Source organism: Haemophilus haemolyticus (assembly GCF_003490935.1).
In the GTDB taxonomy this organism is placed as follows: Bacteria; Pseudomonadota; Gammaproteobacteria; order Enterobacterales; family Pasteurellaceae; genus Haemophilus; species Haemophilus haemolyticus_M.
In genome coordinates this window covers 1-57,671 of record NZ_QQGD01000006.1, presented here as the reverse complement: position 1 = coordinate 57,671, position 57,671 = coordinate 1, and the positions used below count along the sequence as shown (strand labels likewise).

Below are 57,671 nucleotides of genomic sequence, written 5' to 3'. Positions count from 1 at the left end.
GGATAAAGTTGAAATTATCCGAACTGAAGTGCCTGAAGGTACAGATTTAAACCATTATTTTGAAATTATGAATACCCGTGGAGAACAGCTTGAAAAGCATGAAATTCTAAAAGCTCGTTTGATGAAAGTGTTGCCAACACCTATTGAGCAATCATTATTTGCAAAAATCTGGGATGCATGCTCAGATATGAGTCGTTATGTTGTGATGGGGCTTGATTCTGAATTAAGAGAAGTCATTTTAGGTGGTGATTGGAGAAAAGTACGTGGATTTTTTAAGACTATTTTGAGTGAAAATCCTGTAGAACTTGAAAATCCTGTAGAACTTGAAAATCCTGTAGAACCTGAAAATCCTGTAGATAGTATCGTAAAACTTATTAAGGGCGAGGTAAAAATAGAAAAAAATGAAGAACAATCACAGGATAAATATGATGGTGAATTTACTTCAGTAATTGATTTTCCTAATTTCTTAATGCACGTTTTACGAATTTATTTAGAAATGTTTGATAAATGTAAATATTCTATCCAAAATGATCCATGCAATGTTCCATTAGATGAAAAGTTACTATTAAAATCATTTGAAGGTAAGTTTGAAGGAAACCCTAAAAAAGTTAGAGTGTTTATTTATACATTATTGGTTTGTCGTTATTTATTTGATTTATACGTGATTAAATCTAATATGATTCGAACTGATTATGAAAACTGGTCGTTATGGAAAATAGTTAAAGGAAAATCAGGTTATTACTACTATAAAAATGCATTTGGTAATTATAAAAATATGTCTGTTGACGATAGTTTAGATAAAAATGATGATGAATCACTTAATGATTCAGATCCTACAAAAAAAACTGTGATGTTACTTTCAATGTTCCATGTCTCTAATCCATCTCGTATTTATAAAAACTGGTTATACGCTGTGTTACGTTGGTTATTTGATAATAGAGACAATATTGAACAAAGTGATTATATTAAATTTTTAGAAGAACTTTGTGATAAATTCTATTTTGGTAATAACTGTCAAGGAAAAGATATTACAGAAATTATATTAGAAAAAGTGGAATTTGAATTAAACTCAGGAGATAAAAAAGATTGGGATGATGGAGTAAATGTTCCTAACTTTGTATTTAATCGATTAGATTATCAGTTATGGAAATTTTTCCACGAACAAAAACAAAAACAAAAACAAAAAGTAGAAATTTTGTCAGAAAATGACAAATGGTTAACTATTAAAAATAAAGATGCTATTTGGAAAAAGTTCAGATTTACCTTTAGAAGTTCGGTAGAGCATCATTATCCACAGCACCCTTCAGAAGAACATGGGTTAGAGAGATTAGAGAAAAAAACTTTAGATAATTTTGGTAACTTATATTTGCTATCTCAAAGTAAAAATTCTCGTTTAAGCAATTTAACACCCAAAGCCAAATGCAGTTATTATGAGAAAAATGAAAATTACGATAGCTTAAAACAAGCCATAATGATGAGTTATGATAAATGGACAGAAGTTGAGATAAAAGAGCATGGAGCAAAAATGCTCGAAATTCTAAATAAACCTTTATCCAAAGCTGATTTCTAACGACACAATCTGTCGCTCCACTTCTTAAACTATGCTCAAACCCATTAGGTTTGAGCATTTTTTATTGGAGTGATGATTATGTCTAAATTCAAACTTAACCCACCATTAGTTTCCCCTTATACCGAAAAATTAATGTTGCAACTTTTATTAGAATATCAAGGATTCTCAGAGGTTTTTAATGAAAATGTTTGGCACTATGACAATATTGCAGCGGCTTTAGGTTTACCGAGTGAAATGGAGCATTGCGATGATTTTCGTTCGAAAGTAAAAAAATTATTACAAGCACGAAATAAAACGTTGCCAAAATTGACCGCTCTTTATGCAAACGAGAATCCAATTATTCAACAAAATATTGATACGCTGACCCAATTATTATCATTGAATACTACTGAGCAGACGCTTTTCCGTTTATCAGTTCAGCTACGCTTAGATGAGCCGTTGAAAAAATTGAGCGAGGCATTACCAAAATCTAATTTGATAGGGGTAAGTGAGTTATTATCAAATTTATTTGGTTTGCCAAAATCGGACATTATTTCTGCCTTAAAAGATAAGGGAAAACTATTAGGTTATGGCTTGCTTGAACGAAACTATAATCCGGATAGGTTCCATGACTATTTGGATTGGGGAAAAATGTTAGATTTTGATGAATTCATCTCAGAACCATTAAATGAACAGGTGTTATTAAAAGTTTGTACAAAACCAGCTATTGAGCCTAGTTTGAGTTTAGAAGATTTTGCTTATTTAAACGAGATGAAAACAATGATGCTGGATTATCTTCAGTCCTCATTTGCTACTCATAGAAAGGGGGCGAATATTTTAATTTATGGTGCGCCAGGTACAGGCAAAACGGAGTTGGCCACTTTGTTGGGGAAAGTGTTGAGCGTTTCGGTAAATAATATTACCTACATGGATGAAGATGGGGATGTGATTAGCGCTGAAGATCGTTTGAATAAATGTCGTTTTGCGCAAAAGGTATTAGAAGGGCAATCTTCGTTATTGATTTTTGATGAAATAGAAGATGTTTTTCGTGCTGGTTTCTTTGAGTGTTCAGTAGCGCAGAAAAATAAAGCTTGGATGAATCAGTTATTGGAAAATAATAACGTGCCGATGATTTGGTTATCGAATTCGGTTTCTGGCATAGATCCTGCTTTTTTACGTCGCTTTGATCTTATTTTAGAAATGCCAGATTTGCCATTGAAAAATAAGTCAGCACTGATTACGCAACTGACTGAGGGAAAATTAAGCCCGGCCTATGTGCAGCATTTTGCTAAAGTGCGGTCATTAACGCCTGCGATTTTAAGTCGCACAATTCGGGTGGCAAAGGAACTCAATACATCAAATTTTGCTGAGACTTTGCTCATGATGTTTAATCAAACGTTAAAATCGCAAAATAAACCGAAAATTGAACCGCTTGTTTTAGGCAAAGCCGACTATAACTTGGATTATGTAGCTTGTAATGACAATATTCATCGTATTAGTGAAGGGTTAAAGCAGTCGAAAAAAGGGCGAATTTGTTGCTATGGCCCGCCGGGAACAGGAAAAACTGCTTGGGCAGCATGGCTTGCAGAACAGTTGGATATGCCTCTGTTGTTAAAACAAGGCTCAGATTTACTTAATCCTTATGTGGGCGGGACAGAACAAAATATTGCTCAAGCCTTTGAACAAGCGAAAGCGGATAACGCATTATTAGTGTTAGATGAAGTGGATACGTTCTTATTTTCTCGAGAGGGTGCAAATCGAAGCTGGGAACGTTCACAAGTGAATGAAATGTTGACACAAATTGAACGCTTTGAGGGCTTGATGGTAGTATCGACAAATTTAATTGAGGTACTCGATCCAGCTGCCTTACGTCGTTTTGATTTAAAATTGAAGTTTGATTATTTAACGTTGCCACAACGCTTAGATTTTGCTAAACAACAAGCTGAAATCTTAGGGTTGCCGTTGTTATCGGAAGAGGATTTAAGTCAGATTGAATCGCTTAATTTATTGACGCCTGGAGATTTTGCTGCAGTGGCTCGTCGTCACCAATTTTCCCCTTTTCAAAAGGTGCAAGATTGGCTGATGGCACTACAAGGGGAATGTGAAGTGAAGCCAGCGTTTTCTGCAACAACAAGACGAATAGGATTCTAATCAAAGTGCGGTCAAAATTTTTATGGTTTTTTGACCGCATTTTTATTGGTTTTTCAACTGACATAAAATAAAAACCATTGAATTTATCCTCAATTATTATTTCTGTGATCCACCTCACAATCTTAATATGACAATTATCATAACCCTTTAGAGAGCGTTATATTATCTTTACGCTATGTTGATCGATATAGGGAGGACAACATATGCTCATGACGATACTCAGCTTCCTCATTGTAACTGGTGTGGTTGCTTATATTTCTTGGTTAAAAACAAAAGGGGATGATTTAAGTACATCCAAAGGGTATTTCTTAGCTGGCCGTGGTTTAGGTGGGTTAGTGATAGGGTGCTCAATGGTATTAACTTCACTCTCAACAGAACAACTTATTGGCGTAAATGCGGTCTCTTATAAAGGAAACTTTTCAATTATAGCATGGACCGTTCCAACGGTTATTCCGCTTTGTTTCTTGGCGCTTTATATGTTGCCGAAATATTTGCGTAACGGTTACACAACAGTGCCAGAATTTTTTGAAAGCCGTTTTGACCGTCAAACACGCTTGATTATGTCAACATTATTCTTAGTGTTTTATCTTTTCATCGTAATTCCAACCGCACTTTACACTGGTGCAATCGCCTTCAATAAAATCTTCAACTTAGAAACCGCATTTGGCTTAAGCTATGGGGCAGCCATAACTTACACGGTCATTGCCATTGGTGTTGTAGGGGCTATTTATGCGATTTTTGGTGGTTTGAAAGCAGTGGCGGTATCAGACACGATCAATGCGGTGATTTTAGTCATTGGCGCATTGCTTGTACCATTCTTTGCTTTGATGTATTTAGGCGATGGCAGTTTCTCCGAAGGTTTACACACAATCACAACAACGCACATTGAAAAATGGAATGCGATTGGTAGCGAAACCGATGCCACACCTTGGCCAACGATTTTCACCGGTATTATGGTTGTTCACTTTTTCTATTGGACAACTAACCAAGCTATCGTACAACGTTGCTTAGGTGCGAAAGATTTGCAATCAGGTCAAAAAGGTATTTTGATCGCAGCATTATTCTTATTAACTTTACCGATCATTTTAAACCTTCCTGGTTTATTGAGTTTCCATATTTTAGGTGAAGGCGTAAATCCAATTGATGCGTCTTATCCATTATTAGTAAACAAAGTATTACCAACTTGGTTACAAGGTTTCTTTATTGCCGCATTATTTGGCGCAATTTTAAGTACCTTTAACTCATTCTTAAATTCAGCAGCAACCATTTACTGTAAAGACTTATTACCTTCTATCAGCAAAAAAGTGCGGTCAGAAGAAGAATTAATTTCTTATGCGAAAAAAGTTTCTACCATTATGGCCATTGTCACTATGATTTTCGCTCCGTTACTCATGTTTGGTACAGATGGTATTTTCTTAATTACTAAACGTTTCGCAGGATTTGTGAATATTCCAATCGTTGCTTTATTTGCCGTAGGTATGTTTAACAAAACTGTATCTGGCAAAGCAGCACGTATCGCTTTACTTGCTCACGTTATCTTGTACTTCTGTATCGTTTGGGTGTTTAATGTCAAAATCAACTTTGTGTATGTTATGGGCGGATTATTTGTATTTGATGTCGTATTAATGCTCATCTTAGGACAATTCTTACGCCGTGAACCTTACATTGAAAACAAAGAAAACTTAGGTAACGTAGATTTAACTAACTGGAAATACTTAAAAGTAACCAGCGTGTCTTTAATCTTAGGTTTACTTGCGCTTTACACTTTCCTTTCGCCACTTGGTATGGCATCAGAATCTGGCAATCCATCAATGGTGCTTGGCGTATGGGCGGTGTTACAAATTATCGTGTTATTTGTTGTACGAGATAAAGAGGCTAAATAATGAACATTATTTATATTCTACTGGATCAAATTCGTAAAGATATGTTGGGGCCTTATGGTCACCAAATTGTGAAAACCCCGAATTTAGATCGTTTGGCAAAAGATGGCGTTCGCTTTAATAACGCCTTCACTCCAGCGTCTGTTTGCGGTCCTGCACGCACTTCACTTTTTACCGGATTAATGCCGTCGTCTCACGGCATTATTAAAAATGGGGAAAAAGGTGGTACAGGTGAAATTAGCCAAGAAAAACCGAATATTGGTAAATTGGCTGGCTATAATACTTATGTTGTAGGGAAGTGGCACGTAGGTACTAAATCTGTACCCGAAGATTACGGGATTAAAGGCCATAACTTTGATGGTTATGGCTATCCCGGCAGTGGAGTATATAAAAATTTAGTCTTCAACCAACCGCCAACACATTCCAATCGTTATAAAGAATGGTTAGAAGAAAAGGGGTATGAAATCCCAGAAGTAAGCCGCGCCTACTTTGGTGATAACCCACATTTAAGAGTACAAGAACTTTGCGGTTTACTCTCAGGCACAAAAGATCAAACTATCCCTTATTTCATCATTGATGAAGCGAAAAAATATATTCAAGAATCACTAGATGAAGGCAAGCCATTCTTTGCATGGATAAACTTCTGGGGGCCTCATACGCCTTGTATCGTGCCAGAACCTTATTATTCTATGTACCGAAAAGAAGATGTGGTGCTTGATAAAAGTTTTTTTAAACCGTTAGAGGGCAAACCAGGTCATTTCCGCACAATTTCAAAAATGTGGGGAATGTGGGAAGCGAGCGAAGATCATTGGAAAGAAGTCATCACAAAATTCTGGGGGTATATCACCTTAATTGATGATGCAATCGGTGAATTATTCGAATACTTAGAAAAAAACGGTCTTTATGACCGCACTTTCTTGGTTGCCACCGCAGATCATGGTGATGCAATGGGCGCTCATCGAATGATTGAAAAAGGTGAATTTATGTTTGATGCCACCTATAACATTCCGATGATTATCAAAGACCCAAATTCAGACCGAGTAAATCAAGAAGATGATAACTTTGTCTATCTTCACGACTTAACCTCGACAGTTTTTGATTTAGCTAATCAAAAAGTACCTGAAAGTTTTGAAGGGCAGAGTATTCTACCAATTATGCGCCAACACCAAGATAACCAAAGAAAAGGTGTGCTTGGTCAGCTAGCAGGGCATTTTGTGTATTTTGAACAACGCATGTGGCGTCGTAAAGATTACAAACTCGTATTTAATGCGACTGATGTTTGTGAACTTTACAACATCCGTAACGATCCAGAAGAAATGCATAATTTATTCTATGATTCACAATATAACAGCATCAAAAAAGAGATGTTGGAAGAAATGCGCGCTGAGATGAAACGTCTGAATGATCCACTGGAAAATTGGGTTTATCGAATTATTGACGAAATTTAACCAAAGTCGTAGATTAAGGGCGTATCTGATACGCCCTTTGTTATCTCTGAACCTTATTTATCTTTTAAAACTACAGGAATAAACATGAAAACAACATTACTAAAAACACTGACACCAGAGCTTAACCTTGTTCAACATAACGACATTCCAGTTCTTCACTTAAAACATGTGGTTGGAGAGGCAAAAATTTCCCTACAAGGGGCACAGCTTATCAGTTGGAAACCGCAAAATGCGAAGCAAGATGTATTATGGTTAAGTGAAGTAGAACCATTCGAAAATGGTAATGCTATTCGTGGTGGCGTACCGATTTGTTATCCTTGGTTTGGTGGTGTAAAACAACCTGCACACGGCACAGCTCGTATTCGCATATGGCAGTTGAGTCATTACGATATTTCAGCGCATAAAGTGCGGTTAGAATTCGAGTTATTTTCTGATTTAAATATTATCGAAGCTAAAATTGTAATGGTGTTCACAGACAAATGTCATTTAACCTTCACACATTATGGCGAAGAACCTGCGCAAGCAGCATTACATACCTATTTCAATATTGGGGATATCAATCAAGTGGAAGTACAAGGTTTACCTGAAACTTGTTTTAATAGCTTAAACCAACAACAAGAAAACGCTCCGTCACCGCGTCACATTTCTGAAAATGTTGATTGCATTTATTCCGCAGAAAACATGCATAATCAAATCGTAGATAAAAGTTTCAATCGTACGATTGCACTGCATCATCATAATGCAAGCCAATTTGTTCTTTGGAATCCTTGGCACAAAAAGATGAGTGGAATGAGTGAAACAGGCTATCAAACGATGTTGTGCTTAGAAACTGCTCGTATCCATCACTTACTTGAATTTGGCGAAAGTTTAAGCGTAGAAATTTCACTTAAAGGCTAAATTTTGTTGCATAAGTGGTGTGAATACTATAGAATTCGCGGGATTTTGCTCGTTCCTTGCGGACAACAAATTTGAAATCTTTTATTTTTAGCGAAAAGATTTTTACTATTAACCAATAGAAGGAATACGATTATTAAAACCGTAAAAAAAGCGCCGGCAGTAAATCGCCCAAACCGTATCAATGAAGAGATTCGTGTAAAAGAAGTTCGTTTAATTGACCAAGATGGTGAACAAGCAGGGATTGTTTCTATTCAACAAGCCCTAGAAATGGCAGAGCAAGCAGAGCTTGATCTTGTTGAAATTAGCCCAAATGCAGAGCCGCCGGTTTGTCGCATTATGAACTACGGTAAATTCCTTTACGAAAAAAGTAAAACCGCTAAAGAACAAAAGAAAAAACAAAAAGTTGTGCAAGTTAAGGAAATTAAATTCCGCCCAGGCACAGACGAAGGTGACTATCAAGTTAAATTACGTAGCTTAATCCGTTTCTTAGAAGAAGGGGACAAAGCGAAAATTACCGTGCGTTTCCGTGGTCGTGAAATGGCTCACCAAGACATTGGTTTTGATGTGTTAGAGCGAGTAAAAAATGATTTAGCTGAAATTTCTGTCGTTGAATCTGCACCAGGTAAATTAGAAGGCCGTCAGGCTGTAATGGTGTTAGCACCTAAGAAAAAATAAGAATTTTGCTGAGATTTCTCAGCAAATCTTTTTGTTTAAGTTTGACTTAAATGAAAAGACAACTGCATGTTGGGCACACTACGCAGCCTAACTGCTTTTGAAAAGGCAATTTAATTTGCCTTATGATGGAAATGATCAGTGCTTCCAAGTAACTTTTTAAGTTCGCCTGATTATGTTGTTTTAAACGAAAAATGCGGAGTTATTTTAACAATGCCTAAAATCAAAACAGTACGCGGCGCAGCGAAGCGCTTCAAAAAAACTGCTTCTGGTGGTTTCAAGCGTAAACAATCTCACTTACGTCATATTTTGACTAAAAAAACAACTAAACGTAAACGTCATTTACGTCATAAATCAATGGTTGCGAAAGCAGACCAAGTTTTAGTAGTAGCTTGCTTACCATACGCATAAGCCGTTATTTAAGCAAAACGTACGATTAGTTCATTTTAGAAAAATATTACATAGGAGATTAAATAATGGCTCGTGTAAAACGTGGTGTTATTGCAAGAGCACGCCATAAGAAAGTTCTTAAGGCTGCTAAAGGTTATTATGGTGCACGTTCACGCGTGTATCGCGTTGCTTTCCAAGCGGTGATCAAAGCTGGTCAATACGCATACCGTGACCGTCGTCAACGTAAACGTCAATTCCGTCAATTATGGATTGCACGTATCAACGCTGCAGCGCGTCAAAACGGTTTATCTTACAGCAAATTCATCAACGGCTTGAAAAAAGCATCTGTTGAAATCGACCGTAAGATTCTTGCTGATATCGCTGTATTCGACAAAGTAGCGTTCGCTGCATTAGTTGAAAAAGCAAAATCTGCACTTTAATTTTTTAAAGTTTAGATAAAAAAGAATTAGGACGCTGAAAAGCGTCCTCTGACTACCGACAAACCCACCTTGCAGCCTAGCTGTCAAAGGTGGGTTTATTTTTGTCGTTTTACTTTTTTTCTTACATGTCACTTTAAATAGCCATGATCTGTCCCCAAAAGTTGGACTAAACAACCAACTGATTAAGGTGTAGATTTTTGATGAATAAATTCAACCAATCATTCAAACAACAAGTGAGCGATTTTTATCTTCAACATGGTAAAAATCGTTCTCTCACCAGACTGCATTTTCAACTTGCAGAACAAACATTAAATCGTTGAATTGAACAATTTAATCAAAACGGAATCAATGGGTTAGAAGTAAGAGGCAAGAAGAAACAAACGTATTAATAGGGAAAATCCTATTTTACACTCTGATCAAGGGTGGCAATATCAAATTAGAGGGGATCAAGCAATCCTCTTGAAATACGGTATTCGACAAAGTATGTCTAGAAGGAAATTGTTTAGATAATGCGGCGATGGAGAGTTTCTTTGGATGGTTAAAAACAGAGCGCTATGAGGGGAAACAATTTGATACTTTCGAACAACTCAAAAAACGATTCATGAGTACATTCATTATTACAATCATGAGCGTATTCAGTGTAAACTAAAAGGACTAAGCCCTGTAGAATACAGAACTCAGTTCTTGATTTAACAGTCTAACTTTTTGAGATCTGATCAGAAAAGATTATCTTTTTATTCTATAAAATGTTTTGTTGGAACTTAACTAATTGTTCTACTTGATGTAAATTTGGATTATAGACCCATTCATTATCAAAATGAGTTTTTAATCTATTTTCCATAAATAAATTACCAATCACTAAAGAGTGAAATTGGTTTCCTTTTTCTCTTTGTTTTTTTATGTCGCTAAGTAAAGTTTCAGACAATGACCCCATTACAAAATCAGAAATCATTAAAATATCTGCTTTTTCATAATTCTCCGATTGGCATAGCGATAAAGCGTATCGTAATGCAGGAGCAGCATCAGTCCCACCGTGGAACGATTTACTCAAGAAAGAAACTAAATCAGCAATGCCTTTTGTTGCACTAATTTCAAACGTCTCAATACCTGTTGAGAAATTAATAACAAAACATTTTCTTTGTTCTGCTTTAGCTTTATTTCCCAAATACAAAGACATCGCTTTAGCAATATTTTCAGGTATACCGCTCATTGAACCACTTGTATCCACACACAAAATCATTGGACCAAGTTTATTATCTTCTTTTATTTCTATTTCGGTAGTAATCTCTTGTTGTTCATCTTGAAATGCTGTTCCTTGTAATTCAAAACAAACTAATTTTGATTCTAAATATTTTAAGTCAAATAAAATAGCGGTTTCAGGATCTGCCATTAGTGCCAATTCGGAAGGAATAACATACTCTAGATCTTTGCCTAATTTAAGACCAATAATTTCTTCTTTAGAATTAACATCAGTAACAGGCACGGGCACACTAATTGTTTGAGTAATAGTTTCTACCTTTGATGACTGCTCAATTTGTCGCATTTTACCTAATAAATCTGCGATTTTTTGTGCTTCTTTATCTTGTGAAAAATAATTTGCCCAACGAGTAAGTTCTTTAATTGATTGTGGGGTTAAAGAACCTAAACTATCATCAAACCAGATTCCAAAATCTAAGCCCAAAGGAGAAAGTTGTCGATCTAATTGTTGAATAAGTTCCAACCATTTTTCCAACTCTGTAAGGAATTTTCTTCTTGCAAGTTCAATCTGCTTTAATTCCCATTGAGCCTGTGATTTATCTAGATTTTTTTGCCATTCTTTCAATAATAAACTAGAAGCAATTCCTTTTTCTTTATTATTACTTTCTAATTTTTTATACCAAAAAGAATAATCAAAAGGAATACCTACGAATTTACAAAAAGCTTGGCATTCTTGGATAGCTTTATCATTTAAAACAGATTTATTTTTATGAAATTCGCTATTCCATATTTTCCATTTTTTTCGGAATTTTGGAAATGGGTTTTCTTGTTGAATAAATTTATCTGTTTTCTTAAACCAATTACGGATATGATCATTTAAATATTCAGCAAGTTGTGGTCTTTGAATAAGCTCTTCATATTTTTCAGAAAGGGATTTTTTGATAATCCCTTTTTCTGATAACAAGTTTATTGGCATAATGACTCCAAACGCTCACAGTCTGTAATTCGTAATTTAAGCTGTTCTATTTGTTTTAAAATACCACTTACTGCTACATTAATTTCATTTTCAGTAACAAATGGGCTTTGCAGTTGTTTTTTATAAGATTTATTTTTATCTTCAATTATAACTAAAGTATTACTTAAAATAGATCTAACTTCTTTTATTGCCTCTGAAAGTGATTTAATCAGCCTTTTATTCACTTTTTGTTTTCTTTGACCTTTCTTGAATAAAGGTTTAGGAGAGAATCTTAAGTTTTCATAATTATCATTTAACATCAATATGCAACTTCCTTGTTGGTCAAATTTATATGAAACATCTTTGATAAGATTACCTTGAGAATCTACAGGATGGTACTCCTGCGATGTTTTCATATGTTTAAATGGTATATTTAATATGAATTTTCTATTCATATTGCTATAACTATTATATTTATAGTTAAAATTAGCTTCAATTTCAAAATACTCATCTCCATTTAGGTTATAAGTATCATAAATATCTTCAGAATAATATAGCTCGTTATGAATTTCTTTATCTAATTTATCTTTTTCTCTATCTAAATCAGCCAAATCAACCCCACTGTCAAAACCGCATTCTTTGATTGCATTCATTACTATATTTTCTACTGCTTCACGATTTTCAGGAGTAGTCCATAAACAATATTTTAATAAAACAACATCACTATGGTTAGTTTCTTTACGTCCATTACAGAATGCAGATGCCTTTAATAACAATGCAGCTCGTTGCCAACGTCTGTCTGAAACATATACTTTCAACTCCTCAAATTTATCTGCTAATTCTTGGCGAATATATTTGATAATTAACAGAGTATCATCACTAAGTGATACATTATGTAATTGCTCTCGCCATTGCATAAGTTCTTTAGAACGAATAACTAATTCGGGGCTTATGCTTGGTTTTTCTGAACTCGCTTTACTATTTAATAGTTGGTTGAAATTTTTATTTTCTTGAATTGGAGGAACAAGAAGACGAAGGATAAAACGGTCATATAAAGCATCTAACCCCTGATTTTCTGCAGGAACTTCATTGGAAGCTGAAATAAGAGATTTTAATGGAACATCAATTCTCTCAATACCATTTTTAAAAATATGTTCATTAATAATAGTTAAAAGGTTATTTAAAATAGCAGGACTTGATTTCCAAATTTCATCTAAAAAAGCAAAATCAGAGGTTGGTAAATATCCTTCAACTTGGCGAACATAGCGATCAGCCTTTAATTCTTTAATAGAAATAGGACCAAAGATTTCTTCTGGTGTGGTAAAGCGATTCATCAAGCATTCAAAATAATTTGATGTTTCAAATGCACAAGCTAATCTCCTTGAAATTAAACTTTTTGCAGTACCAGGTGGACCATACAGAAAAGTATTTTGACCAGAGATAGCTCCTAATAAAGTAATGGCTAATATCTGCTCTCTTTCGTGCATATTAGCATTTAGTTGCTTTAATAAATTAGATATGCGCTTTTGCATAGCTATTTCTTGAGCATTGATAACTTTATCTAGTTCTTGAGAAGCTCGGTTTTGTTCTAATTTTTTATTCATTTGAAAAATTTCCTTAATCTTAAAATATTTAAAAATAATGCTAATGACGAAACCATTATACGTTATATATTTACAATATATAGCAAAATGTCTAACAAGGGATTAATTATTTCCAATCATTATAATCAAGGCTTTTAGGCTTATTTTTAGGGACTGACGTAGATTAGCAAGTATGCTAGTCTATAAAAATTAAGATAACTCATTATAAATTAAAGAAATCTATACAAAATAAAAGCGCCTTGAGCTTTTTGTATTAGAAGTTACAGCCCGAGCAGCAGCTGATTTATTCGATATACAAGCCTCAGCGATTTTGTTTTACCGAAAAATTCATGAAGTCATTAACTATCATTTAGCCCTTAAAGACGATTAGGTTTTTGATGGTCAAATTGAGATTGATGAAAGCTATTTTGATGGCATCGTAAAGGAAAACAAGGTAGAGATACAGTAGGAAAAGTTTCCGTATCTGGTTTGTTAAAGTGACAAAGAAAAGTATTTGCGGTGGTGGTAGAAAATAGCGAAACAGGACATTATTAATTGTAGAAGATCAAACCCAATATGATGGTCTCCCGTTTAAAAACTCGTGCCTGTCATCTTAATTTAAGCTTAGATTCTTTTCTACTAAAATACGTTTCCCATCAAATAATGTTTCCATCGGTGTTCTTTCACAACACATTTTACCTTGATGGGTACAATAAGGGTTATAATACAACATTTATTCATCTAATAAGTCTGTTTGTAATGTATCTAAATCCGTATAAATTCTCTTTCTAAAGGCAACCTGATAAAACTCCTGCAAAATCGTTTTGTGGAAACGCTCGCAGATGCCATTGATTTGCGGATGTTTGATTATCGTTAATGGCCAAATAAAGCTCATCATCGTGATTTTCCACTTTTCCACCATATTCACTACTGCGGTCAGTTACAATGCGTAACATCGGTAATTCTTTGCCTTCAAAGCAAGGGAGTACCTTGTCATTAAGAATATCTATGGCACTAATTACGGTCTTCATCGTATAAAGTTTTGCAAACGCAACTTTACTATAAGTATCGATAAAGGTTTGCTGGTAAATGTGTCCTACGCCTTTGAGATTACCTACATAGAAGGTATCTTGAAACCCGAGATAACCTGGGTGAGCCGTTTCAATTTCTCTACACGCAGGGACATCTTCTTTTTTTGCGCTCTAGGGCTTATACTTGCGATTCACTTAAGATAATACCTTTTTCGGCAACCAACTTCTCAAGTGCAGTTAATTTTTGTTTGAAATTAGCCAGATTATGTCTTAACCAAATAGAATGCACGCCTCCTGCTGAAACAAAAAACTTGTTTACGTAATTCATTGCTGGCACGAACCTGTCCAAAGGCGGGATTATCTAAGGCGAATTGTACCACTTCTTGTTCAACTTTCTAATCAACACGATTTTTCAGGTTAGGCACGCGTCGATTTTGATTAAGTAAGGCTTCAACTCTACCTTGTTCTGCTTGTTGATAGTGATAAAAGGTTCACAACCCATTCCCATAATTTTATAGGTTTGTGAGATGTTACCTAACTCTTCCGATAAATTAAGTAAACCGGTCTTGTGTTTAATGATAGAGTTGTAAGTAATAAAACATGTGAGTTTCCTTTTTTGTTTAGATTGATTTTGACACTCATATTCTAAATGGGGAAACTCTCACTTTTTATTGTAATTTGTTAGATTAAGTCTGATCTTCTGCAAATTAGGACGCTGAAAAGCGTCCTTTTTTTGCATTTTTAACTTCAAATTATTGTAGAATAACGCCATTAGTTCTCATCTGTTAAAATCTATGGCCGAAACAATCCCACTAAATCCTATCACGTTGCCTTTAAATCAAATTAGCTTAATCGAAGCATCTGCTGGTACGGGGAAAACCTATACTATTGGTTCTTTATATCTCCGACTTTTATTAAAGGCTGGAGAAAATAACTTTTCTCGTCCGTTAAATGTGGAAGAAATTCTGGTGGTAACCTTTACGGAAATGGCGACAGAAGAACTTAAGAAAAAAATTCGTGAGCGTATAACAGATGCGATTCATAAACTCACAGCCTTTGCAGAAACCCAAGATAAATCCGCATTTAAAAATGATGAATTTCTTACCGCACTTTGTCAGGATTTGGATATTTTTGAGGCTATTCATCACTTAAAATTAGCTGAGCAAAATATGGATTTGGCGGCGATTTATACCATTCACGGTTTTTGTCGCCGCATGTTGATGCAATATGCTTTCCATTCTGGCATTCATTTCAATTTAGAATTAATTAAAGATCAATCTGATTTATTAGTTCGTTTTGCTAATGAATTTTGGCGAGAACATTTTTATCCGTTGCCTTTTGAAATGGCTGATTTTATTGCGAATGGACTAGGTTCACCAGATTACGTATTATCCCTATTAGAATCGAATTTAGACAAAAATTTAATTGTTGATTTGGAGAACCAACAGGCATTATCTATTTCTATTACAGAATTTTTACATCAATATCTTGGTGAGTATTTTAAAGATATCAAGGCACTAAAACGCTTTTGGTTAGAAAGTGCGGGTAAAATTTCTGAATTAATTACAGAAGAATTGAATAAAGATTATGCAAAAGGTGAGCCTAAATCCTTAAGCCGTCGAAGCTATAATACATCACGTTTGGCGAAATGGATTGATCAAGTAAACGCCTGGGCAAATGATCCCCGTGATTATGTATTAAATGAAACCTTAATGTCATATTTCACTCAATCAGCTTTAGGTGAAAAAGGTGAGGAGGGCGCATCCCCCTTTATTGCCCAGATTTTTACTGAATTAGAAGAGCGTGCAAGTGCTTTAATGTCTCCAGATTTACTTCGCAGAATCATTCTTTATCATTATCGACAAGGCTTACAACAAAAACTTTTAGACTATAAACTAAATCATCAAGAAAAATCCTTTGATGATTTATTGCGCTTGTTTTGCGAAGCCTTGCAAGGCCCACAAGGGAATGAATTAGCGGAAATGATTCGTTTCCAATATCCTTTTGCGATGATTGATGAATTTCAGGATACGGATTCACAACAATACGCTATTTTTTCAAAAATTTATCGTGATAATCCCGAAAAAAATACTGGTTTTATTATGATTGGTGATCCGAAGCAGGCGATTTATCGTTTCCGTGGCGCAGATATTTTTACTTATCTAAAAGCATCGGATGAAGCCCAATCTCGCTTTGAACTCACTAAAAATTATCGTTCAGAGAAGCATTTGGTTGATGGCGTAAATGCTTTATTCGATTTTCCTCAATCGCCATTTATTTATCAAAATATTAAATTTACTGCGGTTGATTCTCGTGATGATCATCTGCAATTTTATTTAAACGGTAAAGCCGAACCAGCTTATCGTTTTTATCTAACCGAAAGTGACAAAGTGAATAAAACTGAAATGGCAAAAATATGTGCTATTTCTATTCAACATTGGCTGAAAAGTGCGGCAGAAAATCAGGCAGTTTTTCAAAATGAAGATACCTGTAAAACATTGCAAGCGGCAAATATTGCTGTACTTGTAAAAAATCGTTATGAAGCCGCGGATGTTATTCAAGAGCTACAAAAACTTGGTATTGCCTCCGTTTATCTTTCAGATCAAAGTAGTGTTTTTGATAGCCATGTGGCGGTGGAATTACTCAGAATTTTAAAAGCTTGTTTAAATGTTGCTGAACGTCCAATTTTGAATGCGATTGCGACCGCACTTTTCGGTTTAAATGCAGCGTATATTCATCAAATTCAGCAAAATGAGGCAGACTGGCAACGTTGGGCAGATAGCTTTGCTCAATACCAACAAACTTGGCAACGCCAAGGAATATTGGTCATGCTTCACCAAATTTTATTGGAACAAGGCATTTCAGAACGCTTATTAAGCCAAGCAACGGGCGAGCGAGATTTAACGGATTTCCTACATTTGGCAGAAATTTTACAACAAGCTGCCACGCTACACGAAAGTGAAGCGGCATTGCTCAGTTGGTTTGAAAAACAAATTCAAGGCGAAGGTCGGCAAGAGGCTCAAATTCGTTTAGAAAGCGAACGCCAGTTGGTAAAAATCGTGAGTATCCATAAATCCAAAGGCTTAGAATACGATTTAGTTTGGCTACCATTTTTAGCTGTACCAAGCAAAATTCCAACGGCTGGTGACATGAATGTTTATTATTCTAAAGAACGAGATGAAACCTTATGGGATATGGAAAATCGTAATTTAAACGCACTTTATGAAGAAACTTTTGCGGAAGAGTTACGTTTACTTTATGTGGCTTTAACGCGTGCCAAATATCAAATGGCATTCGCTTTGCCTGCGCAATTTGATAAAAAATGGAATGCCTTGCATTATGTACTAAGCCAAGGTGAAATAGGCAAGGAAATAGCCTTATCAGCGCCTAAAGATACAGAAACATTGTTGCAAACCTTCAAAGAAAAAATGCAAGATAATGTGGAAATCTGCACTAAGCCAAATCTAGAGGCTTTTCCGGCTTTATCAATCAATACAAAAAATGATGAGCTTAAAGCCGCAGAATTTACGGGCAATATTGAGCAAGATTGGCGAATAACCAGTTTTACTTCAATTGAACAAGCACATCGCCGCCAGCATTATTTCACTGAAAGTGTGGGTAAAAAACACGCTGTTTTTGATGACGCAAAAGATTATGACAGCCAAAATGCTATTGAAATTTCGACCGCACTTTTAAACGAAAATGAATCAAACATTTTAGATTTGCCAAGAGGTAAACAAGTCGGGACGGCATTGCATCGCCATTTTGAAAATTGCTATTTTTCTGATTTAGCAAATACCGAAGAAATTGACACATTAAGACAATCCCTACAATTAGATGAAACCTTTACAGAACCTCTACAAAATTGGCTACAACAGATTTCACATACACCACTTTCTAATGAAATAGGAATAGCATTAGCTGATTTGGCAAATAAAGATTGCATTAAAGAAATGCCATTTTATCTGGCTATTCGGGAACATTTTGATGTTGCAGCGTTTAATCACGCGTTGAATGCCTATCATCATTTACCAAGCGAGCCACTTCAATTTGAGCAAATTCAAGGCATGGTGCGAGGTTCGATTGACTTAGTTTTCCGCCATAATGGGAAATATTATATTGTCGATTATAAATCTAATTTCTTAGGTTCAAGTCTCGCTGATTACAACGAGAATGCATTGAAAAAAGAAATGTTACACAGTCACTATGATTGGCAATATTTAATTTATACGCTGGCATTACATCGTTATTTACAAAGCGTTGTGCCTGATTATGATTATGCGCGAGATTTCGGTGGGGTATTTTATCTTTTCTTACGTGGAATGAATGGGGAACCACAATCTGGCGTATTTTATGATCGTCCAAGCGTTGAATTAATCACAGAATTAGATGGGGTGTTTTAATGTTATCCGTATTACAAAAACTTAAAGAGCAGGGCATTCTTTCTCAAGGTGATTATTATTTTGCTAAGTTGATAGCTGATAAACAATGCCATACGGATTATGCAGAACCAGTCAAAAATTTAGCTATATTATTAGCCGCACTTTGTAGTTGGCGTTATACGCAGGGAAATACTTGCAGCCAATTAGATCGCTATTTAGAACATAATTTATTTGGCTTGGCTTATCGTACAACGGAAGAAGATTATTTAGCTGAAATTCGTGAAAAAATTGGTTATTTACCTGTGGAAGATTGGCAATGTGCGTTGTACGGGCATATGGCATTTACGCAAGATCCCGTCAATCAAATTGCGCCAATGGCATTTCAATTTGGTGCGTTGTATTTCTATCGCGCTTGGCAAGATGAATATCGCATTGCGCAATATATAAAAAACACCTTAAAAAAACACCGCACTTTAGCCTTTTCTTATGATGAAATTCGTCAAAAATTAGATAAATATTTCCCTGAAAAACAGGAAAAAACAGATTGGCAAAAAGTGGCAGTAGCAACAGCGATTAAAAGCCCATTTTCGATTATTACAGGCGGCCCAGGAACAGGAAAAACCACGACAGTTACGCGTTTATTGCTCGTTCTACAAGAATTATTTGATTGTAAATTACATATCAAATTGGTTGCGCCGACTGGCAAGGCAGCCTCTCGTTTGGAAGACTCGATTAAAAATGCGTTAGGTTTTATGCAAGAAAAAATGAATTTATCCGATTCACTTTTCAATGCGATTCCACAAAAAGCCAGTACTTTGCATAGTTTACTGGGTGTGAATGCCTTTAATGATTACACGCGCTATAACAGTCATAATCCTTTGCAGTTAGATGTATTAGTTGTCGATGAAACATCAATGATTGATTTACCGATGATGGCAAAACTTATCAATGCGTTAAAGCCTGAAACTCGATTAATTTTATTAGGCGATCAGGCGCAATTAGCCTCTGTTGAGGCGGGGGCTGTATTGGGGGAATTGGCACAATTTGTTAATCAACCTTATAGTCATGAACAAGCTGCATATTTGCAAGCGACGACAGGATACGAAGTAAAAGGTACTGATTGTTCAAATCCAATACGTGATTGCTTATGCCATCTAACAGAAAGTCGCCGTTTTGATAAAGATTCAGGTATTGGCAAGTTGGCTGAATTCATTCAAAAAGGTAAAGCAGACGATAGCCTTGGGTTATTTGAGCATTATCCGCAGGAATTGCACTTTAATGCTCTAAATGATGAAAGCGATGCGGTCAATCAAGTGGTGAAAAGTGCGGTGGAAAATTACCGCACTTTCTTAAAAATGTTGGACGATTTACGTAAACAAAAAATTGATCCTAACGCTAAAAATGAACAAGGCATTTCCTATGCCGAGGCTATTCAAGCACAATTTAATTCTGTGAGATTTTTAACCGCACTTCGTAATAACAATTTAGGAGTTGAAAACCTCAATAAAGAAATTGCGTTAGCGTTGCGAGAGGAAAAATTGCTTTGGTTCCGTAATGAACAAGATTGGTATATTGGCAAGCCAATTATGATTACTGAAAACGATCATAACGTTCGCCTTTATAACGGCGATATTGGACTTTGCTTGGCAAATGGCAAAGTATGGTTTGGCAATCGAGAAGTGCTGACAAGCCGAATTCCAGCACATGAGCCCGCTTTTATGATGACGATTCATAAATCTCAAGGTTCCGAATTTGAACACACTGTAATGGTTCTTCCAACAGAAGTGAATCCAGTACTGTCGCGAGAATTAGTTTTCACGGGCGTGACTCGTGCGAAAAAAGAACTCACTGTATTTGCCGATGAAAAAATATGGAAAACAGCAATTCGCCAGACAGTGAGACGCCAGAGCGGATTGGGGAAATTATTGGAAGAGTTGAATTAGTCAAAAAGGCGGAATGAATCCGCCTTTAAATTTATAAGTCCATCACTTATTCATCAACAATATCAGTAAATTCAGCACCTAATACCTTTGCTAAATCTTGTGGCGCAATTTCTACGCTTAGCCCCCGTTTTCCGCCTGAAACATAAATCGTTTGAAACTCAAGTGCGGTTGAATTTATCACCGTTTTCACGCGTTTCTTTTGACCGAGCGGGCTAATTCCCCCCACAAGATAGCCTGTACTTTTTTGCGCCGCATCTTTATCCGCCATTTCGACTTTTTTTACACCGATAGATTTCGCCGCTTTCTTTAAATTTAGCATATTGGCCGTTGCAAGCACAAAACAAGCGAGTTTTTTCTGATCGCCATTTTCCGCAACAAGTAAGGTTTTAAAAGAGCGGTTAGGATCAATGCCTAGTTTTTCTGTGGCTTCATCACCAAAATGTTGATTGTTTGGATCATGCTCATAAGTATGCAAGATAAAAGGAATTTTTTGTTTTTTAAGTAAATCAATTGCAGGTGTCATTATTTCGTTCCTGGTTTTGGTGTAAAATAATGTCGATTATTTTACAGCGGAGAGAAAAATGGACGCAACCTTAAATATTGCGATAGCAGCAGAATTTGAATTAAGTGAAAAAATTGTAGAGCGTTTAGAACAAAGTGCGCTTGAAATTAGCAGCGTTTCTATTGTTGAAATAACACCTTTTGAAGAAGAACAAAATATTCGTTTTCGCAATAAAGGCGTTGAACAACTTTCGCCAAATGAAGTTGAGTGGGCTGATTTTAATTATGTCTTTTTTGCAGGAAAACTTGAGCAAGTTTCCCATATTGCGCAAGCAGCAGAGCAGGGCTGTATTGTCATTGATATGTTAGGCGTTTGCAGTGCGCTTTCGGATGTACCCGTTGTTGTTCCAACGGTAAATGAATCACAATTATTGGAACTGAGACAACGTAACATTGTCAGCTTGCCTGATCCACAAGTAAGCCAACTTGCCTTAACGCTTGCACCGATTTTACAAGAAACGAACCTTAATCAAGTATTTGTCACCTCTTTATTGCCAGCGTCTTATACAGATGCAGAAACTGTGACGAAACTTGCGGGACAAACAGCCCGTTTATTAAATGGTATTCCATTGGATGAAGAAGAAACGCGCTTAGCGTTTGATGTTTATCCACATCAAATACCTAGTTTATCTAATCAATTACAACGAATTTTTCCGCAACTAGAGCGTGCTACATTCCACGCAATCCAAGTGCCTGTATTTTATGGATTAGCGCAAAAAGTTACCGCACTTTCAGACTATGATTTCGACTATCAGCCTCAAAATAGCGAGCTTGTCGCTTTAGAAGAAACCTTAATTACGCCTGTGCTTAATGGAGAACAAGAAAATGGCGAAGAATCAGTAAAACTTCATTTAAGTCAAATAAGTGCGGTAGAAAATGGCGTAGAATTTTGGTCTGTGGCAGATGAACAACGATTTAATCTCGCCTTACTTTCAGTGAAATTGTTGGAAGGAATTTATCAGCAAGGTTATTAATACCCAGGAAATTAAGGAGAAGAGTATGCAAAATATTCTATTTATTATCCATTCATCCCCTTATGGTGACGAACATTTTTTTAGTGCATTACGTTTGGCGTTACAGTTGCAAGAGCAACATAAAAGTGCGGTTAATTTAAAAATATTTTTAATGTCTGATGCGGTAACTGGCGGTTTAGCAAAACAAAATCCAGCAGAAGGGTATCATTTACAACAAATGTTGGAAATTTTAACGGCACAAGGAGCGACAATTAAACTTTGTAAAACCTGCACAAATGCTCGTGGTATCACTGAATTACCGTTGGCGGAGGGCGTGGAAATCGGCACGTTAGCAGAGCTGGCAGACTGGACAATGGAAGCCGATAAAGTATTAAATTTTTAATTTTTCCGATAAAGAAACCCGCCATAAGTGCGGGTTCTTTTTTGCTTATTTTGTTGCGGCTTTCATTGCTTGAACAAATTCAGCTAGTTCAGTTAAGCATTGCTCGTGATTATCTAAATTCCGCTCAATGATTTTCACCGTTGCAGAACCTGAAATCGCACCCGCTGCCCCCAAACTTAATGCTTCTTTTACTTGCTCTGGTTGAGCAATGCCGAAGCCTTGTAAAATTGGCGGGGCATTATGTGCTTTAAGCTGTTCTACAAGGGTATCTAAATTCGCTGCATGGGCTTGATTTTCAGCACTGGTTACGCCTGCGCGTGAGACTAAATAGGTATATCCTTCGCTATTTTGTGCTACACCTTGGATCGTTTTCTCGTCCGCATTTGGCGGGCAAATAAATACTGGTTGAATGCCATGTTTTTTAGCTGCTTGTACATAATCTTCCTTTGCGAGTAACGGAATATCTGCTACAAGTACAGCATCAACACCGACTTCTGCACAACGTTGATAAAAATAGTCTAGGCCTTTGGCAAAAATTAAATTGGCACAAAGTAATAAGCTAATCGGAATCTCTGGATATTTTGACCGCACTTTTTCTAATAACTTAAAGCTATCTTCAGTACTATGGCCCGCAGTTAAAGCTCGATTATTCGCAGCTTGAATAACGGGGCCATCAAGTAGCGGATCGGAAAAAGGAAAACCAAGCTCTAAAGCATCTGCACCGTTATCCACAAGCGTACAAATAATGTCAAAAGAGCGGTCAAAAGCAGGGTCACATAAGGTGACGAAAGGAACAAATGCCCCTTCATTTTTTGCTTTAAGTGCAGCAAATTGAGTTTCAAAACGGCTCATTAGTTTGCTCCTCCATTTAAAATTTTATCAACGGTAAAAATATCTTTATCGCCTCGTCCTGAAAGATTAACTACTAAAAGTTGTTCTTTTTCAGGATTTTGTTTAATCAATTTCAAGGCATAAGCCAAGGCGTGTGAGCTTTCTAATGCAGGAATAATACCCTCATGTTTAGCTAACTCTTGGAAAGCATTCAATGCTTCATCATCAGTAATACTTGGATATTCTGCTCGTCCAATACTTTGTAAATAAGCATGTTGAGGCCCAACAGAAGGGAAGTCTAATCCGGCTGAAACAGAGTAGGATTCCTCAACTTGACCATCTTCCGTTTGCATTAAAGGAGATTTCATCCCGAAATAAATGCCAACCTTTGCATGACCTAATGGTGCGCCATGTTCACCGCTTTCAATGCCTTTCCCCGCAGGTTCAACACCAATTAAACGCACATTGGGTTCATCAATAAAATCAGTAAACATACCAATTGCATTTGAGCCGCCACCGACAGCAGCAATCACTGCATCAGGTAAACGACCTTCTCGTTCGAGAATTTGACGTTTCGTCTCAATCCCAATCATTTTTTGAAATTCTCTTACAATCGTTGGGAAGGGGTGAGGGCCAGCAGCGGTTCCTAGTAAATAATGGGTGTTTTCATAATTTGCTGACCAATCACGCATAGCTTCACAACAAGCGTCTTTTAAAGAGCAAGAGCCTTTTTGTACAGGAATCACTTCCGCACCCATTAAACGCATACGAAATACATTCGGCGATTGACGCTCAACATCTTTTGCGCCCATATAAATACGGCATGGCATATCTAACATGGCACAAGCAAGGGCAGTTGCGACACCATGCTGACCCGCACCAGTTTCGGCAATAATACGTGTTTTACCCATACGTTTAGCCAATAAAATTTGCCCTAATACTTGGTTAGTTTTATGGGCGCCACCATGTAATAAATCTTCACGTTTAAGATAGATTTTTGCTTTAGTGCCTTTTGTTAGGTTGCGACAAAGGGTAAGTGCGGTCGGTCTTCCCGCATAATTTTTGAGTAAATCTTGAAATTCACGTTGGAATTCAGGATCGTCTTTCGCTTCTACAAAGGCTTTCTCAAGCTGTTTAAGCACTGGCACAAGTATTTCAGGTACATACATACCACCAAACTCGCCAAAATAGGGATTTAAAAGAGTCTCTGACATTGTGTTTCCTTATTATTTTAATTTGAATTTCTTGCCACATTTAGTGGTGCAAAAGTTTGTGCAGTTGGCATCACTTCAATGCGATTAATATTAACGTGTTCTGGTTGCTGATTGAGCCATAAAACCATATTCGCAATATCTTGTGGCGTAACGTATTGCACATTTTCATAGAGTTTTTCTGCTCGTTCATCATCACCTTTAAAACGCACATTAGAAAATTCTGTTCCACCACAAAGCCCAGGTTCTACGCTAGTAACACGGATATTTTTCCCCGCCAAATCTGCACGTAAATTTAAGCTGAACTGTGTCACAAAAGCCTTTGTACCACCATATACGTTACCGCCAGGGTAAGGGTAGGTGCCTGCAATTGAACTTAAATTAATAATATGGCCCGTATTTCGTTCTACCATTTGAGGCAAAACGAATCGAGTAATATTCACCAATCCTTTAATATTGGTATCAATCATTTGTTCCCAATCATCAAGATTCGCTTTATCGGCAGATTCTAAGCCAAGAGCCAATCCTGCGTTATTAACGAGTAAATCAATATTTTTCCATTGCGTAGGTAAAGATTTGATTGCTTCTTGAGTTGCTAGTCGATCAGATATATCGAAAACAAGAGGCAGAAATTTTTCACCCAATTCAGCTTTAAGTGAAGTTAAACGCTCGGTACGACGACCAGTACCAATTACAAAATATCCAGCTTGAATAAGCGTTCTACAGATTGCAGTACCAAATCCTGCAGTAGCACCAGTAATAAGGGCAATTTTAGACATCATTCTCTCCTTTTTATTTACGATATTTTTATACTACTACACTAGTACAAAAAAATATAGGAGTTTATGAAGAAATTTGAAGAAAAAGAAAGGAAAATAAAAGCAAAAAGTGCGGTGAAATTCCACCGCACTTTCAAAATTAATGATGATGGTGTTCTGGTTTTGTTGGTAGTTTAGCTAATCCTTTACCAACTGGTAAAATTAATGTGCTATAGCTTGCAGATTGCTGACAAATTTGTTGATCTGCAAATGGTGTTTTATGAATAACTTTGATTTTCCAAATACCATCAATTAATGGAATGATATTCACACGTCCTTGACTATCTGTTTTACCTGAAAAACCTTGTGGTTCACGATGGCTTGTACTTGCTTCAAGATCTTTCACGACAATAGTATCTGCTGTTGCAATTACAGTTTCGCCTGCTAATGGCTGATCTTGGTAGAAAATTTGAACAGGGAACGGTTCGCCTGATTTTACTTTGCTTGGATCACGCAGAGGAACAATTTCAAGTGGTAAACCAACTCTTGTCATTGCCATTTCTGCATTTAATGGTTTTTTACCAACTGTAACAAGACTTTTACCAAACATTTGAGTTTGTTCACAATAAGTTGGATTTTCTAATCCTTTCAAATTATCCATCTTCCAACCTTCAGCATTTTGTGACCAAAAAGTTGGTTTATAAGTCGCTGTCACCCAATAAGAACCATCAAACAATGCTTTCTCTGATTGATATTGATAGTTTTCACCTTTTTGAACTAAGGTTTGTTTTTCACCATCTTGATGAATAATTTCCATTGGAGCAAAAATTTTTAAACGCGCTTCAGGAATTTTTTCTACGTAAGGGTAATCCCCATAAGCTAATTCTGCTTTTAATACAGAACCAGATGCCAATTTTGCAGGTGCTTGAACCCAAACTTCATGAGCTTGCGCTGCACCCGCTAAAACCAATAAACTTGCAATTAATGTTTTTTTTCATACCTTTCCTTAATAAAAAATATAGGTGAGCATTTATAAAATGAGCGCGAATATTAAATGAAAATAACTATCATTTAAATAATCATTTAGAGAAAATTTGAAATTTGTGATCTAGATCACAAAAAAATCTATATAAAGCATATAAAAAAATTCCCTAAATACTTAGTATTTAGGGAATGTCTAAATGTAGATGGCTGTTATTAATCGTCTTTTTTAGATGGCTTAATGCCTAATAAATTACAACTTAATTTACTAATCACATGCTCCGCAGTATTACCTAATAATGCAGCAGACAAACCTGTACGGCCAACTGTACCTAAAATTACTAACTCTGCTTCAATTTCTTTTGCGACTTCAGGAATCACTTCTTCAGGGAAACCTTCACGAACATGAGTATGGTCTTCACTAATACCAAATTTCTGACGTAATGCTTTCATATTAATGAGATGTTGGCCTCGAATACCATTTTCATAACCTGAAGTATTAAATTCTGGTAAATCAATCGCCATATTGATTGGTGCTGAAGGGTAGGCAGCAACTAAGTGAACATTACCACGATTTAGATTTTCCGCGAGTGACATACCTGTTTCCACTAATTCTTGATTAAATTCATCTTGATAGTCTTGCTCACCAGAAACATTTACAGCCACAAGAATACGGCGTTGATGTTTCCAATCGCCATCGCGAACCATCAAAACAGGAACGGGGCATTTACGAAGAAGCTGCCAATCCACCGGTGTAAAAATAAGTGAAGTAAAACTTTCTTCATCTTTAGTATATTTCACCACAAGATCATAATTGTTGCCTTCGACTTCTTCTTTAATCGCCTCAGCTTCGTTGCTATTCCAAACAATGTGAGATTGCAATTCAATTTCCGGATCTGCATATTTATCTAAGTAATATTGAACCGCATGGCGGTGTTTTTCGATTACTTGTTGATGCATTTCTGAACGTTCTTCAGAAGAAAGTAAAGCCGACATTTCATAAGATAAGTCATATACAGATAAAAGTGCGGTGATTTTTACCTTAGTTTCATTTTTTTGTTCTTTCACCAAGCGCACGGCACGTGCAAGGGCATATTGTTTTTCATTTTCAGGATTGAGAACAACCAGGATATTTTTAAATTTCATAACAACCTCCAAAATTCACCATAGAATAAGAAAGAATCTTTTGAATGGCAAGGTTCGATTTTCAAAAAGGTGATCTAGTGCAAAATTTATTTTTTATGAATACAAAAAAGGCGTGAAATTCACACCTTAAAAATTATTCAACTAATGTTATTTTGGTTTTATTCGTGCCAGTTAATTCAATTAAAGCATTGAGATCATTAATTGTAATATATTTTCCTTGCACTGTAAGAACGCCTAATTTTTGAAAGCGTCCCAATAATCGACTGATAGTTTCAACGGTTAACCCTAGATAGTTACCGATATCACCACGCGTCATCGTTAAGCGGAATTCTTTAGCTGAAAAACCACGAGCAGAGTATCGTTTCGAAAGATTATGAATAAAAGCAGCCAAACGTTCTTCAGCATTCATTTTAGACAGTAACAAAATCATTTCTTGATCACTTTTAATTTCATTACTCATTAAGCGCAAAATTTGTTGGCGCAATTTTGGCATTTTACCAGCTAAGTCATCCAAAATATCATAAGGAATTTCGCATACCATTGCAGTCTCTAAAGCTTGAGCAAAACTAGGGTGTTGCATTTGAGTAATGGCATCAAAGCCAACTAAATCACCAGGTAAATGGAATGAAGTGATTTGTTCTTCGCCAGATTCGCTAATAGTGTAGCTTTTTATCGTACCAGAGCGAATTGCATAAATTGAATTAAGGGAATCGCCTGCTTTAAAAAGAACTTGTGATTTTTGGATAGGTTTCTTTCGTTCGATAATATTATCAAGCTGATCTAATTCATGTTCGTTCAGCGTAAAAGGAATGCAAAGTTGACTAATACTGCAATCCTGGCAATGAATAGCACAACCTCCCGATTGAACCCGGCGTCCTGCCTTGGTTTCTGCAACGAAATTTTTCATGTAAGCCTCAAATATTTCGAAAAATTAGTGTAAAATTGATCTAACTCAATAATTATACCACTAAATAGTCATTTTAAGAAGAGTAAAGCATTATGGCAGCAGAAAAATTAACAAAAAAACGACTGATTCAGATTTTAATCATGTTATGTATTTTAGTTATTGCATTTGTTTGGCGATATTTTTAAAAAACAGAAAATCCTTTGCTTATTTTTAAAACAAATGGATTATTTCTAAAAAATTTTACTTGTCACACATTTATATATACGTATAATTCAACACCACTAAGCCTGGGTGGCGAAATTGGTAGACGCAGCGGATTCAAAATCCGCCGTTGAATAAACGTGTCGGTTCGAGTCCGACCCTAGGCACCACAATTATTTTAACCCTGCATAATTTTATGCGGGGTTTTTCTTTATAAAATCTATATCTCAAATAAAAAATAAGCCTAGTATAATACTAGGCTCATAAATATTTTATGTTCTTAGACTAAGCTTCAGTAGCAAGATTACCCAAATCTTTATCAACTAAGAATAAACCTTTACCATCTTCGCCAAGAAGATTCAATTTATCCAAGATACCACTGAATAATTTTTCTTCTTCATGTTGTTCTGCCACATACCATTGTAGGAAATTAAATGCAGAGTAGTCTTTTTCTTCAAAAGTTTTGCCTACTAATTCATTGATTTTACTGGTAATCAATTTTTCGTGTTCATAGGTAATTTCAATCACTTCTTTTAATGATTTATATTCGTGTGATGGTGCTTCAATTGCAGAAATTAGAGCAACTGAGCCAGTCTCATTTAAATAAGTGAATAATTTACGCATGTGTTGCATTTCTTCAGCTGCATGAGCTGATAAAAATTTTGCAGCACCTTCAAAACCTTTTTGCTCACACCAAGCACTCATTTGTAGATATAAATTAGAAGAATAAAATTCCAAGTTCATTTGGTCGTTTAATAGTTTTACTACATTTGCTGATAACATTTTATTTCTCCTATCTATTATAAAGTTGCTAACTCACGATCAATAAAGAACAACGCTTTACCGTCTTCGCCAACAAGGTTAAATCTATCAATAATGCCACTAAATAATTTTTCTTCTTCGTGCTGTTCTGCTACGTACCATTGTAAGAAGTTAAAAGTAGAGTAGTCTTTATTTTCAAAAGTAACTTCAACTAATTCATTGATTTTGGACGTTACCAATTTTTCATGTTCCAAAGTTGTTTCAAATACTTCTCTTAATGAAGAATAATCGTGTTTAGGTGCATCGATTTTTCCTAGAAGCGGCATACCGCTAGTTTCACTTACATAATTGAACAATTTTTGCATATGTTCTAATTCTTCATCTGCATGACGAAGTAAAAATGCTGCTGCACCTTCATAGCCGTGAATTGAGCACCATGCACTCATTTGTAAATATACATTAGAAGAGTAGAACTCTAAATTTATTTGGTCATTCAGCTTGTTTGTAATGATTTGATTAAGCATAACTAATTCCTTTCCATTTGATTGATAAAGTGCAATAAAACGTAACTTGCAATTCTCATTTTAAGCTCACAAATGAGAATTGCAAGTTTTTTATTAAAATAAAACGCATATAACCAATTAATTTTAAAAAGAAAAATTAAAGACAATTATTCTCATTTGAGAAATCTAAGCACATAAAATAATTACAATGTCACAATTAAAACTAAAGATATTAAATCTACTAGTAAAATCTTCTATCAATTTATTCAGATTTCACCTAGCGCAATCCAAATCCAGAATTAAATATTATTGCTTTAACTTTTGAATAGAGGAGTATCCTTTTTGGCTACCTCACAAAAGTTACTTTTATACTTATTTAATTTAACATAATATATATTATGCGAAATTTGTTATCAGGTTAGCGGAAACTACGGACTAAATAAATCACACAGTTATACACAAGTCACAGGTACTAGCAAAACAAGGCAAAATAAGGCTAGATAACACGTTGTAACGCGTTATTTTATAGAGTTATTGAATGGATGAATGAAAATGTAAAGGTAATGTAAAGATGAAATAAGCTAAAGATGCTTGATTGCGCTACGTAAAATCTGGAGAATTTCTTGGATAATTCTTCCCAGAAAAAACAATAAAAAAGCACGTTTTTCTTAAAACGTGCTTTTTGACAAAATGTGACAACGTATTGACTAACCTAGTAATTTTATACCGTATTCATATACTTGTTGTAATAAAGATAGTTTTTCAGGATTATCTGAATGTTCCTCTGCTAAACGTTGTAAACTAGATTCAAAATCTACCGCACTTTTTTCAAGTTTATTCTGTCGGTATTTTTGCCATTTAATTTGTTCAGCGCGTGTAAGGGTTTTATAAAAATGACGAGCACGATAATGGAATAATAATTCAGGGATACGTTTATCCTCAAAAGCTAAACCATGTTTAGCTAATTTTTCTGCAGGTAAACTACGTAAAATAGACATATTATTTTTATCAGCATTGCTGAAAAAGCCATTGTATAGCTCAGTTTCTACATTATCATTCGATTCAAATTGACGTTCTTCATTAAAAATATCCACCACTTTTTCACGAATATCAAAAGATGCTCGTAATTTTGCAAGATTATCCAAGCATAATTGTCGATCAATCCCTAAGCGATTTGCGGTTTCTGGCAATAAGGTTTTAGCTGGCGCTAAAATAGGACATTTATTGATATGCACAAGCTTTAATGGAACAGATGAAATTCCCCTTTCTTCTAATTCCGATTTTTTGGTATATAAATCTGTCCGCAATTCATCCGCACTTTTGGCTAATAAATTATCGATATCGCCAGTTAAATCACAAACAATGAGTGCATTTTGATTTGTTGGATGCCAAGCTAAAGGTGCAACCCAAGTGCAATTTCCACGATAATTCCCTAACATCCCAGAAACATGCACTAAAGGCGACATTGCGCCTGTATCAACCAATTTTTCGATTTCTTTTTTACCTCGGTTTTCAAAGAAATATTGGAATAATTTAGGCTGTTTTTCTTTAATTAATTTTGCCATAGCAATAGTTGCATATACATCCGCCATGGCATCATGAGCATTTTCATGCTCAATACCATTTGCTTTAGTAAGTTTTTCTAAGCGGAAACTTGGCATTCCATCATCGTCATAAGCCCAATTAATCCCTTCTGGACGCAAGGCATAACAAGCTCGTACTAAATCTAACAAATCCCAGCGTGAATTCCCGTTTTTCCAGCTGTATTCATAAGGATCAATAAAATTACGATAAAACGTATAACGCGTCATTTCATCATCGTAGCGAATATTGTTATAGCCCATGACACAAGTATTGGGTTGGGAAAATTCGGCTAAAATATTTGAGGCAAATTCAGGCTCAGAAAGCCCCTTTTCATTACATTCTTGTGGTGTAATTCTCGTCACCATTACGGCTTCAGGAGCCGGTAAATAATCATTGGTTTGTTTACAATAAAACATTATTGGTTTACCAATGATATTAAAATCAGCATCTGTGCGAATACCTGCAAATTGCGCAGGGCGATCTGTTGCTGGATTTACACCAAAACTTTCATAATCGTAAATAAAAAAGCTGAAATCTTTTGCCATGACTACTCTCTTTTACGCGATAATTTTATCTAAATAATATAGGCAGAAAATAGCCGATAAACTAAAAATAATACCTAGCCAATTTAGCTTACTGATTTTTTCTTTAAAAGCTAATGCGCCAGTTATCGTACCTAAGCAAATTACGCCAATGTTCATTCCCGCGAAAACAAGTGTTGGATTTCCAGCAAAACTTTGATGTGCTTTTATATAGAATAAAATATTAAAGAAATTCAATACACCTAAAAAGATGCCACCAATTACACTTGATGATGTCCATTGGGCACGTTTTAAGAATAAATAGATAAACATAACGCAAGCTGCAAGCGAGAAGGAAATAAACAATGTTGCAGGAAATGCGCCGCCGCTTTTCGCTACTTGTTTGAATAAAATATCAATAATGCCATACCCAAACCACACGCCGATTAATCCTAAAACACCTTTAAAATTGACCGCACTTTGCCCTTGATTTGGCTTAGTTAATAAACAAAACAAACCAATAAAGGCTAATACAACGCCAATGATTTTAGATTGGCTTAGTGTTTCATGAAAAATTAAAAACGCCGATAAAATGGGAAGAAATAACGAAAGACGTTGTGCTGCGTCAGAACGTACAATTCCAGCAAACTCCACTGCTTTTGACATAATAATAAACACGCTAGGTAGCAATAAGCCCAGAGCTAAAAAAATGGGTGAATTTTCGCTTTGTACAATGTAATCAGTAAAATCTAAGCCTTTAAAATCAGGTTTGAGTAAAAAATAACTAAAAGTAATGGCTGTGATGTAGTTGAATGCAATCGCTTGTTCAATAATGATATTTTTTTTACGGGCTATTTTAAGCAAAACTGAAACCGCTACGCTGCAAAGAATGGCAAGAATAAGATTGTGCATTTAAATTCCTTATATAATTAAAGTGCGGTCAAAAATCTTAAAATTTTAACCGCACTTCCCTTCTATTTTTTAATCTGTCGCACCGAATCCGCGTAAACCAACAACATGTACGTGCTCTTGGTTGCCTGCGATTTTACGCACGAGTTTATAGGTTGTACCTTTTTCCGGGCTAATGTTTTCTGGTGCAGCGATAAGTAACTGCATATCTAAACGTTCGCAAAGTTCGAATAAGGTAGAAATAGATTTACCATCTAAACGCGCTGCTTCATCTAAGAACAACAAGCGACAAGGCACAATATCTTTACCACGAATTCGACGGCTTTCTTCTTCCCAACTTTGAACAACCATTAAGAGAATTGACATACCTGTACCTATAGCTTCACCAGTAGAAAGTGCGCCACTTTCTGCACGTAACCACCCATCAGCACCACGGAATACTTCTACTTCAAGCTCAAGATAATTACGGTAATCTAACAATTCTTCACCAATTGTTTGCGCTGTGCGTTGCCCCATATCAATATGTGGATTGATGCGTTGATAGAGCTTCGCCATAGCTTCAGAGAAGGTGATGCGATTATCATTAAATAAATCTTGATATTCATCTTGCTGACCAGAAAGCGCATCCAACAACATGGCATGGGTATCACGAATATTCACTACTAAACGAACAGATTTTACCTGACCAAACGCAATGTTTTGTAAGCCTTGGTTGAGCATACGAATACGGTTTTGTTCACGCTGAATCGTTTTACGCATAATATTTGCAACACTTTCAGAACTGATAGCCAATTTTTTCTCACGGCCAGTTAATTCAGCCGTTAAACGAGAAAGCTCAATTTCCATTTGTTCAATGGCATCAATTGGATCATCCGTCTTAATGATGTCTTGGCGAATACGTTCACGTAGATGCTGATACACCGCAATAAAGAACCGCACTTTATTTTCAGGTTTGCGACTATCTTCAGATACTCTTAGGCTATCACGCAGATATTCATTATCCACCACCGCTGTACGCAACGCACCTAATGCTTTATCCGACATTGAACGTAACTCATCTGCAGATAAATAAGCGAGCTCTCGACGATTGAGGCGTTTTTCCATATCAGAATTACGTGATAGACGTAAAACTACACACCAACTCACTTTCGCTGCCACAACTAATTCACGTTGAGTTTTATAATCACGTTCGGTTTTGCGGATTAGACGATTTAAGTTGTCCGCTTCACTTTCAATTAATGTCAGTTGTTTTTCTACATAAGAACGACGCTGACGACTCGTTGAAAGTTGTTGATGTAATTCATCACGACGGATACGTGCACGTTCTTCGGCGCCATCATCAGCTCTCACGCCAAGATCGCTAATTTCACCAATCAATTCATTTAAGAGTTGATATTTACTATCGTAAGAACTTTGTAACTGAATCAATACGCGATTATATTCAGCAAATTGACTTTGTTTTTGACGAACTTGCTCACGTTGCGCATCTCGCTGTGCCTGCATTTGTTCTAAACGTTGGCGAAGTTTTTCGTTGAGTTCAGAAGTTTCAGCCTGCCCTGCATCTTCATAACCAAAATGCTGTTTACGTTGTACAACATCAGCTAATGCAAATACACGTTGTTGAACTTGTTTTTGACGCTCAATCGCTTGAGTTAATTCATTTTTTAAGCCTTCGTAATTTTCTGGATCACTTTGTAAACTATTTGCAATCGGCTCTAATTGTGACAACGTTACGCCATACTGACGAATAAAATATTCATCTTGCTCTGCAATATCTAATTGCTCACGACATTCTTCAATACGATCAATTAAATCTTCATCAGCTAATACATTGAGTTGTGGAATTAACTTGTTGAGTAATTGCAGTTTTTCTTTTGCATTATCTAATTGAATGCGTAATTGTTGTTCGCCGCTATTAAATTGGTTTAATTCACGATCAATTTCATTGCGTTTGCGATTAATCTCAGACATTAACTCTTCTGGATTTGGCTGGAACGCAAGCGCCAAATGCAACCCAACAAATTGGCTGAAATGTTCGTGTAAACGTTGGCATTTTTGTACATCAAACGCAATTTGGGCATGTTGTTCTGCCACTTCATCACGTTCAATTTGTAATTCTTCTAAACGTTTTTCACGTGCTGCACGCCCAAATAACGGAATTTCAGGGAATCTTGAATAGCGTAATTCACGATCTGAAACTTGCACGACAACACCTAGCTCAAGTTCTTGTGCGGATAATACGCTGTCGTCAAATGCGGTAGGATCGCCCTCAATTAAATACAAATCGTCTGGGCAATCTTCTAATTGCGCAAGTTGTTCACGCACAGCATTGAGATCACGCACAACAATAGCATGACGCGCAGGCCCGTAAAGTGCGGAGAAATAAGGTGCATCTTCAATGGTTACATCATCGTAAAGCTCTGAAAGCAGCACTCCACCAAAACGTTCTGCCAACATATTTAAACGTGGATCTTCTGAACCATCTGGCTGACTTAAACGAGAAATTTGTTCATCTAAATGCAAACGTTTTTGTTCAAGTTGATCACGTTGCATCGTGAGTTCACGTTCTTTCACAAGTTGTGATTGCATAAAATTCATCACATCTTGGCTATGTTCAAACGTCTCGCCGCTTTGTTGCTCTAAACGTTCTAATGCAGCTTGAGCCGTCAGCCATGCTGGGGCTTTACGCGCATTTTCATCATAAAGTGCGGTTAAATTTTCACGTTTTTGACGAAGTGTAGAACGGTTTTCCACTTGTTCTGAAAGTTCAGCAGAAATATCTTCAATTAACGCTTCTTGCTCGGCGTGATAATCCTCTAATTCTTCTGCCGTTTGTAAACTTAAATTAGCACGTTGATTAAAATCATTAAGTAATTTGACCGCACTTTGTTGTTGTGCATAACGTTGCTCAAGTTCATGTAATTTTGTGCGAAGTTGTGGCGTTTGTTGTGCTTGCAATTTTTGGCTTGGATATTCACGTAATAATTCTTTGGCACTTTCCCAGGCCGCAGAACGAGGCATTTCACCCGCAATTTTGCATACTAATTGGTACGCCTTATCGAACTGAGATTTTGCTGCTTCAGAAATGGACATTTTGTGCTCAAGCTCAAGTACGGTTTCCGTTAAACTTTCTGCATGCGCTTCAAACTCTGCGTGATAATCTTCTACATTCTTAACACTTAAATCCGCTAAACCACATAATGTTTTCGCTTTTTCAAGAGCTGCAATGGCTTGTTGATATTGAAGTGCGCGAGTTTGTTGGGCATCTAATGCTTGTTGATAATCTGCTAATTGGGCTCGTACAGCGTCAATTTCAATTTCAGTTTGCTCAAATTGGGCTTGGCTTTCTTCTAATGCATCATTCGCATCTTCAACCACCATTTTTTGTTCTTCTAAACGCTCGGTGAGCTCTGCAATATCTTCTTGATAACGCGTGATTTTTTCTTGGTGACGCAAAGCATTTAGCACTAAGTTAAGATGATCAACCGCACTTTGGTGATCAACTTCTAAAGTACGTTCACTTTCTGCTAATTCAGCCGCTTCTCGACTTAAATCAACTAAACGATGTTGGGATAAATTCTGCTCCGCTTTTGCTTTATACCACTCGTGACGAGATTCTAATGCAGCCTCAATATTGCCACGGCGTTCATTTGCATTACGCATATAATCCGAAGCAACATAATTAGTGGTTTCAGTAATTAAATGTTTGAATAAATCGCGATCTGATTGCGTGACCTTAATCGCCTCTAAAGTCATACGGTTCTCACGCAATGCACTTTCCATATCTTGGAAAGCTTTGCGCACACCTAAATTTTCTGGCAATAAATAGTCACGTAAAGAACGTGTGATTGCGCTGGAAATACCACCGTATAAAGATGCTTCGATAAGTTTATAGAATTTGCTTCGGTCTGATGCTGAACGTAAACGTTTCGGAATAATACCTAAATCGAACATCATGCCGTGATAATCGGTGATGGAATGATATTGTTTAAATTGTGCACCGATATTTTCAATTTTATCTTTAAGTTCATTTAAATTGAGTACGCGCGCTTGACGTTCGCCCACGGTTTCTGTGAAAAGTGCGGTCGGATTTTGAGATAATTCAACACCTTGAATTGAGAAAGTTTTTAAATCAACTTTTTTATCACGACCCGAAATTTGTTGCAGACGCACACCAACAAGAATACGTTGATGGCGAGAATTAATGGTATCTAATACCGCGTAACAAACACCCGGACGCAATTTACCATGCAAACCTTTATCACGAGAACCGCCTGTAGAGCCAGCCTCTGTTGTATTACGGAAATGTAAAAGGGTCAAATCAGGAATTAATGCTGTCACAAATCCAGCCATTGTGGTTGATTTACCCGCACCGTTACCACCAGAAAGTGTGGTAACTAATTCATCTAAATCAAAAGTACGCGCAAAAAAACCATTCCAGTTAATTAAGGTTAAAGAACGGAATTTACCACGCTCTACACCATTATTTGTCGTCATGCTAAAAGGCATTGGCGTTTCAACGATTTCTTCGACGTTTTCATTTTCCATAATGACTTCATCGCTTTCTAGTTCGATTTCATTTTCTAATTCAAAAATATCAGACATTATTCTTGTTCTCCGTCAAATTCTTCGTCAATTTCATCCGCACTTTCTGCATCGTTTTCCATTAATTGTGCTTGTTTTTCCAACGCTAAGGATTCTGGTGTTGCCGCTTCCCCATCACGAATGAGTCGAGCTTGAGCCTCTAATGGATCATCTCCGCTACGCACTTCTGCACCAAAACGAAATACAGATTCAGAAATCGTAAATTTCCCACTATTTTGTTCGCCAACAGTTTGAATCATACCTAAACGACGTAAACGACCAATTGCAGCCCGCACTTTTTCTGCCAATTTTTGTTTATCCAAGTCAGAACCACTTGAACGCTGATTAACTGCTTTTAATAATTTTCCTTCATCGGCAAGATTTAATAATTCATCATACACTTCTTGCGTGCTAAAAATGCCCTGTTGAGCTAAACGTTCTGGGCTTAAATAAAGATAACAAAGCACTTTACCAACAAGCATTTCCAACTCAGAAAGCACAGAACGCGCAATTAATGTCGTTGCTTTCGGGCGAAGATAGAAAAATCCTTCTGGAGCACGAATTAGTTCCACGTTATAGCGGCGATAAAATCCGTCTAATTCATTTTGGAAATCCATTAAAAATGCGTGATTATCTAAGTGCTCTGTGCTGATATGGCGACCTGAGCGCAATAGACTATCTACCGCTGGAAATATTGGATTTGCAATCGCCACAGCGAGTTTTGGGGAAATTACATCTTGAAGGTTGTCTGTCATAGGTTATTTCTCTATTAAAACTTTATTCAGTTACTTTCTTCGTTAATCATTATTGCCAAATCTCCCCTGGCCCCTCTTTGCTAAAGAGGGGAATATTCTTTAACAAATTAATTCTTGCTGATTCCTTCAGCATTTTCTAATAATGAAATAATCGATATTGAGATTATTTCATTATTATTCCCCTATTTAGCAAAGAGGGACTAGGGAGATCTAACAGAAGTAATTCCGTCGAAATTAGCTTTTAAATTATCTTAAAATCAATACTTATCAATCACATGCGCTTGCACTTCTGCGCCACATTTATTAATTGCTTGCCAATCTGGATAAATACCCGATAAATCATCATTTGCCATACCAAGGCGCACAGCTTGATCAACAATGATTCGAGCCACATCAAAATGACGAGAAAGTGGATAATTTTCCAGTTGTTCTTTTAACACTAAACTCAAATCAATCGGACGGTTATTTTCACGATAAGCAATCAGTAAGCCTTGCATATGCTCTACAATTTGATCATGTAAATCAGAAAGGGATTCGTATTGCAATTCTTCCGGCAATTCACCTAAAGCATCATCTTCACGCAACACCATTTCTTCATCGCGTAGATCAACTAAACGCTCAGCTTGCGCTGTCCATAAGAACCAAGGATGATCAAAATAATGATGAATAGAATTACGTAAACGTTGTGAGAACACGCGATTTTTATCCATATCAATGGCTGTACGAATAAATTTATGCACATGGCGGTCATAACCAATCCATAAGTCTATGGCTTGTTGTCCCCAGCTAATAATTCGGTCAAGTTTTGATTGTAAATCGGTAATTAATTGATCAATAAAATACAAATCATCACGCCCAATTACACAATCTTGAATACGCAATAACTGCGCCTGAAGTTTATCCCCTGCTGCATTTAGCGTATCTTGTAATTCGCGTAAATTCCCAGATGTTTCATCTAATAAACGTTCACAGCTTGAAATTGCCGCTTGCCAATCTTTAGTAAGAAGCTCTGCAATTTCATCTTTAATACTTTGCTGGTTTTCATCCATGATACGTTGTGAAAGATCGATGCTATCAAAAATCTCAGCAACGGAATATTTTAATGGCGCAAACACATTACGACGCCAATAATGTTCATTTTCATTATTCTCCACGCCTTCTTCTGCAGAATCAGAAGCGCGTTGAATTTCATCTGCCACAATGGAAAGTTGCACTGAAAGACGCAATGCGGAAAATTCACGCTGACGAATGTAATAATCAGACACGCCAACGCCTAATGGCGTTAAACGATAAATCGCCAAGCCCTCAGTAAATTCGCTACTAAAACGATTTAATAAACGTTGTTTCACTAATTCATTAATTGCATTATTCGCTCGTGTTGCAATGGCATCCGTAGATTGCTCAAAAGCATTCATCGTGTGGCGGAAAATATCCACAAGATCGGCTTCTAACATTTCGCCGTCTAAACGTTCGTTGTTATAAATTGCAATCGCTAGCAGGAAAACCAGGCGCTCGGTAGGTAAATTCAAAGAAAACTCGCGATCTTTTGCCCAAGAGACGAGTTCAGGAATAGTTTGGGATGTTTCAATCATTGAATTGCAAAGCGTTAAAATTGAACAAAAAATTGGAAAGATTATACAGGATTTTTTGTGGATCTTAAAAATCTTCTTTTGAATTTACCGCACTTTCCTATTTTTCACGCAGGAGAAACACAAATATTACCTATTTATTGCCCGCTCATTAAATCTATCAATAACTCATTTCTAAATTCATTGGAATAAGAAGCGATTGTTAATCTACTTTTCATACTTTCTTTTTTCGAATGCATATAGATAAAAAATAAAGATAATTATAGATTTCTAAAAATCTAATACTTTAGATAATTCATTTCAGGAGATTTCTGCTGTGAAAAGTGGTAGTTGGTAAAATAAAAAAAAAGAATTTAATTTTTCAGAAAATTTTCAAAAAACACCAAAAATAAAAACATTTGAGCGTTTTTGCACAATTTTAGTTAATAAGATTTCCTATACTGATACCTCATGTACATCATCAGAAAAGGAAAAATCATGAAAAAAATGATCTCAACAGTATTTTGTTCGCTTATTGCTGGTACATCTTGCGCAAACTCATCAGTTTTTAGCATTAATGTGCCAGATTTACCTGAACACGGATTTCACGCTAAAAACTTGTTAAGTGCCGATTATGGTTTTGGTTGCAATGGAGGAAATCTGTCACCAGCAATTTCTTGGGCGAATGCTCCGAAAGGGACGAAAAGTTTTGTGGTGACGCTCTATGATAAAGATGCGCCAACAGGCATTGGTTGGATGCATTGGGTAGTTGCAAATATTCCTGCAAATACGACCTCTCTTCCTGAAGGCATTAAAGCTGATGGTACTAATTTACCACAAGGTGCGCTGCAAACCCGTACTGATTTTGGCGTGCCAGGCTTTGGCGGAGCTTGTCCACCCGAAGGACAAAAACATCGTTACGAAATTAAAGTCACAGCAGTAAGTATAGAAACCTTGCCAAATGTGACGGCAGATACAATGCCTGCTGTAGTCGGTTATTTTACTAAAGCTAATGCCCTTGCCGAAGCTTCTATTATTGTGGAACATAGTCGTTAAACAGCACTCGATTGCCGAACCTCTAACGGAGAACAACCAAAATGTTGTTTAAATTTCACGGAAAAACGTGAATGACTTTCATAGCCAACTTCATAGGCGATTTGTGAAATTGGGCGTTGAGTGAGTTGTAACAAATTCAACGCTCGCATCATTCGAACTGTAGTTAATACTTCCCGAAAGGATGTTTTTTCTGCAGCGAGGTGACGGCGCAATGTAGCTTCACTGGTATTTAACAATTTTGCAATGTCTCCAATTTTCCAGTGATACTCAAAATTTTCTGAAATTTTCTTACTAATTTGACACTTTAAGGAAGGTATAGAAAATGGATTAAATACACCACCCTGTTCCGACAACCAAGCTAGCAATTCCCACAAGCGAATTTCCACAATACGATCAGGAATTTCATCACTGGAAAGTGCTTTTGAAACAATCGAAAAAGCTTGCTGTATAAAAGGATGTGCAGGCAAGTGAAACAGGCTTTCAAAGGGTTTTGGCTCCGAAAGCAGTCCAAAAAATCTCTCAACCACTGCATTATCAATAGATAACCAATCCGCTTGATATATACCTAGTTCATCAGGTTCATTAATCACATCAAAGCGTTGATTTCCTGCCAACATTACCATTTCGCCAGCTTGGATAATTTTCTCTCCATTTATCCAACGCAAAATTTTCCTACCACGCCTAACCCAAATAACGGTAGGTTGCGTAAAATAGGATTTATCTAGTTTCAATTTATGTCGTTGTATAATGGTACTTTTCTCAGCAAAATTAGGACGAATGGGCATAAAAATTCCTTGTAAAAGTGCGGTTATTTTAAGTAATTTTTTATGAATGTTCTATATTAGGCTAAACACTCTCCCAATTTTTAAATGAAGGATCATTTAGAATTAATCTGCTACCTATAGCTATTTTCAACGTACAAATGCTCACTAGACAGATAAAATCATCATTCAATTATGTAATCAAATAGAAGTAGAAAATTACAGAGAATCTAACTAGTTTATAGTTTAGGATTGTACTAGATAACTAGTACTTAACCATTAACTTATTGTTTTAAAATGGAGATTCTAGATTTTATGTCACTATGATTAAAATGCCATTATTGTCAGCTCAGATCTAATCTTCTACAGTTTAAGAAGATATTACTCCTAAATTTTAGGAAAATGCGATCTTGCTCTAATTTTTCACGTATAATGTGCGCCTTTCATGAATAACTAAAGATAACAGAATGAGCGAATTAACCCAGTTAGCCCAACAAGAAAAAAAACAAACCTATAATTTCAATAAATTACAAAAACGTCTTCGCCGCAACGTAGGTAATGCTATTGCAGATTTTGGAATGATCGAAAATGGCGATAAAGTCATGGTGTGTTTATCCGGAGGCAAAGACAGTTATACGCTTCTCGATATTTTGTTGAATTTACAGCAAAGTGCGCCTATTAAATTTGATATTGTTGCGGTGAATCTTGATCAAAAACAACCGGGGTTCCCAGAGCATGTATTGCCTGAATATTTAGAAAGCATTGGCGTAGATTACAAAATTGTACAAGAAAATACTTACGGAATTGTGAAAGAAAAAATTCCAGAAGGAAAAACCACCTGTTCACTCTGCTCTCGCCTACGCCGTGGAATTTTATACCGTACTGCCACAGAACTTGGTGCAACCAAAATCGCTTTAGGACACCACCGAGACGATATGTTAGCGACACTATTTTTAAATATGTTTTATGGAGGCAAAATGAAATCCATGCCACCTAAATTGATTTCTGATGATGGCAAACAAATTGTGATTCGTCCGCTTGCTTACTGCAAAGAAAAAGACATTGAAAAATATGCCATCGCGAAAGAATTTCCGATTATTCCTTGTAACCTATGCGGCTCACAACCAAATCTTCAACGCCAAGTTGTAAAAGAAATGCTTAATACTTGGGATCGCCAATATCCAGGACGCTTAGAAACCATGTTCAGCGCAATGCAAAACATTACATTGTCACATATGTGTGATCCAAAATTATTTGATTTCAAAGGAATCAAACATGGGCAACTAATTGATGGCATTGAAGGCGATACAGCATTTGATGAAGAACGAATCACGCCAATGCAATTTGAAGATGAAGATCAAACCGATTTTTCAAACAACGAAATGATTAACTTTAAAGAAGTAAATTAATATGTTGAATATCAATGGAATGGAAGTTGAAACTGACAAAGATGGTTATTTGCTTAATAGCCAACAATGGAACGAACATGTCGCTCGAGCTATTGCGCAGGTAGAAAGTATTGAATTAACGGATGCCCATTGGGAAGTGATTTACTTTGTGCGAGATTTTTATCAAGAATATAACACCTCCCCTGCTATCCGTATGTTGGTAAAAGCCATGGCTGAAAAGCTTGGCGAGGATAAAGGTAATAGTCGTTATTTGCAACGCTTATTTCCTGAAGGCCCCGCAAAACAAGCTACAAAACTAGCAGGCTTGCCAAAACCTGCCAAATGCCTATAAAAGTGCGGTCAATTTTTTGAGAATTTTAAACTCTAGGTTTATTTACGACTGTCTTTTTGTAAGATAATATATAGGCTCTTTTAAACCCTGACTAACAAGGAAATGTTATGAAAATTAGTGCAAGAAACCAATTAAAAGGTAAAGTTGTTTCAATCGAAAACGGTTCAGTAAATGCGATCGTTCACATTGATATCGGTGGCGGTAACGTGCTTTCTTCTACTGTGTCTTTAGCAGCAGTTAAAGAATTAAACTTAGAAGTTGGTAAAGAAGCGTACGCAATCATCAAAGCAACTTCTGTAATGGTTGGTGTAGAATAATTTCTTCCATAAAAACAGAATCAAATATAACCGCACTTTTAAAGTGCGGTTTTTTTATGCCTTATTTTTCCAATCAACACATTTTTAGATAAAAAATAACGGCAATCGTTTAAACGATCACCGTTAAATTGAACTCACTGTTTAAATAGTAAATTATCTTGGTTATTTTCGAGAAGTATTACTCTTCATTCAATAACTTTAATTCACGGCTTCTTACTTGATTTTTTAAGATTTCCGCAAATTCTTCCACTGTAAATGTACCTAAATCAGCACCTTTACGGGTACGTACAGCCACTTTTCCTTCTGCGATTTCTTTATCACCACAAACAAGCATATAAGGCACACGACGTAAAGTATGTTCACGAATTTTGAAACCGACTTTTTCGTTACGTAAATCAGTTTTCACGCGTAAACCTACATCAGAAAGCTGTTTCGCGACTTTTTGTACATAGTCTGTTTGACTATCAGTGATATTCATTACAACCGCTTGGGTTGGAGCTAACCATGCAGGGAAGAAACCTGCATATTCTTCAGTAATGATACCAATGAAACGCTCAATAGAACCTAAAATCGCACGGTGAATCATGACAGGGGTTTTACGGCTATTATCTTCAGCCACATAAGTTGCATCTAAACGACCCGGTAATGCGAAGTCTAATTGAACGGTACCACATTGCCATTCACGGCCAATGCTATCACGTAATGCAAATTCAATTTTCGGACCATAGAATGCACCTTCACCTTCTTGAATTTCATATTCAAGACCGTTATGCGCCAATGCTGCTGCAAGACCTGCTTCAGCACGATCCCACATTTCATCTGAACCGATACGATTTTCCGGGCGAGTAGAAAGTTTTACTGCGATATTAGTGAAACCAAAGGTGCTATAAATGTCATACACCATTTTGATACAGCTAGTTACTTCGCTCTCAATTTGATCTTCAGTACAGAAAATATGTGCATCATCTTGAGTAAAGCCGCGAACACGCATTAAACCGTGTAAAGAACCTGATGGTTCATTACGATGGCAAGAACCAAATTCCGCCATACGGATTGGTAAATCACGGTAAGATTTTAAACCTTGATTAAAAATTTGAACGTGTCCAGGACAGTTCATCGGTTTAATTGCATATTCACGGTTTTCAGATTGGGTTGTGAACATTAAATCTGCGTAATTTTGCCAGTGACCAGTTTTTTCCCACAACACGCGATCCATCATAAAAGGACCTTTTACTTCTTGATAATCGTATTGTTTTAATTTAGTACGCACGAACGTTTCAAGTTCACGGAAAATTGTCCAGCCATCATTGTGCCAGAACACCATACCCGGCGCTTCTTCTTGCATATGATATAAATCTAATGCTTTACCAATTTTACGGTGGTCACGTTTTGCCGCTTCTTCTAAGCGTGTTAAGTATTCAGCAAGTTGTTTTTTATCCGCCCAAGCCGTACCATAGATACGTTGTAACATTTTGTTTTTGCTGTCACCACGCCAGTACGCACCAGCGACTTTTTGTAATTTGAAATGATGACAGAAACGCATATTTGGCACGTGTGGGCCACGGCACATGTCAATATATTCTAAATGATGATATAACGCAGGCGTTGCAGTACGCTCAATGTTTTCATCTAAAATTGCCATTTTGTATGGCTCTCCGCGTTTTTCAAAGGTATCACGCGCTTCTTGCCAAGTAACACGTTTTTTCACGACGTCATAATTGGTTTTTGCCAATTCCAACATACGTTTTTCGATTGCATCTAAATCTTCTTGTGTTAAAGAGCGGTCTAAATCAATGTCATAGTAGAAACCGTTTTCAATGGTTGGGCCGATTGCCATTTTTACATCTGGGAATAATTGTTTAATAGCATGACCAAACAAGTGTGCACATGAGTGGCGAATAATTTCTAAACCATCTTCATCTTTAGCGGTAATGATTTCAAGCGTTGCATCTTGGTCGATAACATCGCATGCATCACGACGCTCACCATTTACACGGCCTGCGATAGTGGCTTTAGCAAGACCCGCACCAATATCTTGTGCGACTTCAAGAACAGAAACAGGATGATCGAATTGACGTTGGGAACCGTCAGGTAAAGTAATAATTGGCATTGTTTTTTCCTTATACAGTGGTCACCCATACGAAAGGTGACGTGTTCGTTTAAAATTCTATAAAAAATTAACCGCACTTTTACCCTACTTAGCTTCATTCCTACCATTGAACGAGCGAAATTAGGCAAAAAATGCGTGGCGAATTCTATCACTTTCTTAAGGTATTGTTAAATAAATGCATATATTTTACAGAAAGGAAATAATGTTTTTCTGGCTAGGGGCTTTATATCCTAAAAATAAAGGCTAGAATAACCGCACTTTTAAATACCCAGTTAAGGAATAAAAATGAGCAACGTATTAGTATTAAAATCTAGCATTTCAGGAAATAACGCCCAGACCAATCAATTGGCTGATTATGTTATCGAAAAATTACAAGGTAATAACATTATCGTACGCGATCTAGCCCAACAACCGCTTCCATATTTTGATGCCACAGCAACAACAGCTGTACGTGGTCAACCTAAAAACGATGAAGAAAAACAACTTCTTGCACTTTCCGATGAATTAGTCTCCGAATTAAAAAATGCAGAGACTCTGGTTATTGGTGCTCCAATGTATAATCTTGGTATCCCAACACAATTAAAGACTTATTTTGATTTTATCGCACGCCCACGCGTCACGTTCCAATATACGGCAAATGGGCCTGAAGGGTTATTAAAAGGTAAAAAAGCGATTGTGTTATGTGCATTTGGTGGGTTGTATGATGAAGAAAATCTAGTGACACAATATATGAAATCAGTTTTAGGTTTTATCGGTATCACAGATGTGCAATTTGTTTATGCACAAGGCATTGGGTTTGGAGCAGAGGCAATTGAAAAAGCCCAAGCGTCCGCAAAAAATAAAATTAATGAAATTGTAGCAGCCCTTTAATTCTCAGATAACCTACAAAACATAAGAAGATTTATTACAAAAAAAGTGCGGTGATTTTACCGCACTTTTCTTCTTATTTTTTCCGTTCAACCCATTTTCCATTAGTGAAATCAACAATCCATTTAGTCGCTTTTCCCTCTTTTTCAGAAGTCACATATTGTTTCTTCTCTTTGCGACTAAAACGAACAATCGCTTCATTCCCTTCTGGGTCTTTTTGTGGTGCATCGGCTAAATAAGCTAATTTTTCAGGTAAACGCTCGCGATATTGCACCAGTTCAGCGATTTTAACTGGGCGTGTTTCGCGGGATTTCGGGAAGTTATGTGCTGACATAAATACACCACTCGCACCATCACGCAATACAAAATATGCATCAGATTTTTCGCATTTTAACTCAGGGAAATGAACTGGCTCTTCTTTCGGTGGTGCAACTTCGCCATTTTTCAAAATTTTGCGCGTGTTATCGCAATTTGTACATCCCATATACTTGCCAAAACGACCAAGTTTTAAATGCATATCCGCACCGCATTTATCACACTCAACAACAGGGCCATCATAACCTTTAATTTTGAATGAGCCTTCTTCAATTAAATATCCATCACAATTTGGATTATTACCGCAAATATGGATTTTACGATGGGCATCGATTACATAGCTGTCCATTGCCGTTCCACATTTTGTACAACGTTTACGATCCATTAATGCTTTGGTTTCTGAAGATTCATCTAAAACATTCAATAATTCCGCTTCAGGAATTAAATTAATCGTTGTTTTGCACCGCTCTTTTGGCGGCAATGCATAACCTGTACATCCTAAAAATACCCCCGTACTTGCCGTACGAATTGCCATATTTCTGCCACAGGTTGGGCATTTAATATCTGTTTCCACAAGGCTATTTGGGCGCATACCGCCTTCAAGCTCATCCAATTCAGCTTTAGAAAGCTGGCTAGAAAAATCCTTGAAGAATTGATTCAATTCAGTTTTCCAATTCACCGAACCAGAGGCAATTTTATCTAAAGTATCTTCCATATTCGCGGTGAAATCGTAATTCATTAATTCACCAAAAGACTCATTGAGGCGATCGGTCACAATTTCGCCCATCTTTTCCGCATAAAAACGACGATTTTCAGTACGAACATAACCACGTTCTTGAATGGTGGAAATAATTGCCGCATAAGTGGAAGGTCGTCCAATACCACGTTTTTCCAATTCTTTTACTAAAGCCGCTTCAGTAAAACGAGCAGGTGGTTTAGTAAAGTGTTGAGTTGGTTGCACTTCTTTTAAAGCAAGTTTTTCTGAAACAGCAACTAAAGGTAATTCTTGATCTTCAGGATTTTTGCCTATCTGTGGCAATACTTTTGTCCAACCATCAAAACGTAAAATTCGGCCTTTTGCTTTCAAGGTATAATCGCCAGCTGACACAGTCAATGTACTGCTATCATATTGTGCAGGCGGCATTTGACATGCTAAGAATTGACGCCAAATTAAATCATAAAGACGTACCGCATCTTTTTCCATCCCCTCTAAAGATTCTGGCAATGCTCGAATGTCTGATGGACGAATAGCCTCATGCGCCTCTTGCGCATTTTCTTTACTAGAATAGAAATTTGGTTTTTCTGGTAAATATTGTGCACCAAAATGATTTTCAATATAGCTACGTGCCATATTCAGCGCGTCTTGACTCAAATTGGTTGAATCCGTACGCATATAAGTAATGTAACCCGCTTCATATAAACGTTGGGCTAGCATCATTGTTTTTTTAACGCCAAATCCCAAGCGAGTACTTGCAGTTTGTTGAAGCGTTGATGTAATAAATGGCGCTCTAGGACGAGAACTTGTCGGCTTAGTTTCCAAATCTGTGACAACGTAATCTGAAACATTCAGAAAATCTACCGCACTTTGTGCTTCTTTTTTATTTTTTGGATCAAATTTCTTGCCTTTATAATCCGTTACGTCCAAACGTATAGCTTGTTTATTCTGATTACTCGTAAGGACGGCAACTTCCCAATATTCTTCAGGTTGGAATGCTTTTATTTCACGCTCACGTTCTACTAATAATTTAACCGCAACCGATTGAACTCGACCAGCAGAAAGCCCACGCGCGACTTTTTTCCAAAGTAGCGGAGATACCATAAAGCCCACTACTCTATCTAAAAAGCGACGAGTTTGTTGGGCATTAACACGATCCATATTTAGTTGTTCAGGCTTTTCAAAAGCCTGTTTGATGGCATTTTTAGTGATTTCGTTAAACACTACACGGCTAAAGCGCTCATCATCGCCACCAATCACCTCGCGTAAATGCCATGCAATCGCTTCCCCTTCTCTATCCAAGTCGGTTGCGAGATAAATATGATCTGCTTTTTTAGCAAGCGATTTTAATTCGGAAACCACTTTTTCTTTACCAGGCAAAATCTGATAATTTGCTTTCCAATCGTGATAAGGATCAATCCCCATACGTTTAACTAAGGCGTTACGTTCCTTCTCTGCCTTAATTTTTGCTTTTTCTTCGGCATCCATACCTTTGGTTGAAATTGGTTTAGCTTTTTCACCTGTACTAGAACCAACCGTCGGCAAATCACGAATATGTCCAACACTAGATTTCACCACATATTGGCTACCTAAATACTTATTGATGGTCTTTGCTTTTGCCGGCGACTCCACAATCACCAAGGATTTACTCATTTGATTACCTAATATCACTAGAATTTTGTAAAATTGGGGGGTATAGTGCAAAGTTATGTAGGCAAAATCAAGCATTTTTTCAAAAAAGGTCTATAAATGGATAAACTCAACGCGATTTCTATTTTCTGCAAAGTTATTGAAACCCAAAGTTTTACATTGGCAGCAAAGCAACAAAATATTTCTGTGGCAATGGCAAGCAAATTAGTTTCACAGTTAGAAGAACATTTAAAAACACGATTGTTACAACGTACCACCAGAAAAATTATGCCTACTGAAGCGGGAATGATGTATTACCAACGCTGCCAAGGAATTTTGCTTGATTTAGATGAAGCTGATTCTAGCATCACCCACCTTACCAGCTCATTACAAGGAAATTTACTTATTTCTGTTCCTCGTGATTTTGGTTTGCTTTTCATCGTACCGAATTTACCACTGTTTATTGCCGAACATCCTAATCTACATGTTGAAATTGAGTTTAATGATAAAAAAATTGATCTTGTGGCAGAAGGCTATGATCTTGCATTACGTATCGGCCATATGGCGGACAGTTCTCTTGTATCACGCAAAATCAGCACAAATACGCTACACTTTGTGGCATCACCAAGCTATCTTGAAGCGAATGGTATTCCACAAACGCCTGATGATTTAGAACATCACAATGGCTTACTTTATAAAAATGCAATGAATCAAGTAAATTGGGTTGGCTCACGCATAAATCAAACACAACGTTTTAAAATCCAATCCAAAGTGGTAAGCAATAGTGGTTTAGCCTTATTAGAAATGGCAAAAGCAGGACTAGGTATTGTGAATTTACCGAGATTTATTATTGGTCAATCTCTCGAAAAAGGTGAACTGATTGAAATATTACCAGAATATAAACAACAAAAATTAGAAATTCATGCGGTCTATCCAAACAGAAGACATTTACCAATAAAAGTGCGGGCATTTATTGAATTTTTATCTGGCTTAGGCTTGTGTTCAGAAATTTTGGAAAATCCTGAAGATAGTCACTAAACACCATAAAAAAATACCGCACTTAGCAATCCCAAGTGCGGTTATTTTTATACGTGTTTTTATAATGCTTTTAAGATATCTTCAACACGATCTTTTGCATCACCAAAGAGCATTTGCGTATTCTCTTTGAAGAATAATGGGTTTTGTACGCCAGCGTAACCCACTGCCATTGAACGTTTGAACACAATCACATTTTGTGCTTTCCATACTTCTAACACAGGCATTCCCGCGATTGGGCTATTTGGATCTTCCATCGCAGCTGGGTTTACCGTATCGTTCGCACCGATAACCAATACCACATCGGTATCAGCGAAATCATCATTGATTTCATCCATTTCAAGTACGACATCGTAAGGCACTTTCGCTTCAGCTAAAAGCACGTTCATGTGGCCAGGTAAACGTCCTGCAACAGGATGAATACCAAAACGAACGTTCACACCACGTTCACGCAATTTTGCCGTAATATCAGCGACTGGATATTGTGCTTGTGCAACAGCCATACCATATCCTGGAGTGATAATCACAGAACTTGCATTTTTCAACAATTCAGCCACTTCTTCTGCTGTAGTTTCACGGTGTTCGCCTTGTTCTTCGCTTGAAGAAACTTGAACATCGTTACCAAAACCACCCGCAATTACGCTCACAAATGAACGGTTCATTGCTTTACACATGATGTAAGAAAGAATTGCACCAGAAGAACCAACAAGTGCGCCAGTTACGATGAGCAAATCATTATTCAACATAAAACCCGCTGCAGCCGCTGCCCAACCAGAATATGAATTAAGCATTGATACTACAACTGGCATATCTGCCCCACCGATTGATGCCACTAAGTGCCATCCAAATGCAAGCGCAATCGCTGTCATTAATAACACAGGGAAAATGCTTTCTGGATTATTTAAGAATGCAACCATCAATAATGCAGATACCACAAGTGCGGCTAAATTTAATTTATGGCGATGTGGCAACATTAATGCTTTTGAATTAATTTTTCCGCTTAATTTACCAAATGCAACAACAGAACCAGTGAAAGTTACTGCACCGATAAAGATACCTAAAAATACTTCGACATTATGAATATTTGTTAATACCGCTTGTTCAGCTACAAATGCGGCTTGTGCTGCTGCATCTAATCCTTCTGGCATTAACGCCTCATGGTGTAAACCATAGCTATTAAAGCCTACGAGTACAGCCGCTAAACCGACGAAACTGTGAAGAATCGCCACAAGTTCTGGCATTTCAGTCATTTCTACTTTTAATGCACGTTGAACACCGATTGCACCACCGATGATCATTGCAATAATGATCCAAAATGTTCCTTCAGAATGAGGTCCAAAAATGGTTGCGATAAGGGCAATTGTCATACCAACAATACCGAACCAACAACCCGCTTTAGCAGTTTCATGTTTAGAAAGCCCTGCCAAGCTCATAATGAAAAGTAATGCTGCTAAAATATACGCAGCCTGTACTAAACCTTCAGACATTGTGCGCTCCTTAACCTTTTCTAAACATTGCTAACATACGTTGTGTGACACGGAAACCACCAAAAATATTGATGCTTGCCACCAAAATCGCCACAAAAGCTAACGCATCGATAAATAGGTTGCCTGTTGGCTGACGAATTTGTAATAACGCCCCTACAATAATAATGCCTGAAATTGCATTTGTTACTGCCATTAATGGTGTGTGAAGTGCATGGCTAACATTCCAAACCACGTAATAACCCACCACACAAGCTAAAACAAATACAGTGAAATGTGATAAAAATGCAGCTGGCGCCACCGAAGCTAACCAAAGGAATAACACGCCAACACCTGCCATCACACCGTATTTCACACGAGGATCTGTTGGTTTAGATTCTTTTTTCTCTGCCACAGGTGCCGATTTGGTTTCTTGTTTTGGTTGTGCAGACACTTGAATTTGTGCTGGAGGAATTTCTTCCCCATCACGAACAACGGTTACACCACGAAGAACCACATCTTCAAAATCAATATTGATATTGCCATCTTTCTCTTTGCACAAAAGTTTTAATAAATTGACTAAGTTTGTGCCATAAAGTTGAGACGATTGCGTTGGTAAACGGCTTGGGAAATCTGTATAACCAATCACTTTCACTTGGTTTTCAGTTGTAACAACTTTCCCTGCTTGCGTATATTCACAGTTACCGCCAGTTGCAGCGGCTAAATCCACAATCACCGAACCTGGTTTCATTGAATCCACCATTTCCTTGGTGATTAAACGAGGCGCTGGTTTACCCGGAATGGCTGCCGTAGTAATAATAATATCGACTTCTTTAGCTTGTTCTGCATAAAGCTCCATCGCACGACGGTTAAATTCTTCCGACATTACTTTCGCATAACCATCACCACTGCCGCCTTCTTCTTTAAAATCAATTTCTAAGAAGCTTGCACCCATACTTTGAACTTGCTCTTTCACTTCAGGACGAGAGTCAAAAGCACGAACAATCGCCCCAAGGCTATTTGCCGCACCAATTGCCGCCAATCCAGCCACACCAGCACCAATCACCAACACTTTTGCTGGTGGAACTTTACCTGCAGCAGTAATTTGCCCAGTAAAGAAGCTACCGAATTCATGCGCAGCTTCAATGACAGCACGATAACCAGAAATATTCGCCATAGAAGAAAGCGCATCCAATGCTTGTGCACGAGAAATACGAGGAACCGCATCCATTGCTAACACATTAATTTTCTTCGCGGTGAGTTTTTTCATTAACTCAGGATTTTGCATACGCCAAATAAAGCTCACAAGCGTTGCCCCTTCCTTCATTTGAGCAATTTCTTCATCTGTCGGTGCATTTACTTTGAAGATAATATCCGATTGCCAAATTTCAGCCGACGTACCGATCTTCGCGCCCGCCTCTAAAAATGCTTGATCTTCAAAACTAGCTTTAAAACCTGCATCGTGTTCCACGATCACGTCAAAGCCCAATTTCAATATTTGCTGAACCGTTTTCGGCGTTGCCGCCACACGGCTCTCATTCTCAAGCAGCTCTCTAGGTACACCAATTAACATACTGTTTCCCTCTGATTGATGATTGGGTTGATGAGATTAATGAACAAACCTTCGCCTATTCATCGTTAAAATGACAAAAAGTCAAACGGATACAACTGTATCATTGATTGAATGAAAATAGGTAACGTTTTTAAGTGGTTTTACAAGATATTGTGATAGGGATCACGAAAAATCCCACATAAAAAACATCTCAAAAATTTACCGCACACCAACAGAATAGTTACCCAACACTTCTTCATTAAAACGACTCTAATTTACCACTTTGACTTAGTGCAAGCTCTGTTGTGATATCTGTTTTAATCGCAGCAATCTCTTCTTCTCCCCATCTTCTCATCAAAGCCCACTGAAAGTGCGGTGAGATTCACGTTATTTTTTGTTTGAACAAGCGTGCTGCCATTGCCATCGTTAATAATATCTGCACCTTTAGCATTCAGATTATTTGATGAGAGTTGTAACTGGCCATCCTCTCCTTTCACATGGAAAAGCGCTTTACGAGCCAGTGTCGTTTCACTCCGTTGGAAATGAGATAAGTCCACCTTTGTCGTCATCGTGGTACTTTCGTGACTTAAGTCACCGCCCACATCCACCAAGAGGGCGCGCTCGGCTTCCACTTTACCGCCAATATTATCGAAGTTATTCGTGGTGTTGATGCCTACTTTATCACCCGTAATGGTGCCTGCGTTGAATAAGCTTTCGGTATTTAATAACGTAAGCTTACGGCCTGCAATGGTGCCGCTATTGGTTAAACGATGACTCCGCAAATCAATCACATCCGCTGAAATCAACGCACCTTCACCGTTTAAGTCGCCTTTCTGCGCCATGGCATAGACGCGAGGTGCCATCACTTTGACTTGTTTTCTGCTTGGTAAGGTTACTACGAGAAATTGAATGTAAAATTATAAGGTTTGATTAAAACAAGCATCGTTTAAAATACAAAAGTGCGGTCAATTTTTGAGAAGTTTTAAAACTATTTTAAAATTGACCGCACTTTATATCTAGATATTTTAAATTTTATACCATTAAAATATCAAATTTATGTATTTTTAATTCCTCACCCTCTTCGCCACTTGTTATAATCAGCTGCATATATTAATAAAAATAATACAAATAGCCCCCCCCATACTTTTAAACTAAAAAATAAATGCTCTTCACTTAAAAAAAAATCGCCCTGATCAATATACCCAGTAATAAAGTAGGCATTTATATAAAAAATAATTTGTAGAATTATAGTCATTAAAAAAGATCTCTTTAATATAATTAAAAAATATTTCATATCTATTTCTTCCTTTCTTTTGCTTCTAATTTATCATTCACTTGATTAATAATCTCACCAACAACACCCCCTATGAATGGAGATACAGGCTTTAACACAGGAGGAGATATTTTTTCCATAGTATAACCTCCTAAGGTGCTTTCGGCATATTTTACCTGTTCATTCACATGAGATTTACCATCAGATATTGTTGATACTGCAGTATCAACAGAACCAATTAAAACTGAAGTTCCTAAAGGAGCATTTAATAGATATGGAGCAAGTAACCCTGTTCTTACAGTTTTATTTACATCAATATCACCTGTTGCGGCATATTGAGTTATTGCACTAGCTGTAGCTCCCATCGCTACTCCTTGTGCATATTGCTTATATGTTATTTCAGTTATAGGTTTCAAACCATGCTCAATTCCCTGGACAGCTGTTTGAACTACTTTAGCCTGTGTAGGATTATAAGAATAATAAATTCCTTGACTCACTAATTCTCGGGTTCCTTCAATACCTTCTCGTGCCGCTATTTTAGCTGTATTAACTCCTTTCGCAATAGCATCCGCATACGCAAGCTGTCCGTTGATATAGGCATTTGCTGCTTTTGTTGAAGCAGTATTGTAGGCTTTAATTCCCTTATCAACTAAATTAATATAGGTTAGCTGACTATCAATGTAAGCTTTTGTTGCAGCATCTTTACCAAGACGTAACACTTGCCCCCCTTTATTAGCTAGAGTAATAGCCTCACCTCCAACTGTTGCGGCGGTTTTCTCCATAAGGGCAACACCTCTTACAACAGCAGTTCCACTACCTAAAGCAAGCATAGAGCCAGCCTCCAGCCCATCCTTAACAGAATAAGCTATTTTCCCATTCGCTGAATTTTTATAATTCTCAGGAGCATCAAGTTCGTTCTTGACAGTATAATACATCTCTTCATCACGAGAATGTTTTTCAGAACGCCATCCTAGCCAGTTCTTACTCTCTTCTGGCAAGGTATTCACTGCTTGTGATCTTTGTGCATCCGTACCTGCAAAAGGGAAATGACCATAATCTCGTTTTGGTACAGGATCATTTATTAAATATTCTGATTCGAAACGATTCTTAGCGTTAACTGGCGATGTTGGCGATGCCAATTTATAACCAGATGCGGTATTCCCCGTAACAGTTTCTATATAATAACGATCTACATAGCTTAAAAATGCCTCTCTTTCCTTGCTATTTAAGGAATTTGGATCTTTTCTAAATTTATCCAAGAGAACGTCACTACGCTGATCTGATTCAATTAAATCTCTAAACTCCAATTTTTCTTTGTTTGTTAATTTTTCTCCACGATAATATTTTGTTTTTAACGCATTTAATCTCGCTCTTGAAGCCTCACTCAAGAAATTATTTTCCACCGCCCTTTTAGCCGTCTCTGCACCAGAGGTTGCCGCAAGGAAATTACCCCCTTGCTCCGTTAGGGTGCCATTCGCTTTCGCCGTCAATGCTGCAGCTAATCCGCCCGCCAATTGACTTAACGTGCTAATGTTTTCCTTCTCATTTGCCGTTAATTCACTGACCGGTTTACCATAAGCTCTGGCGATGATTTCAGCCGTTGCCTCACCTGTCACCCCAGCCACTGCACCCGTCAATGGGTCTTTGCCTGTCACTTGAAACTCTACTGCAGAAAGAAGGGCATGTGCCATAAGGTTAGTCGCCTTGTCTTTTGCCGTGTCACCCGCCGTCATCTCGTGGATGGTTTTGTTGAGATAAGGCGAAGCAAGAGCAACAAGACTGCCTGCGGTATCATTTTGTGCCGCCGCTTGTAATGCCGCTGTCACCGCACGAATCGCCATGCCTTTTTCACTACCTATACCGTAAGTGCGGTCGATTTCACCTTGCGTTTTCGTGATGTCGGCTTGAACATTTGTCAGTTGTTGCTTAATGGCGGCAAGCTGTTGTTCATTACCCGCTTGTCCCTTCAACGCTTTTGCTTGCTCTTCCAGCTTAAACTTCTCAAGTCCTAGCTTGTTAATTTTCTCACGCTCATTATACGTGGCGATGCTTATCGCGTTGTTGCTGATATCACCTATCACCTTAGCCATTTCTTGGCGCTCTTGCACTTTTTGTAAATCTTGTTTTTCAACACGTTGATTCGCATTTTTGGTGTCACGTGAAAGTGCGGTCAGTTTTTCCGGGGTTTCGGTCTCTATCTGAATGTTGTCGCTGATAGCTGATTGGGTGGTGCTGCGCGCGCTTTCATTGGTGTTACCCAATAAGCTCAAGGCACTGCTTATCGCTTGCATCGGGTTAATGCCTCCCGTGCCTGCCCCCATGCTCGCACTTTCGGTTTTAATCTCGCTTTTATTTTCAATATCGGTATGCGTGAGCGATTTTGTTTTAAAGCGGTTTTTACTTGCATCAGCATCACTTTCGATGATGGCACCATTCAGTTGGGTATGGTTGTGGATGTTAGCTTCCATGCCATCCTCACCTACACGAATACCTGCTTGTTCATTCACTTGCGCATAATCCACTTTCGCTTTGTTATAGGAGGCACTGACCGAAGCGCCACCTCCTGAACCATACGCTACCGAGCCGCTTGCACTCGCACTCGTTTGTTTGGATTCGTATTTCTCTGTATCTTGACGGCTCGTTATCGTCAGATTTTGAATATCCGCTTCCCAACGTTTCGCTTTAAGATTCGCTGCATCAAGGTTTAAGCCGCCTTCTTCACTATTGGTGATGAGCTTATCCGCTTGCAAGTGACTGTTTTGCCAACGTTCGCTATCCGAGTTAGATTTGCCCCTCGCTACATTCACCGACCCCTCAATACCTACACCATAACTATTACCATTGGTTCCAACAAAGACGCCTACACTGCCCCCTGCTGATTTATTTTCTGTACGTTGATGCTCCTCGTCTTTTACACCTTTTATCTCAATGCCTTTTTTACCTGATAATGCCATCAATTTCGCATTCGCATCCACGCCCTCAAAAGTGAGTTTTTCATCACGGGCTTTTACATTAAACGTGCCTGTGCTCACCGTTGATTTTTGATGACTAATACTCTGGCTTTCGCTACTTTGTGTTTGTTTTTGGCTGCCATAACCAATACTAACCTTCATACTTGGGCTGGATGTCGTCCCCGTATTCTGCATATTACCAGCACGTAAGGCATCTAAGGTTTCTGCCAC

General features: G+C 37.2%; 41 protein-coding genes, 1 tRNA gene and 3 pseudogenes (1 of these 45 running past the window's edge). 21 read left to right on the top strand and 24 right to left on the bottom strand.

The genetic code is table 11. The features are described 5' to 3' along the window. The 9 genes and pseudogenes from DV417_RS07675 to DV417_RS07635 form a co-directional block, all read left to right on the top strand. Positions 1 to 1,570, top strand: partial view of a DUF262 domain-containing protein gene (locus tag DV417_RS07675; RefSeq protein WP_118879277.1) — the 3' portion only. Its footprint begins 461 nt before the window's first position; only the last 1,570 of its 2,031 coding nucleotides appear in the window; the start codon falls outside the window, past its left edge; its stop codon occupies positions 1,568 to 1,570. 78 nt (positions 1,571 to 1,648) lie between these two features. Next, entirely contained in the window at positions 1,649 to 3,700 is a 2,052-nt protein-coding gene (locus tag DV417_RS07670; RefSeq protein ID WP_118879276.1) for an AAA family ATPase, read from the top strand. Positions 3,701 to 3,903: 203 nt separating this feature from the next. Further along, entirely contained in the window at positions 3,904 to 5,583 is a 1,680-nt protein-coding gene (locus DV417_RS07665) for a solute:sodium symporter family transporter (protein ID WP_005628694.1), read from the top strand. Next, complete coding sequence (locus DV417_RS07660; RefSeq protein WP_065246202.1) at positions 5,583 to 7,028, top strand: sulfatase family protein; 1,446 nt, start codon at positions 5,583 to 5,585, stop codon at positions 7,026 to 7,028. The genes DV417_RS07665 and DV417_RS07660 overlap by 1 nt, the downstream gene beginning before the upstream one ends. An 84-nt stretch (positions 7,029 to 7,112) precedes the next feature. Then, positions 7,113 to 7,925 (top strand): D-hexose-6-phosphate mutarotase, encoded by an 813-nt coding sequence (locus DV417_RS07655; RefSeq protein WP_118879275.1) that lies wholly within the window; start codon positions 7,113 to 7,115, stop codon positions 7,923 to 7,925. A gap of 129 nt (positions 7,926 to 8,054) precedes the next feature. Then, positions 8,055 to 8,600 carry a translation initiation factor IF-3 gene (gene infC / locus DV417_RS07650; RefSeq protein WP_444546724.1) on the top strand — a complete coding sequence of 182 codons (546 nt, stop codon included), beginning with the start codon at positions 8,055 to 8,057 and terminating at the stop codon, positions 8,598 to 8,600. 210 nt (positions 8,601 to 8,810) lie between these two features. Beyond that, positions 8,811 to 9,008 (top strand): 50S ribosomal protein L35, encoded by a 198-nt coding sequence (gene rpmI / locus DV417_RS07645; RefSeq protein ID WP_005596065.1) that lies wholly within the window; start codon positions 8,811 to 8,813, stop codon positions 9,006 to 9,008. Positions 9,009 to 9,073: 65 nt separating this feature from the next. After that, on the top strand, positions 9,074 to 9,427 hold the full coding sequence (gene rplT / locus DV417_RS07640; protein ID WP_005596075.1) for a 50S ribosomal protein L20: 354 nt from the start codon (positions 9,074 to 9,076) through the stop codon (positions 9,425 to 9,427). Positions 9,428 to 9,820: 393 nt separating this feature from the next. Continuing rightward, positions 9,821 to 10,120, top strand: a pseudogene (locus tag DV417_RS07635) (transposase); the annotation flags it as partial. A 46-nt stretch (positions 10,121 to 10,166) separates the two neighbouring features. Here DV417_RS07635 and DV417_RS07630 read toward each other — a convergent pair. Next, the gene (locus DV417_RS07630; protein ID WP_065246200.1) at positions 10,167 to 11,600 is read right to left on the bottom strand and encodes a VWA domain-containing protein; all 1,434 of its coding nucleotides are present in this window, start codon (positions 11,598 to 11,600) and stop codon (positions 10,167 to 10,169) included. Beyond that, positions 11,591 to 13,183, bottom strand: a complete 1,593-nt coding sequence (locus DV417_RS07625; RefSeq protein ID WP_081278288.1) for an AAA family ATPase — start codon at positions 13,181 to 13,183, stop codon at positions 11,591 to 11,593. Before DV417_RS07625 ends, DV417_RS07630 begins: the two co-directional genes overlap by 10 nt. A gap of 188 nt (positions 13,184 to 13,371) precedes the next feature. Between DV417_RS07625 and DV417_RS07620 the strand changes: the two are divergent. Then, a pseudogene (locus DV417_RS07620) lies at positions 13,372 to 13,660 on the top strand (IS1595 family transposase); the annotation flags it as partial. Positions 13,661 to 13,775: 115 nt separating this feature from the next. On the opposite strand, the pseudogene DV417_RS07615 reads toward DV417_RS07620, so the two are convergent. Further along, positions 13,776 to 14,788: pseudogene (locus tag DV417_RS07615) on the bottom strand (helix-turn-helix domain-containing protein). 199 nt (positions 14,789 to 14,987) lie between these two features. Here DV417_RS07615 and recB point away from each other — a divergent pair. Together recB and recD are read left to right on the top strand one after the other, a co-directional pair. Beyond that, on the top strand, positions 14,988 to 18,596 hold the full coding sequence (recB, locus tag DV417_RS07610; protein ID WP_118879274.1) for an exodeoxyribonuclease V subunit beta: 3,609 nt from the start codon (positions 14,988 to 14,990) through the stop codon (positions 18,594 to 18,596). Beyond that, positions 18,596 to 20,518, top strand: coding sequence for an exodeoxyribonuclease V subunit alpha (recD, locus tag DV417_RS07605; RefSeq protein WP_118879273.1), 1,923 nt, complete (start codon positions 18,596 to 18,598; stop codon positions 20,516 to 20,518). Before recB ends, recD begins: the two co-directional genes overlap by 1 nt. A 46-nt stretch (positions 20,519 to 20,564) precedes the next feature. Here recD and ybaK read toward each other — a convergent pair whose 3' ends face one another. Continuing rightward, a complete protein-coding gene (gene ybaK, locus DV417_RS07600) occupies positions 20,565 to 21,041 on the bottom strand; it encodes a Cys-tRNA(Pro) deacylase (RefSeq protein ID WP_118879272.1) in 477 nt (158 codons plus the stop codon). 58 nt (positions 21,042 to 21,099) lie between these two features. Between ybaK and DV417_RS07595 the strand changes: the two genes are divergently transcribed. Together DV417_RS07595 and DV417_RS07590 are read left to right on the top strand one after the other, a co-directional pair. After that, the gene (locus tag DV417_RS07595; protein ID WP_118879271.1) at positions 21,100 to 22,053 is read left to right on the top strand and encodes an oxidoreductase; all 954 of its coding nucleotides are present in this window, start codon (positions 21,100 to 21,102) and stop codon (positions 22,051 to 22,053) included. 25 nt (positions 22,054 to 22,078) lie between these two features. After that, positions 22,079 to 22,435 carry a DsrE/DsrF/TusD sulfur relay family protein gene (locus tag DV417_RS07590; RefSeq protein WP_005631701.1) on the top strand — a complete coding sequence of 119 codons (357 nt, stop codon included), beginning with the start codon at positions 22,079 to 22,081 and terminating at the stop codon, positions 22,433 to 22,435. A 45-nt stretch (positions 22,436 to 22,480) separates the two neighbouring features. Here DV417_RS07590 and trpA read toward each other — a convergent pair whose 3' ends face one another. The 6 genes from trpA to fnr all read right to left on the bottom strand — a co-directional run bounded on the left by trpA (position 22,481) and on the right by fnr (position 28,269). Further along, on the bottom strand, positions 22,481 to 23,287 hold the full coding sequence (trpA, locus tag DV417_RS07585; RefSeq protein ID WP_118879270.1) for a tryptophan synthase subunit alpha: 807 nt from the start codon (positions 23,285 to 23,287) through the stop codon (positions 22,481 to 22,483). After that, a complete protein-coding gene (gene trpB / locus DV417_RS07580) occupies positions 23,287 to 24,480 on the bottom strand; it encodes a tryptophan synthase subunit beta (RefSeq protein ID WP_065246193.1) in 1,194 nt (397 codons plus the stop codon). Before trpB ends, trpA begins: the two co-directional genes overlap by 1 nt. Positions 24,481 to 24,497: 17 nt before the next feature. Continuing rightward, positions 24,498 to 25,256: an SDR family oxidoreductase gene (locus DV417_RS07575; RefSeq protein WP_081278287.1), complete on the bottom strand. Its 759-nt coding sequence runs from the start codon at positions 25,254 to 25,256 to the stop codon at positions 24,498 to 24,500. A gap of 139 nt (positions 25,257 to 25,395) precedes the next feature. Then, on the bottom strand, positions 25,396 to 26,205 hold the full coding sequence (locus DV417_RS07570) for a DUF4198 domain-containing protein (RefSeq protein ID WP_192878570.1): 810 nt from the start codon (positions 26,203 to 26,205) through the stop codon (positions 25,396 to 25,398). Between the two features lie 227 nt (positions 26,206 to 26,432). After that, positions 26,433 to 27,362, bottom strand: a complete 930-nt coding sequence (gene uspE / locus DV417_RS07565) for a universal stress protein UspE (protein ID WP_005634635.1) — start codon at positions 27,360 to 27,362, stop codon at positions 26,433 to 26,435. Positions 27,363 to 27,495: 133 nt separating this feature from the next. Further along, positions 27,496 to 28,269 (bottom strand): fumarate/nitrate reduction transcriptional regulator Fnr, encoded by a 774-nt coding sequence (fnr, locus tag DV417_RS07560; RefSeq protein WP_005634634.1) that lies wholly within the window; start codon positions 28,267 to 28,269, stop codon positions 27,496 to 27,498. A 285-nt stretch (positions 28,270 to 28,554) separates the two neighbouring features. Between fnr and DV417_RS07555 the strand changes: the two genes are divergently transcribed. After that, positions 28,555 to 28,640, top strand: a tRNA-Leu gene (locus tag DV417_RS07555). Between the two features lie 115 nt (positions 28,641 to 28,755). Here DV417_RS07555 and ftnA (DV417_RS07550) read toward each other — a convergent pair. From ftnA (DV417_RS07550) to mukF, 7 genes are all read right to left on the bottom strand, one after another. Continuing rightward, positions 28,756 to 29,253: a non-heme ferritin gene (ftnA, locus tag DV417_RS07550; RefSeq protein WP_005637808.1), complete on the bottom strand. Its 498-nt coding sequence runs from the start codon at positions 29,251 to 29,253 to the stop codon at positions 28,756 to 28,758. A 17-nt stretch (positions 29,254 to 29,270) separates the two neighbouring features. After that, positions 29,271 to 29,756, bottom strand: a complete 486-nt coding sequence (gene ftnA, locus DV417_RS07545) for a non-heme ferritin (protein ID WP_005634630.1) — start codon at positions 29,754 to 29,756, stop codon at positions 29,271 to 29,273. A gap of 686 nt (positions 29,757 to 30,442) precedes the next feature. Continuing rightward, entirely contained in the window at positions 30,443 to 31,864 is a 1,422-nt protein-coding gene (gene sbcB, locus DV417_RS07540; protein WP_118879268.1) for an exodeoxyribonuclease I, read from the bottom strand. 12 nt (positions 31,865 to 31,876) lie between these two features. Then, on the bottom strand, positions 31,877 to 32,752 hold the full coding sequence (locus DV417_RS07535) for an EamA/RhaT family transporter (protein ID WP_118879267.1): 876 nt from the start codon (positions 32,750 to 32,752) through the stop codon (positions 31,877 to 31,879). 69 nt (positions 32,753 to 32,821) lie between these two features. Next, on the bottom strand, positions 32,822 to 37,354 hold the full coding sequence (gene mukB, locus DV417_RS07530; protein WP_118879266.1) for a chromosome partition protein MukB: 4,533 nt from the start codon (positions 37,352 to 37,354) through the stop codon (positions 32,822 to 32,824). After that, positions 37,354 to 38,088: a chromosome partition protein MukE gene (gene mukE / locus DV417_RS07525; RefSeq protein ID WP_005659499.1), complete on the bottom strand. Its 735-nt coding sequence runs from the start codon at positions 38,086 to 38,088 to the stop codon at positions 37,354 to 37,356. Before mukE ends, mukB begins: the two co-directional genes overlap by 1 nt. Before the next feature lie 257 nt (positions 38,089 to 38,345). Next, a complete protein-coding gene (gene mukF / locus DV417_RS07520) occupies positions 38,346 to 39,680 on the bottom strand; it encodes a chromosome partition protein MukF (RefSeq protein WP_118879265.1) in 1,335 nt (444 codons plus the stop codon). Between the two features lie 474 nt (positions 39,681 to 40,154). Between mukF and DV417_RS07515 the strand changes: the two genes are divergently transcribed. Continuing rightward, a complete protein-coding gene (locus DV417_RS07515; RefSeq protein ID WP_118879264.1) occupies positions 40,155 to 40,712 on the top strand; it encodes a YbhB/YbcL family Raf kinase inhibitor-like protein in 558 nt (185 codons plus the stop codon). Here the strand turns inward: DV417_RS07515 and DV417_RS07510 are convergent. Further along, positions 40,709 to 41,497, bottom strand: a complete 789-nt coding sequence (locus tag DV417_RS07510; protein ID WP_239990490.1) for a helix-turn-helix transcriptional regulator — start codon at positions 41,495 to 41,497, stop codon at positions 40,709 to 40,711. The genes DV417_RS07515 and DV417_RS07510 overlap by 4 nt on opposite strands. 443 nt (positions 41,498 to 41,940) lie before the next feature. On the opposite strand from DV417_RS07510, the gene ttcA reads away from it, so the two are divergent. From ttcA to DV417_RS07495, 3 genes are all read left to right on the top strand, one after another. Then, a complete protein-coding gene (gene ttcA / locus DV417_RS07505) occupies positions 41,941 to 42,882 on the top strand; it encodes a tRNA 2-thiocytidine(32) synthetase TtcA (RefSeq protein WP_118879262.1) in 942 nt (313 codons plus the stop codon). A gap of 1 nt (position 42,883) precedes the next feature. After that, on the top strand, positions 42,884 to 43,213 hold the full coding sequence (locus DV417_RS07500) for a TusE/DsrC/DsvC family sulfur relay protein (RefSeq protein WP_118879261.1): 330 nt from the start codon (positions 42,884 to 42,886) through the stop codon (positions 43,211 to 43,213). A gap of 107 nt (positions 43,214 to 43,320) precedes the next feature. Beyond that, entirely contained in the window at positions 43,321 to 43,530 is a 210-nt protein-coding gene (locus DV417_RS07495; protein ID WP_005631673.1) for a TOBE domain-containing protein, read from the top strand. A gap of 178 nt (positions 43,531 to 43,708) precedes the next feature. On the opposite strand, the gene thrS is transcribed toward DV417_RS07495, so the two are convergent. Then, complete coding sequence (gene thrS, locus DV417_RS07490; protein WP_118879260.1) at positions 43,709 to 45,640, bottom strand: threonine--tRNA ligase; 1,932 nt, start codon at positions 45,638 to 45,640, stop codon at positions 43,709 to 43,711. Between the two features lie 285 nt (positions 45,641 to 45,925). Here thrS and DV417_RS07485 point away from each other — a divergent pair, with 285 nt between their 5' ends. Then, positions 45,926 to 46,510 carry an FMN-dependent NADH-azoreductase gene (locus DV417_RS07485; protein WP_118879259.1) on the top strand — a complete coding sequence of 195 codons (585 nt, stop codon included), beginning with the start codon at positions 45,926 to 45,928 and terminating at the stop codon, positions 46,508 to 46,510. A gap of 73 nt (positions 46,511 to 46,583) precedes the next feature. On the opposite strand, the gene topA is transcribed toward DV417_RS07485, so the two are convergent. After that, a complete protein-coding gene (gene topA / locus DV417_RS07480) occupies positions 46,584 to 49,190 on the bottom strand; it encodes a type I DNA topoisomerase (protein ID WP_118879258.1) in 2,607 nt (868 codons plus the stop codon). Positions 49,191 to 49,286: 96 nt separating this feature from the next. On the opposite strand from topA, the gene DV417_RS07475 reads away from it, so the two are divergent. Then, complete coding sequence (locus DV417_RS07475) at positions 49,287 to 50,204, top strand: LysR family transcriptional regulator (protein WP_118879257.1); 918 nt, start codon at positions 49,287 to 49,289, stop codon at positions 50,202 to 50,204. Positions 50,205 to 50,263: 59 nt separating this feature from the next. Here DV417_RS07475 and pntB read toward each other — a convergent pair whose 3' ends face one another. From pntB to DV417_RS07450, 4 genes are all read right to left on the bottom strand, one after another. Next, positions 50,264 to 51,688, bottom strand: a complete 1,425-nt coding sequence (pntB, locus tag DV417_RS07470; RefSeq protein WP_005637794.1) for a Re/Si-specific NAD(P)(+) transhydrogenase subunit beta — start codon at positions 51,686 to 51,688, stop codon at positions 50,264 to 50,266. A gap of 10 nt (positions 51,689 to 51,698) precedes the next feature. After that, the gene (pntA, locus tag DV417_RS07465; RefSeq protein WP_118793831.1) at positions 51,699 to 53,237 is read right to left on the bottom strand and encodes a Re/Si-specific NAD(P)(+) transhydrogenase subunit alpha; all 1,539 of its coding nucleotides are present in this window, start codon (positions 53,235 to 53,237) and stop codon (positions 51,699 to 51,701) included. Between the two features lie 296 nt (positions 53,238 to 53,533). After that, positions 53,534 to 54,079, bottom strand: a complete 546-nt coding sequence (locus DV417_RS07460; RefSeq protein WP_118879256.1) for a hypothetical protein — start codon at positions 54,077 to 54,079, stop codon at positions 53,534 to 53,536. A 433-nt stretch (positions 54,080 to 54,512) separates the two neighbouring features. Next, on the bottom strand, positions 54,513 to 57,671 hold a 3,159-nt coding region (locus DV417_RS07450), incomplete at its 5' end, for a hemagglutinin repeat-containing protein (RefSeq protein ID WP_192878569.1).

Bases quoted from the DNA above. Each gene is read 5' to 3' on its own strand.
- DV417_RS07590 (WP_005631701.1), top strand. From the start codon at position 22,079: ATGCAAAATATTCTATTTATTATCCATTCATCCCCTTATGGTGACGAA.
- topA (WP_118879258.1), bottom strand. From the start codon at position 49,190: ATGAGTAAATCCTTGGTGATTGTGGAGTCGCCGGCAAAAGCAAAGACC.
- DV417_RS07515 (WP_118879264.1), top strand. From the start codon at position 40,155: ATGAAAAAAATGATCTCAACAGTATTTTGTTCGCTTATTGCTGGTACA.
- DV417_RS07630 (WP_065246200.1), bottom strand. From the start codon at position 11,600: ATGCCAATAAACTTGTTATCAGAAAAAGGGATTATCAAAAAATCCCTT.
- DV417_RS07500 (WP_118879261.1), top strand. From the start codon at position 42,884: ATGTTGAATATCAATGGAATGGAAGTTGAAACTGACAAAGATGGTTAT.
- DV417_RS07495 (WP_005631673.1), top strand. From the start codon at position 43,321: ATGAAAATTAGTGCAAGAAACCAATTAAAAGGTAAAGTTGTTTCAATC.
- mukE (WP_005659499.1), bottom strand. From the start codon at position 38,088: ATGACAGACAACCTTCAAGATGTAATTTCCCCAAAACTCGCTGTGGCG.
- ttcA (WP_118879262.1), top strand. From the start codon at position 41,941: ATGAGCGAATTAACCCAGTTAGCCCAACAAGAAAAAAAACAAACCTAT.
- DV417_RS07625 (WP_081278288.1), bottom strand. From the start codon at position 13,183: ATGAATAAAAAATTAGAACAAAACCGAGCTTCTCAAGAACTAGATAAA.
- DV417_RS07510 (WP_239990490.1), bottom strand. From the start codon at position 41,497: ATGCCCATTCGTCCTAATTTTGCTGAGAAAAGTACCATTATACAACGA.
- ftnA (WP_005634630.1), bottom strand. From the start codon at position 29,756: ATGCTTAATCAAATCATTACAAACAAGCTGAATGACCAAATAAATTTA.
- pntA (WP_118793831.1), bottom strand. From the start codon at position 53,237: ATGTTAATTGGTGTACCTAGAGAGCTGCTTGAGAATGAGAGCCGTGTG.
- recB (WP_118879274.1), top strand. From the start codon at position 14,988: ATGGCCGAAACAATCCCACTAAATCCTATCACGTTGCCTTTAAATCAA.
- DV417_RS07485 (WP_118879259.1), top strand. From the start codon at position 45,926: ATGAGCAACGTATTAGTATTAAAATCTAGCATTTCAGGAAATAACGCC.
- thrS (WP_118879260.1), bottom strand. From the start codon at position 45,640: ATGCCAATTATTACTTTACCTGACGGTTCCCAACGTCAATTCGATCAT.
- trpB (WP_065246193.1), bottom strand. From the start codon at position 24,480: ATGTCAGAGACTCTTTTAAATCCCTATTTTGGCGAGTTTGGTGGTATG.
- DV417_RS07475 (WP_118879257.1), top strand. From the start codon at position 49,287: ATGGATAAACTCAACGCGATTTCTATTTTCTGCAAAGTTATTGAAACC.
- fnr (WP_005634634.1), bottom strand. From the start codon at position 28,269: ATGAAAAATTTCGTTGCAGAAACCAAGGCAGGACGCCGGGTTCAATCG.
- DV417_RS07655 (WP_118879275.1), top strand. From the start codon at position 7,113: ATGAAAACAACATTACTAAAAACACTGACACCAGAGCTTAACCTTGTT.
- recD (WP_118879273.1), top strand. From the start codon at position 18,596: ATGTTATCCGTATTACAAAAACTTAAAGAGCAGGGCATTCTTTCTCAA.
- DV417_RS07460 (WP_118879256.1), bottom strand. From the start codon at position 54,079: ATGGCACCTCGCGTCTATGCCATGGCGCAGAAAGGCGACTTAAACGGT.
- pntB (WP_005637794.1), bottom strand. From the start codon at position 51,688: ATGTCTGAAGGTTTAGTACAGGCTGCGTATATTTTAGCAGCATTACTT.
- trpA (WP_118879270.1), bottom strand. From the start codon at position 23,287: ATGAGCCGTTTTGAAACTCAATTTGCTGCACTTAAAGCAAAAAATGAA.
- DV417_RS07670 (WP_118879276.1), top strand. From the start codon at position 1,649: ATGTCTAAATTCAAACTTAACCCACCATTAGTTTCCCCTTATACCGAA.
- rplT (WP_005596075.1), top strand. From the start codon at position 9,074: ATGGCTCGTGTAAAACGTGGTGTTATTGCAAGAGCACGCCATAAGAAA.
- sbcB (WP_118879268.1), bottom strand. From the start codon at position 31,864: ATGGCAAAAGATTTCAGCTTTTTTATTTACGATTATGAAAGTTTTGGT.
- DV417_RS07595 (WP_118879271.1), top strand. From the start codon at position 21,100: ATGGACGCAACCTTAAATATTGCGATAGCAGCAGAATTTGAATTAAGT.
- ftnA (WP_005637808.1), bottom strand. From the start codon at position 29,253: ATGTTATCAGCAAATGTAGTAAAACTATTAAACGACCAAATGAACTTG.
- DV417_RS07660 (WP_065246202.1), top strand. From the start codon at position 5,583: ATGAACATTATTTATATTCTACTGGATCAAATTCGTAAAGATATGTTG.
- rpmI (WP_005596065.1), top strand. From the start codon at position 8,811: ATGCCTAAAATCAAAACAGTACGCGGCGCAGCGAAGCGCTTCAAAAAA.
- DV417_RS07535 (WP_118879267.1), bottom strand. From the start codon at position 32,752: ATGCACAATCTTATTCTTGCCATTCTTTGCAGCGTAGCGGTTTCAGTT.
- ybaK (WP_118879272.1), bottom strand. From the start codon at position 21,041: ATGACACCTGCAATTGATTTACTTAAAAAACAAAAAATTCCTTTTATC.
- mukB (WP_118879266.1), bottom strand. From the start codon at position 37,354: ATGTCTGATATTTTTGAATTAGAAAATGAAATCGAACTAGAAAGCGAT.
- DV417_RS07575 (WP_081278287.1), bottom strand. From the start codon at position 25,256: ATGTCTAAAATTGCCCTTATTACTGGTGCTACTGCAGGATTTGGTACT.
- uspE (WP_005634635.1), bottom strand. From the start codon at position 27,362: ATGAAATTTAAAAATATCCTGGTTGTTCTCAATCCTGAAAATGAAAAA.
- mukF (WP_118879265.1), bottom strand. From the start codon at position 39,680: ATGATTGAAACATCCCAAACTATTCCTGAACTCGTCTCTTGGGCAAAA.
- DV417_RS07665 (WP_005628694.1), top strand. From the start codon at position 3,904: ATGCTCATGACGATACTCAGCTTCCTCATTGTAACTGGTGTGGTTGCT.